The 57,671-nt window shown below is 58.6% G+C and carries 53 protein-coding genes (1 of these 53 running past the window's edge); 46 read left to right on the top strand and 7 right to left on the bottom strand.

The window, feature by feature from the left end:
* On the top strand, positions 1–107 hold the end of the coding sequence (locus ACIOU6_RS11860; RefSeq protein ID WP_401136391.1) for a queuosine precursor transporter. It extends 772 nt beyond the left edge of the window; the window shows 107 of its 879 coding nt (coding positions 773–879); its start codon lies beyond the left edge, outside the window; its stop codon occupies positions 105–107.
* 64 nt (positions 108–171) lie between these two features.
* On the opposite strand, the gene queC is transcribed toward ACIOU6_RS11860, so the two are convergent.
* Positions 172–870 (bottom strand): 7-cyano-7-deazaguanine synthase QueC, encoded by a 699-nt coding sequence (queC, locus tag ACIOU6_RS11855; protein WP_221732016.1) that lies wholly within the window; start codon positions 868–870, stop codon positions 172–174.
* 183 nt (positions 871–1,053) lie between these two features.
* Between queC and arfB the strand changes: the two genes are divergently transcribed.
* Complete coding sequence (arfB, locus tag ACIOU6_RS11850; protein ID WP_221732015.1) at positions 1,054–1,467, top strand: alternative ribosome rescue aminoacyl-tRNA hydrolase ArfB; 414 nt, start codon at positions 1,054–1,056, stop codon at positions 1,465–1,467.
* Here the strand turns inward: arfB and ACIOU6_RS11845 are convergent.
* The 6 genes from ACIOU6_RS11845 to phhA form a co-directional block, all read right to left on the bottom strand.
* Positions 1,464–2,663, bottom strand: coding sequence for an MFS transporter (locus ACIOU6_RS11845; protein WP_401136386.1), 1,200 nt, complete (start codon positions 2,661–2,663; stop codon positions 1,464–1,466). The two genes, arfB and ACIOU6_RS11845, sit on opposite strands and share 4 nt — an antisense overlap.
* Before the next feature lie 103 nt (positions 2,664–2,766).
* Entirely contained in the window at positions 2,767–2,949 is a 183-nt protein-coding gene (locus ACIOU6_RS11840; RefSeq protein WP_042558181.1) for a hypothetical protein, read from the bottom strand.
* A 70-nt stretch (positions 2,950–3,019) separates the two neighbouring features.
* The gene (locus ACIOU6_RS11835; protein ID WP_260455831.1) at positions 3,020–3,151 is read right to left on the bottom strand and encodes a hypothetical protein; all 132 of its coding nucleotides are present in this window, start codon (positions 3,149–3,151) and stop codon (positions 3,020–3,022) included.
* A gap of 271 nt (positions 3,152–3,422) precedes the next feature.
* The gene (locus ACIOU6_RS11830; protein WP_401136383.1) at positions 3,423–4,616 is read right to left on the bottom strand and encodes an amino acid aminotransferase; all 1,194 of its coding nucleotides are present in this window, start codon (positions 4,614–4,616) and stop codon (positions 3,423–3,425) included.
* Entirely contained in the window at positions 4,616–4,972 is a 357-nt protein-coding gene (locus tag ACIOU6_RS11825; RefSeq protein WP_003222798.1) for a 4a-hydroxytetrahydrobiopterin dehydratase, read from the bottom strand. Before ACIOU6_RS11825 ends, ACIOU6_RS11830 begins: the two co-directional genes overlap by 1 nt.
* A gap of 107 nt (positions 4,973–5,079) precedes the next feature.
* Positions 5,080–5,871: a phenylalanine 4-monooxygenase gene (gene phhA, locus ACIOU6_RS11820; protein ID WP_221732011.1), complete on the bottom strand. Its 792-nt coding sequence runs from the start codon at positions 5,869–5,871 to the stop codon at positions 5,080–5,082.
* Positions 5,872–6,196: 325 nt separating this feature from the next.
* On the opposite strand from phhA, the gene ACIOU6_RS11815 reads away from it, so the two are divergent.
* The 44 genes from ACIOU6_RS11815 (at position 6,197) to fliL (ending at position 57,645) form a co-directional block, all read left to right on the top strand.
* Complete coding sequence (locus tag ACIOU6_RS11815; protein WP_221732010.1) at positions 6,197–7,756, top strand: sigma-54-dependent transcriptional regulator; 1,560 nt, start codon at positions 6,197–6,199, stop codon at positions 7,754–7,756.
* Between the two features lie 310 nt (positions 7,757–8,066).
* Positions 8,067–8,807, top strand: a complete 741-nt coding sequence (locus ACIOU6_RS11810; protein ID WP_221732009.1) for a flagellar basal body rod protein FlgF — start codon at positions 8,067–8,069, stop codon at positions 8,805–8,807.
* A gap of 45 nt (positions 8,808–8,852) precedes the next feature.
* The gene (gene flgG / locus ACIOU6_RS11805; RefSeq protein WP_187677348.1) at positions 8,853–9,638 is read left to right on the top strand and encodes a flagellar basal-body rod protein FlgG; all 786 of its coding nucleotides are present in this window, start codon (positions 8,853–8,855) and stop codon (positions 9,636–9,638) included.
* Between the two features lie 52 nt (positions 9,639–9,690).
* Positions 9,691–10,386 (top strand): flagellar basal body L-ring protein FlgH, encoded by a 696-nt coding sequence (flgH, locus tag ACIOU6_RS11800; protein WP_221732008.1) that lies wholly within the window; start codon positions 9,691–9,693, stop codon positions 10,384–10,386.
* 27 nt (positions 10,387–10,413) lie between these two features.
* Positions 10,414–11,502 carry a flagellar basal body P-ring protein FlgI gene (locus ACIOU6_RS11795; RefSeq protein ID WP_221732045.1) on the top strand — a complete coding sequence of 363 codons (1,089 nt, stop codon included), beginning with the start codon at positions 10,414–10,416 and terminating at the stop codon, positions 11,500–11,502.
* An 11-nt stretch (positions 11,503–11,513) separates the two neighbouring features.
* Positions 11,514–12,809 (top strand): flagellar assembly peptidoglycan hydrolase FlgJ, encoded by a 1,296-nt coding sequence (gene flgJ / locus ACIOU6_RS11790; protein WP_401136377.1) that lies wholly within the window; start codon positions 11,514–11,516, stop codon positions 12,807–12,809.
* 22 nt (positions 12,810–12,831) lie between these two features.
* Positions 12,832–14,892, top strand: a complete 2,061-nt coding sequence (gene flgK / locus ACIOU6_RS11785; RefSeq protein WP_221732006.1) for a flagellar hook-associated protein FlgK — start codon at positions 12,832–12,834, stop codon at positions 14,890–14,892.
* A 13-nt stretch (positions 14,893–14,905) separates the two neighbouring features.
* Positions 14,906–16,471, top strand: coding sequence for a flagellar hook-associated protein 3 (locus ACIOU6_RS11780; RefSeq protein ID WP_401136374.1), 1,566 nt, complete (start codon positions 14,906–14,908; stop codon positions 16,469–16,471).
* 96 nt (positions 16,472–16,567) lie between these two features.
* Positions 16,568–20,140: a glycosyltransferase gene (locus tag ACIOU6_RS11775; protein WP_401136372.1), complete on the top strand. Its 3,573-nt coding sequence runs from the start codon at positions 16,568–16,570 to the stop codon at positions 20,138–20,140.
* Positions 20,141–20,317: 177 nt separating this feature from the next.
* A complete protein-coding gene (locus tag ACIOU6_RS11770; protein ID WP_401136369.1) occupies positions 20,318–22,288 on the top strand; it encodes a calcium-binding protein in 1,971 nt (656 codons plus the stop codon).
* A gap of 263 nt (positions 22,289–22,551) precedes the next feature.
* Positions 22,552–23,325 carry a glucose-1-phosphate cytidylyltransferase gene (gene rfbF / locus ACIOU6_RS11765; RefSeq protein ID WP_221732002.1) on the top strand — a complete coding sequence of 258 codons (774 nt, stop codon included), beginning with the start codon at positions 22,552–22,554 and terminating at the stop codon, positions 23,323–23,325.
* Positions 23,307–24,389 (top strand): CDP-glucose 4,6-dehydratase, encoded by a 1,083-nt coding sequence (rfbG, locus tag ACIOU6_RS11760; protein WP_221732001.1) that lies wholly within the window; start codon positions 23,307–23,309, stop codon positions 24,387–24,389. Before rfbF ends, rfbG begins: the two co-directional genes overlap by 19 nt.
* The gene (gene rfbC / locus ACIOU6_RS11755; protein WP_221732000.1) at positions 24,386–24,946 is read left to right on the top strand and encodes a dTDP-4-dehydrorhamnose 3,5-epimerase; all 561 of its coding nucleotides are present in this window, start codon (positions 24,386–24,388) and stop codon (positions 24,944–24,946) included. The genes rfbG and rfbC overlap by 4 nt, the downstream gene beginning before the upstream one ends.
* On the top strand, positions 24,943–25,815 hold the full coding sequence (locus ACIOU6_RS11750; protein ID WP_221731999.1) for an NAD(P)-dependent oxidoreductase: 873 nt from the start codon (positions 24,943–24,945) through the stop codon (positions 25,813–25,815). The genes rfbC and ACIOU6_RS11750 overlap by 4 nt, the downstream gene beginning before the upstream one ends.
* Positions 25,805–26,875 carry a class I SAM-dependent methyltransferase gene (locus ACIOU6_RS11745; RefSeq protein ID WP_401136365.1) on the top strand — a complete coding sequence of 357 codons (1,071 nt, stop codon included), beginning with the start codon at positions 25,805–25,807 and terminating at the stop codon, positions 26,873–26,875. The genes ACIOU6_RS11750 and ACIOU6_RS11745 overlap by 11 nt, the downstream gene beginning before the upstream one ends.
* A gap of 17 nt (positions 26,876–26,892) precedes the next feature.
* Positions 26,893–27,630 carry a cephalosporin hydroxylase family protein gene (locus ACIOU6_RS11740; protein ID WP_221731997.1) on the top strand — a complete coding sequence of 246 codons (738 nt, stop codon included), beginning with the start codon at positions 26,893–26,895 and terminating at the stop codon, positions 27,628–27,630.
* Positions 27,631–27,681: 51 nt separating this feature from the next.
* Positions 27,682–30,615: a TIGR00180 family glycosyltransferase gene (locus ACIOU6_RS11735; RefSeq protein WP_401136363.1), complete on the top strand. Its 2,934-nt coding sequence runs from the start codon at positions 27,682–27,684 to the stop codon at positions 30,613–30,615.
* A 31-nt stretch (positions 30,616–30,646) separates the two neighbouring features.
* Positions 30,647–31,648: a UDP-N-acetylglucosamine 4,6-dehydratase (inverting) gene (gene pseB / locus ACIOU6_RS11730; RefSeq protein WP_221731995.1), complete on the top strand. Its 1,002-nt coding sequence runs from the start codon at positions 30,647–30,649 to the stop codon at positions 31,646–31,648.
* Complete coding sequence (pseC, locus tag ACIOU6_RS11725; protein ID WP_221731994.1) at positions 31,645–32,808, top strand: UDP-4-amino-4,6-dideoxy-N-acetyl-beta-L-altrosamine transaminase; 1,164 nt, start codon at positions 31,645–31,647, stop codon at positions 32,806–32,808. Before pseB ends, pseC begins: the two co-directional genes overlap by 4 nt.
* 6 nt (positions 32,809–32,814) lie before the next feature.
* Positions 32,815–33,510 carry a pseudaminic acid cytidylyltransferase gene (gene pseF, locus ACIOU6_RS11720; RefSeq protein ID WP_401136360.1) on the top strand — a complete coding sequence of 232 codons (696 nt, stop codon included), beginning with the start codon at positions 32,815–32,817 and terminating at the stop codon, positions 33,508–33,510.
* Positions 33,507–35,012 carry a UDP-2,4-diacetamido-2,4,6-trideoxy-beta-L-altropyranose hydrolase gene (gene pseG, locus ACIOU6_RS11715; RefSeq protein WP_401136358.1) on the top strand — a complete coding sequence of 502 codons (1,506 nt, stop codon included), beginning with the start codon at positions 33,507–33,509 and terminating at the stop codon, positions 35,010–35,012. The genes pseF and pseG overlap by 4 nt, the downstream gene beginning before the upstream one ends.
* Entirely contained in the window at positions 35,005–36,057 is a 1,053-nt protein-coding gene (pseI, locus tag ACIOU6_RS11710) for a pseudaminic acid synthase (RefSeq protein WP_401136355.1), read from the top strand. The genes pseG and pseI overlap by 8 nt, the downstream gene beginning before the upstream one ends.
* A 227-nt stretch (positions 36,058–36,284) precedes the next feature.
* Positions 36,285–37,211: a ketoacyl-ACP synthase III gene (locus ACIOU6_RS11705; protein ID WP_221731990.1), complete on the top strand. Its 927-nt coding sequence runs from the start codon at positions 36,285–36,287 to the stop codon at positions 37,209–37,211.
* A 79-nt stretch (positions 37,212–37,290) separates the two neighbouring features.
* Positions 37,291–38,583 carry a motility associated factor glycosyltransferase family protein gene (locus ACIOU6_RS11700; RefSeq protein ID WP_401136353.1) on the top strand — a complete coding sequence of 431 codons (1,293 nt, stop codon included), beginning with the start codon at positions 37,291–37,293 and terminating at the stop codon, positions 38,581–38,583.
* Positions 38,580–38,843: a hypothetical protein gene (locus tag ACIOU6_RS11695; protein ID WP_401136351.1), complete on the top strand. Its 264-nt coding sequence runs from the start codon at positions 38,580–38,582 to the stop codon at positions 38,841–38,843. The genes ACIOU6_RS11700 and ACIOU6_RS11695 overlap by 4 nt, the downstream gene beginning before the upstream one ends.
* A gap of 254 nt (positions 38,844–39,097) precedes the next feature.
* The gene (locus tag ACIOU6_RS11690) at positions 39,098–39,949 is read left to right on the top strand and encodes a flagellin domain-containing protein (protein ID WP_008077063.1); all 852 of its coding nucleotides are present in this window, start codon (positions 39,098–39,100) and stop codon (positions 39,947–39,949) included.
* A 74-nt stretch (positions 39,950–40,023) separates the two neighbouring features.
* Positions 40,024–40,389: a flagellar protein FlaG gene (locus tag ACIOU6_RS11685; protein ID WP_221731987.1), complete on the top strand. Its 366-nt coding sequence runs from the start codon at positions 40,024–40,026 to the stop codon at positions 40,387–40,389.
* An 82-nt stretch (positions 40,390–40,471) separates the two neighbouring features.
* Positions 40,472–41,899, top strand: a complete 1,428-nt coding sequence (gene fliD, locus ACIOU6_RS11680) for a flagellar filament capping protein FliD (protein ID WP_221731986.1) — start codon at positions 40,472–40,474, stop codon at positions 41,897–41,899.
* A 128-nt stretch (positions 41,900–42,027) separates the two neighbouring features.
* A complete protein-coding gene (fliS, locus tag ACIOU6_RS11675; RefSeq protein ID WP_221731985.1) occupies positions 42,028–42,423 on the top strand; it encodes a flagellar export chaperone FliS in 396 nt (131 codons plus the stop codon).
* Between the two features lie 10 nt (positions 42,424–42,433).
* Complete coding sequence (locus ACIOU6_RS11670; RefSeq protein ID WP_221731984.1) at positions 42,434–42,730, top strand: flagellar protein FliT; 297 nt, start codon at positions 42,434–42,436, stop codon at positions 42,728–42,730.
* Between the two features lie 172 nt (positions 42,731–42,902).
* Positions 42,903–44,378 (top strand): sigma-54 dependent transcriptional regulator, encoded by a 1,476-nt coding sequence (locus tag ACIOU6_RS11665; RefSeq protein WP_221731983.1) that lies wholly within the window; start codon positions 42,903–42,905, stop codon positions 44,376–44,378.
* Positions 44,379–44,488: 110 nt separating this feature from the next.
* Positions 44,489–45,700 (top strand): sensor histidine kinase, encoded by a 1,212-nt coding sequence (locus ACIOU6_RS11660; protein WP_401136345.1) that lies wholly within the window; start codon positions 44,489–44,491, stop codon positions 45,698–45,700.
* A gap of 5 nt (positions 45,701–45,705) precedes the next feature.
* Positions 45,706–47,097 carry a sigma-54-dependent transcriptional regulator gene (locus ACIOU6_RS11655; protein WP_401136343.1) on the top strand — a complete coding sequence of 464 codons (1,392 nt, stop codon included), beginning with the start codon at positions 45,706–45,708 and terminating at the stop codon, positions 47,095–47,097.
* A gap of 128 nt (positions 47,098–47,225) precedes the next feature.
* Positions 47,226–47,555 (top strand): flagellar hook-basal body complex protein FliE, encoded by a 330-nt coding sequence (gene fliE, locus ACIOU6_RS11650; protein WP_401136340.1) that lies wholly within the window; start codon positions 47,226–47,228, stop codon positions 47,553–47,555.
* Between the two features lie 15 nt (positions 47,556–47,570).
* The gene (gene fliF / locus ACIOU6_RS11645) at positions 47,571–49,358 is read left to right on the top strand and encodes a flagellar basal-body MS-ring/collar protein FliF (RefSeq protein ID WP_221731981.1); all 1,788 of its coding nucleotides are present in this window, start codon (positions 47,571–47,573) and stop codon (positions 49,356–49,358) included.
* On the top strand, positions 49,351–50,370 hold the full coding sequence (gene fliG / locus ACIOU6_RS11640; protein ID WP_007920042.1) for a flagellar motor switch protein FliG: 1,020 nt from the start codon (positions 49,351–49,353) through the stop codon (positions 50,368–50,370). Before fliF ends, fliG begins: the two co-directional genes overlap by 8 nt.
* 4 nt (positions 50,371–50,374) lie before the next feature.
* The gene (fliH, locus tag ACIOU6_RS11635) at positions 50,375–51,178 is read left to right on the top strand and encodes a flagellar assembly protein FliH (RefSeq protein WP_221731980.1); all 804 of its coding nucleotides are present in this window, start codon (positions 50,375–50,377) and stop codon (positions 51,176–51,178) included.
* Positions 51,168–52,526 carry a flagellar protein export ATPase FliI gene (gene fliI / locus ACIOU6_RS11630; RefSeq protein WP_221731979.1) on the top strand — a complete coding sequence of 453 codons (1,359 nt, stop codon included), beginning with the start codon at positions 51,168–51,170 and terminating at the stop codon, positions 52,524–52,526. Before fliH ends, fliI begins: the two co-directional genes overlap by 11 nt.
* Before the next feature lie 6 nt (positions 52,527–52,532).
* Positions 52,533–52,982 (top strand): flagellar export protein FliJ, encoded by a 450-nt coding sequence (gene fliJ / locus ACIOU6_RS11625; RefSeq protein WP_221731978.1) that lies wholly within the window; start codon positions 52,533–52,535, stop codon positions 52,980–52,982.
* A gap of 77 nt (positions 52,983–53,059) precedes the next feature.
* A complete protein-coding gene (locus ACIOU6_RS11620; protein ID WP_221731977.1) occupies positions 53,060–53,365 on the top strand; it encodes an STAS domain-containing protein in 306 nt (101 codons plus the stop codon).
* 5 nt (positions 53,366–53,370) lie between these two features.
* Complete coding sequence (locus ACIOU6_RS11615) at positions 53,371–55,074, top strand: SpoIIE family protein phosphatase (protein WP_401136443.1); 1,704 nt, start codon at positions 53,371–53,373, stop codon at positions 55,072–55,074.
* 31 nt (positions 55,075–55,105) lie between these two features.
* Positions 55,106–55,453: an Hpt domain-containing protein gene (locus tag ACIOU6_RS11610; RefSeq protein WP_401136333.1), complete on the top strand. Its 348-nt coding sequence runs from the start codon at positions 55,106–55,108 to the stop codon at positions 55,451–55,453.
* Positions 55,454–55,559: 106 nt separating this feature from the next.
* Positions 55,560–56,930, top strand: a complete 1,371-nt coding sequence (locus ACIOU6_RS11605; protein WP_401136330.1) for a flagellar hook-length control protein FliK — start codon at positions 55,560–55,562, stop codon at positions 56,928–56,930.
* Between the two features lie 211 nt (positions 56,931–57,141).
* The gene (fliL, locus tag ACIOU6_RS11600; RefSeq protein ID WP_221731974.1) at positions 57,142–57,645 is read left to right on the top strand and encodes a flagellar basal body-associated protein FliL; all 504 of its coding nucleotides are present in this window, start codon (positions 57,142–57,144) and stop codon (positions 57,643–57,645) included.
* Positions 57,646–57,671: the final 26 nt, after the last annotated feature.

Below are 57,671 nucleotides of genomic sequence, written 5' to 3'. Positions count from 1 at the left end.
ATGTTCAGATCGCGATAAAGGTCGGATTCGCTTTCTTTAATGTCTTGCCTGCATACGGCGCAAGGGCATTGTTCAAGAAATATTTAACGGGGGCTCAGGCGCAGTAAGATAGTGGTAGCGCTCACGGGGATGTCGTCACCGCCGTCCTTGGTGAGCGCTTGTTGCTGTGGTTTACTTTAAATTCAGTTTTGCTTTCAGGCTGTGCGCCACCTGCGCTTTGTTATTCAGGAATTCATTCAACCCTTTCGCGCGAAGATTACAGGCATCGCAATCAGAGCATCCACTGCCTTTGATGCCGTTGTAACAAGTCAGTGTTTCTTCGCGAACCAGATCCAATTGATTGTGGTAATCAGCCAAGGCCCAGGTTTCTGCCTTGTTCAGCCACATCAGTGGCGTTTCCAGTTGCAGTTTATAATCCATGCCTAGTTCAAGGGCTTTATTCAGGGCCTTGACGAATTCATCCCGACAGTCAGGGTAACCAGAGAAGTCTGTCTCACAAACACCCGTAATGACCGTCTTGGCTTGTACCTGATAGGCGTAGATAGACGCCAGGGTCAAAAACAGGATGTTTCGTCCTGGCACGAAAGTGCTTGGCAGACTTTCTCCAGAACTATTTACCGTCGGTACCGGAATGTTGTCGCGTGTCAGGCTGCTGATGGCCAATTCATTGAGCAAGGATACATCCAGCGTTTTATGCACAGTCACGCCGAGCTTTTTCGAAAGGTGCTGAGCAACTTCAATTTCCGCGTGATGACGCTGACCATAGTCAAACGTGATGCAGTGGATTTCATCGTAGTGAGTCAGGGCGTGGATCAAACAGGTGGTTGAATCCTGTCCGCCGCTGAAGACGATAACTGCTTTGTTGGTCATGCTTATGCTTCCTGCATTGATTTGGTAAGTGAAAAGGTTGGAATGGTAACTCGAAATGACTCTCGATATAAGCGCAAGCCCGATGTTGGCCATCAAAGTGCATAAGAAGTTGCGTGTGCAGGCATGAGATCGTTTTCTGGCTAATCAGGGTATCCTGCGCACTCTGAATACGGACGCTTTTCCATGCTGGTGATTTCCAACAACGTGCATCTGCCGGATGCCGAGATCGAATTGACGGCCATCCGTGCCCAGGGCGCCGGCGGGCAGAATGTCAACAAAGTCTCCAGCGCTATGCACCTGCGCTTCGACATTCCGGCCTCGTCCTTGCCTGATTTCTACAAGGAGCGATTGCTCGCGTTGCGCGACAGTCGCATCACCAGCGACGGCGTGTTGATCATCAAGGCCCAGCAATACCGCACGCAGGAAGCCAACCGCGCCGATGCGCTGGAGCGTCTGGTCGAGTTGATCCTGAGCGCCACCAAAGTCGAAAAAAAACGCCGTCCGACCAAGCCGACCCTCGGTTCAAAGAAGCGTCGGCTTGAGTCGAAAACCAAACGCGGCAGCATCAAGGCCGGGCGTGGCAAGGTGGATTTCTAGTCTTCGCGATACTTGGCGGTGTGACGGTACAGATAGACGCTCAACGCCAATCCACTCAGAGAGGCGAGGGCGGCAAACAGGAAAATCGAGGCAAAACCGAAACCTGCCGCAATCGCACCGGCCAATGGCCCGGTGATCCCCAGCGACAAATCGATGAACAGCGAGTAAGCGCCGACTGCCGCGCCGCGACTGGACGCGGGCACCAGATTCACCGCTTCCACACCCAGCGCCGGGAATACCAGCGAGAAACCAAAACCGCTCAACGCTGCGCCGGCCAATGCCCAATGGGCATCCGGTGCCAGCCACAACAGCAATAGGCCAAGGGTTTCCACCGACAGGCAGGCAATCGCCACGCGAAAGCCTCCAAGACGATTGATCAGGTTGCCGAACAGCAGCCGCGCACCGATGAAACTGGCGCCGAACAGACTCAGGCAGAGCACCGCGTTGTCCCAGTGCTGAGTAGCGTAATAGAGGGTGATGAAGGTGGCGATGGTACCGAAGCCGATTGAGCCCAGCGCCAGGCCGCAGCCGTGAGGGAGGACGCGGCCCAGCACATGCATGAACGGTAGACGTTCACCGACGACAATCGGCGCGGCGGTTTTCGGCCAGGCGAGCAATAGGCCCAAAGCAGCCAGCAGGATGATGCTGACCCCCATGCTCCATAAGCCCAGACGGCTGACCAGCCACACGCCGAACGGTGCGCCAATTGCCAGCGCGCCATAGCTGGCGATGCCGTTCCATGAGATCACTTTGGCGGTGTTCGCCGCGCCAACCCGACCAATGCCCCAGCCGATCGAGCCAGAGCCGACGAGGCTTTCCGCGCTGCCCAGCACCAGTCGTCCTATCAACAGACTGATCAAACTGAGCATCGGCAGATTCGCAGTCCACGCCGAAATCAGCATGAACACACCGCTCAAACCGCACCCGGCCAGGCCATACATGACCGCGAGTTTGCTGCCTTTGTTGTCGATGATTTTGCCGGCATACGGGCGGCTGAGCAGGGTGGCGAGGTATTGCACGCTGATCACCAGACCGGCGATTACCGCGCCGAAACCGAGGTCGCTGTGGACGTAGCCCGGCAGTACAGCGAGCGGAATGCCGATGTTCAGATAGCCGATAAAGGTGAAGAGGACGATGGAAACGACTTGCAGCGTGACCGCCAGGGGGCGCTGGGGCTCTGACATAGAGAACGACATGGGTAAAGGTCCACGGGAGCAGCAGATTAGATAGGCTGCTTATGATACCGGCGCGAACGTTTCAGAGGCGGGGAAAAGTAAAACTATTTGCCGGTCGACGGTTTCAGGGTTTGGCGGGGGCGACCAGTTGCGTGGTGACCAGTGCGGCGAGTGCGTTCTCCTCGCTGCCGAAACGGGCGAGCAGGGCGGCTTGCTTCTCGGGGGAGAGCCGACTCCAGATCTCGATCATTTTCTCGGTGGCACCGATCAGAACGGCGGCTTGGCTTTCGGAGAATTCGTCGGTCATGGCGGGCTCGGGGTTTCAGGCAGTGTGGAAAGCGCATGTTAGCGCTTTCCACACGGTCTGTACGGCGGGTTTACTCTTCGCTGTCGGCCGGGCGGCTCTCAACGGCTTCTTTCGGTTCGGGCTGCCCCGCGCCGGCTTGTTGCGTGGTCGTCTGCTCAGGTACGTGCAGGCTTGGGAAGGGGAGATTAGGAATCTCGTGCATGGTTGCGCTCCTCGCTAAGTCTGTTGATAGATCTGGTAGATCCGCGCTTTTTGAAAGCCTGCGCAGGATACAGCAGGAAAAATGACAATCAGACTTTTAATTCGAATTATTGCGACAAATGGCCGCAGGGGGAGCAAAAACAAAAGATCACCGCAACGTAAATGTGGGAGCCGGCTTGCTCGCGAAGGCGGTGTATCAGGCAACTTAATTGTCGACTGACACTGCGCCTTCGCGAGCAAGCCCGCTCCCACAGGGTTTTGTGTGGCTGGATCTATTTGCTGACGTCAGCGATGGCTTGTGCCAGCAATGCGAGGCGTGTGGCGTCGATACCGGCAACGTTCGCCCGGCCCGAGCTGACCATGTAAACGCTGTGATGCTCGCGCAACTGTTTCACTTGCTCCGGCGACAGGCCGGTGTAAGAGAACATCCCGCGCTGCACGCCTATGTGCGCAAAACGCTCACGCAGACCATGGGGCTCGAGCGCCTCGACCAAGCCGCTGCGTAATTGCGCGATACGCAAACGCATGGCCTCTACTTCGTCGGCCCAGCGGCTTTTCAGCTCAGGATCGGCAAGGATGGTCGCTACAACGGCTGCGCCGTGATCCGGTGGGGTCGACCACAGGTTGCGGGCGATGTTGGCCAGTTGGCTGCGAATGTCGAGGAGCTTGTCGGCGGTGTTCGCGCAGACGATCAGCGCACCGGTGCGGTCGCGATACAGGCCGAAGTTCTTCGAGCAGGAACTGGTGATCAGCAACTCCGGCAGTTGCGCAGCGAACAAGCGGGTCGACCACGCATCCTGCTCCAGACCATCGCCAAAGCCCTGGTAGGCAAAGTCGATCAGCGGCAGCAAATCGCGACGGCGCACTACGTCCAGCACGCGCTGCCAGTCGTCGTGGCTCAGGTCGAAACCGGTCGGGTTGTGGCAGCACGCATGCAACAGCACCACATCGCCCGTCGGCGCTTCGTTGAGCACCGCGAGCATGGCTTCGACGTCGAGACAGTTATCGCTGCCCACATACGGGTAGTGACTGATCTTGACGCCGGCCGCCGCGAAAATGGTTTCGTGGATCGGCCAGGTCGGGTTGCTCAGCCATACGCCTTTGCCCGGCAAACACTGCGCGATGAAGTCGGCGGCCAGACGCAGGGCACCGGTGCCGCCCGGCGTCTGGGTAGCGCCAGCACGTTGTTCGGCGATCAACTTCGAGTCTGCACCCAGCACCAGCTCGTTGATGACTTTGCCAAACAACGGATTACCGTGACCACCGATGTAGGTTTTGGTGTCCTGGCTTTCGACCAGCCGTGCCTCGGCGATCTTCACTGCCTCGGGGATTGGCGTGAGGCCTTGGGCATCCTTGTAGACGCCAACACCCAGGTCGAATTTGCGCGGGTTGCTGTCCTGCGCATACGCCTCCATCAAACCGAGGATCGGGTCGCCGGGTACCCGGCCAATGGCGTCGAAGTGCATTACTTGCGTCCTTCTGCGGTCTTGGCCACTTCGTCGGTGCGTGCGGCCATGATGAAGTCGTTGCGGTGCAGGCCTTTGATCGAATGACTCCACCAGGTCACGGTGACTTTGCCCCACTCGGTCAACAGGCCCGGGTGGTGACCTTCGGCCTCGGAGATTTCGCCGACGGCGTTGGTGAAGGCCAATGCATGTTTGAAGTTCTTGAACAGGAAGACTTTCTCCAGCTGCATGATGCTGTCGCGTACTTCGATGTTCCAGTCAGGGATCTGCTTGATCAGGATCGGCAGTTCTTCGTCGCTGACTTGTGGCGCATCGGCGCGGCAGGCTTCGCAGTGGGCTTGGTTCAAAGTGGACATGGTTGGATTCCTGAATCGAATGTTTTTTTTATAACGGACGTCAATACCGCCACGCTAAACCAAAGTGGCGCTAACGGACAGACTCACTTGTAAGCAAAAGCCACGGTTCACGCCGCTTTTGGTTTCGGCGGAAATTTTGGTGCATGCAGACCCATCTGCATGCCTTGTCTGACCATGGCCATGATGTCTTCATGGGCCACGTCGAACAGGCGCTTGAGGTTCGGCAGGACAAAATACAGGGGTTGCAGAATGTCGATGCGGTACGGCGTGCGCATGGCTTCCAGCGGGTCGAACACCTGATGCTCCGGTTCGTCCGACAGCGAGTAAACGGTTTCTTTCGGTGAGGACAGGATGCCGCCGCCGTAGATGCGCTTGCCTTGCGGGGTGTCGACCAGGCCGAACTCGATGGTCATCCAGTACAGGCGCGCCAGATACACACGCTCTTCCTTGGTCGCTTGCAGGCCGAGTTTGCCGTAGGTGTGAGTGAATTCTGCGAACCACGGGTTGGTCAGCAGCGGGCAGTGACCAAAAATCTCGTGGAAAATGTCCGGCTCTTGCAGGTAGTCGAGCTCTTCGCGGGTACGAATAAACGTGGCCACCGGAAATTGCTTGCTGGCGAGCAGTTCAAAGAACGTTTGGAAGGGAATCAGTGCCGGTACGCGAGCGACCTGCCAGCCAGTGGTTTCACCGAGCACCTTGTTGATTTCGCCCAGTTGCGGAATGCGGTCGTGGGGCAGGCCGAGTTTTTCGATACCGTCCAGATATTCCTGGCACGCACGCCCTTCGATCACTTTCAGTTGGCGAGTGATCAGCGTGTTCCACACCGCGTGTTCTTCGGCGGGGTAGTCGATAAAACCTTGCGCATCGGGCTCGCGGGCCACGTATTGCGTCTGCTTCATGCTGCTCTCCTGCTAGGGGAATTCGTTCTTGTTATGTCCAGCGATGGACTCAGAATGACTCGAGAGCGTGTTGATTTGCAGCGGGTTGAATGGCGTCCTTGTAGGAAAGATCTTCGATTTTCGTAAAGTATTCGTTACAGATTGTAGTCTGCTTCGCGTTTGCGGTGATTTTCGGGTTTGAAAAGGCTGTTGGGTGTCACATAATCTTGACGACTATCTGCGCGCCTCGACAGAAAAGTGAGACCAAGGTGCGCCGAAAAACCCTGTGGGAGCCGCTTGCTTGCACAGGGATTGTGTTCAACCCAATCCTTGTCAGGCATTTTCTATGCGCATCAAAGTTCACTGCCAGAACCGCATTGGTATCCTGCGCGACATCCTCAACCTGCTGGTGGCTTACGGAATTAACGTCGCGCGCGGCGAGGTCGGTGGTGAGCACGGCAACGCGATCTATCTGCATTGTCCCAACCTGATCAACATCCAGTTCCAGGCGCTGCGGCCGAAGTTCGAGGCGATTGCCGGGGTGTTTGGGGTCAAACGAGTAGGGCTGATGCCCAGCGAACGTCGGCACATGGAGTTGAATGCCTTGCTCGGCGCCTTGGAATTCCCGGTGCTGTCGATCGACATGGGCGGCTCGATTGTCGCGGCCAACCGGGCGGCGGCGCAGTTACTGGGCGTGCGGGTTGATGAGGTGCCGGGGATTCCGCTCTCGCGCTACGCCGAGGATTTCGACTTGCCGGAACTGGTGCGTGCCAACAAATCGCGAATCAACGGCATGCGGGTCAAGGTTAAGGGTGACGTATTTCTGGCCGACATCGCACCGCTGCAATCGGAGCACGACGACAGCGAAGCCATGGCCGGTGCGGTACTGACATTGCACCGCGCCGACCGAGTCGGCGAGCGCATCTATAACGTGCGCAAACAAGAGTTGCGCGGGTTCGACAGTATCTTCCAAAGCTCGAAAGTCATGGCTGCGGTGGTGCGCGAAGCGCGACGCATGGCGCCATTGGACGCACCTTTATTGATAGAGGGTGAAACCGGCACGGGCAAGGAGTTGCTGGCGCGCGCCTGCCACCTCGCCAGTCCGCGTGGGCAGTCGCCGTTGATGGCGCTCAATTGCGCTGGGCTGCCGGAGTCGATGGCTGAGACCGAGCTGTTTGGCTACGGGCCGGGTGCTTTCGAAGGTGCGCGCGCCGAAGGCAAGCTCGGGCTGCTGGAGCTGACGGCGGGCGGCACCTTGTTTCTCGACGGCGTCGGTGAGATGAGTCCGCGTTTGCAGGTGAAGTTGCTGCGTTTTCTGCAGGATGGCTGTTTCCGTCGGGTCGGCAGCGACGAAGAGGTTTATCTGGATGTGCGGGTGATCTGTGCCACGCAGGTCGACTTGTCGGAGTTGTGCGCTCGCGGTGAGTTTCGCCAGGATTTGTATCACCGCTTGAACGTGCTTTCGCTGCACATTCCACCGTTGCGTGAATGCCTCGATGGCTTGACGCCGCTGGTGGAGCACTTCCTCGATCAAGCCAGTCGTCAGATCGGGTGTTCGCTGCCCAAACTGGCGCCGGCAGCGATGGACCGGCTCAGCCATTACCATTGGCCGGGTAATGTGCGGCAGTTGGAAAACGTGTTGTTCCAGGCTGTTTCGCTGTGTGATGGCGGCACGGTCAAGGCTGAGCATATTCGTCTGCCGGATTACGGCGTGCGTCAGCCGCTTGGCGATTTTTCGCTGGAGGGTGGTTTGGACGAGATTGTCGGGCGTTTTGAGAAAGCAGTGCTGGAACGGTTGTATTCCGAGCATCCGAGCAGTCGGCAATTAGGCAAGCGGTTGGGGGTTTCGCATACGACCATTGCCAATAAGTTGCGTGAGTATGAAGTCGGTAAAACTGATTCATAGCCCAAACATGTGTTGGTAATGATGGCCTCTTCGCGAGCAAGCTCGCTCCCACATTTGAAATGCGATCCCTGTGGGCGCGAGCTTGCTCGCGAAGGCGTCGGTACCGACAACCTCAGCGCCAGGCTTTGCCACCTACCGGCATAACACCGCCGGTTTTTCGACTTCGATACATTTCACCCATTCGCTCAAAATCCCTCAAGTCCTTTGTTTGCCGGGCCTGAAGCCGCCAGAAAAAAGTTGGTCTGCAAATTGCTTATGGCTCAGCAGTACAGCGGTGGGCGGCAAACGTCCGGCATGCAGAGGAAAGAGTGTGGACAAGTACCTTTATGTGGCAATGACCGGCGCCAGCCAGAACGCACTGGCGCAAAAGGCGCATGCCAACAACCTGGCGAACATCTCCACCAACGGTTTTCAGCGCGACCTGGAGCAGGCGCGTTCGATGCCGGTGTTCGGTGACAGCTTTCCGGCGCGTGCGTATGCCATGAGCGAGCGTCCCGCCACTGATTTCACCCCAGGCTCGCTGGTGCAGACCGGCCGTGACCTCGACGTCGCCGTGGCCGGCAATGGCTGGATCGCCGTGCAGAACCCGAACGGTGGCGAAAGCTACGTGCGTACCGGCAGCCTGAATGTCGACGCCCTCGGCGTACTGCGCGCCGGCAACGGCATGCCGGTGATGGGCAATGGCGGTCCGATCGCCGTGCCGCCCGAGCAGAAGATCGAAGTCGGTGAAGACGGCACCATCAGTATTCGTGCGATGGGCGAAGGCCCGCGCGTCATGGCAGAGGTGGACCGGATCAAACTGGTCAACCCGGACATCAAGAACATGAACAAGGGCCTCGATGGCTCGATTTACACCAAGGACGGCAAGCCTGCACCGGCCGATGCCAATGTCAAACTGGTGTCGGGTTTCCTGGAATCGAGCAACGTCAATGCCGTGGAAGAGATGACATCGGTGCTGGCCCTGGCCAAGCAGTTCGAGTTGCACGTCAAGATGATGAACACCGCCAAAGACGATGACCAGGCCATGGCTCGGGTCTTGCAGATCAGCTAATTATCAGAACGTCGCGCCGTAAAACAGGCGCACGAGGAGAATCGAATGCTTCCGGCTCTATGGGTTGCCAAAACAGGTCTGTCCGCCCAGGACACCAACCTGACGACCATTTCCAACAACCTGGCGAACGTCTCGACTACGGGTTTCAAACGTGATCGCGCCGAGTTCCAGGACTTGCTGTATCAGATCAAGCGTCAGCCAGGCGCCCAGTCGACTCAGGACAGCGAGCTGCCGTCGGGTCTGCAAGTGGGTACCGGTGTGCGCATCGTCGGTACGCAGAAAAATTTCACCGCCGGTAGCCTGCAAACCACCGAGCAACCGCTGGATCTGGCCGTTGATGGTCGCGGTTTCTTCCAGATTCTGCAGCCGGACGGCACCACGTCCTACACCCGTGACGGTACTTTCCACCTCGATTCCAATGGCCAGGTTGTCAATGCCAGCGGTTTCGCCCTGGAACCCGCCATCGTCATCCCGAACGATGCGCAGACCTTCACTGTCGGTCGTGACGGCACCGTCTCGATCACCGTTGCCGGTAACCCGGCATCCCAGGTGATCGGCAACCTGCAAACCGCCGACTTCATCAACCCGGCCGGTCTGCAAGCGGTGGGTAACAACCTGTTCCTGGAAACCGCTGCTTCGGGTGCACCGCAAGTCGGTACGCCGGGCCTGAACGGTTTCGGCACCACGCTGCAGAACACCCTGGAAACCTCCAACGTCAGCACCGTTGAAGAGATGGTCAACATGATCACCACTCAGCGCGCTTACGAGATGAACTCCAAGGTGATCTCCACCGCCGACCAGATGCTCTCGTTCGTAACGCAGAATCTGTAATCAAGTCTATGAGGCGGCCATGAGGTCGCCTGCAACACCGTGAGGTAGGGTCATGAATCGCTTCGTATCTGTTCTGGCATTGAGTGGAGTCGTCTCGCTCGCGGGCTGCGTCGCTCCGACGCCTAAGCCCAATGACCCTTACTACGCTCCGGTGTTGCCGCGCACGCCGTTGCCGGCGGCAGCCAACAACGGCTCGATCTATCAGGCCGGCTTCGAGCAGAACCTGTACAGCGACCGCAAGGCGTTCCGGGTCGGTGACATCATCACCATCACCCTGAACGAGAAAACCCAGGCGAGCAAAAACGCCAACTCGCAAGTGGCCAAGAACAGCAAGACCGGTATCGGCCTGACTTCGTTGTTTGGCGGCAGCGGTACCCTCAACAACCCGTTGGGCAGTACTGATCTGAGCCTGGACGTCGGCTACAGCGGCGACCGCGCCACCAAGGGCGACAGCAAGTCCGGCCAGAGCAACAGCCTGACCGGTTCGATTACCGTGACCGTGGCTGACGTGCTACCCAATGGCATCATCGCTGTGCGCGGCGAGAAGTGGATGACCCTCAATACCGGCGATGAGCTGGTGCGGATCGCCGGTCTGGTACGTGCCGATGACATCGCCACTGACAACACCGTGTCGTCGACCCGTGTCGCCGATGCGCGCATCACCTACTCGGGCACCGGCTCGTTTGCCGATGCGAGTCAGCCAGGCTGGTTCGACCGTTTCTTCCTCAGCCCGCTGTTCCCTTTCTAGGTGGCTACGTTGAATTTCAGAAGCCTTATGGTGGCCGCGTTTTTGTTGTCGGCGGCCTTCAATGCACAAGCCGAACGGTTGAAGGACATCGCCAGCATTTCCGGCGTGCGTTCCAACCAGTTGATCGGCTATGGCCTGGTGGTCGGGCTGAATGGCACCGGTGACCAAACGACGCAAACGCCGTTCACCCTGCAGACCTTCAACAACATGCTCTCGCAGTTCGGCATCAAGGTGCCGGCAGGGTCGGGCAACGTACAGTTGAAAAACGTCGCGGCGGTGTCGGTGAGTGCCGATCTGCCTGCGTTTGCCAAACCGGGTCAGCAAGTCGACATCACCGTTTCGTCCATCGGTAACTCCAAGAGCCTGCGCGGCGGCACGTTGCTGCTGACGCCGCTCAAGGGTATCGACGGTAACGTCTACGCCATCGCTCAGGGCAACCTGGTGGTGGGCGGTTTTGATGCCGAAGGTCGCGACGGTTCGAAGATCACTGTCAACGTTCCGTCGGCCGGTCGTATTCCTGGCGGTGCGTCGGTGGAACGTTCGGTGCCGAGTGGTTTCAACCAGGGCAACAGCCTGACGCTGAACCTCAATCGTTCTGACTTCACCACTGCCAAGCGCATCGTCGACAAGATCAACGACATGCTCGGCCCTGGTGTGGCGCAGGCCGTTGATGGTGGATCGGTTCGCGTCACCGCGCCGCTCGACCCGAGCCAGCGTGTCGACTATCTGTCGATTCTGGAAAACCTTGAAGTCGACCCCGGTCAGGCGGTGGCCAAAGTCATCATCAACTCGCGTACCGGCACCATCGTCATCGGTCAGAACGTGAAAGTCTCGCCAGCCGCCGTGACACACGGCAGCCTGACCGTGACCATCACCGAAGACCCGATCGTCAGCCAGCCGGGCCCGTTGTCCAACGGCCAGACCGCCGTTGTGCCGCGCTCGCGGGTCAATGCCCAGCAAGAAGCCAAGCCAATGTTCAAGTTCGGCCCGGGCACCACCCTCGACGAGATCGTCCGGGCGGTGAACCAGGTCGGCGCGGCGCCGGGTGACTTGATGGCGATCCTCGAAGCGCTCAAGCAGGCCGGTGCGTTGCAAGCCGACCTGATCGTGATCTGAGGACGACGACCATGGACATGCGCAAGAGCGGGCTGGTCAGTAGCAGCGATTCGGGTTCTTACTCTGACCTCAATCGCCTGAACCAGCTCAAGGTCGGTGACAAGGACAGCGATGCGAACATGCGCAAAGTGGCGCAGGAATTCGAATCGCTGTTCCTCGGCGAGATGCTCAAGTCGATGCGTTCGGCCACCGAGGCGCTGGGGCAGGACAATCCGCTCAACACGCCGGCGGCCAAGCAGTATCAGGAAATGTACGACCAGCAACTGGCCGTGTCGCTGTCCCGCGAGGGCGGTGGTATCGGTCTGGCCGACGTGCTGATGCGGCAGATGTCGAAGAACAAGCCCCTGGCGTCCGGCGAGGCAGCGGCCGCGTCCGCCGCCAAGCAGGAAGAAGCCAAAGCCAAGGCTGCTGCCGTGGCAACGCCGATTGCTGCTGGCACGGTCGCCACCCATGGCCCGTTGTCGCGACTCAATGGCGAACGTCCATTGTGGGCTTCGCGTTCAGTCAATGCGCCGAACACGCAACTGGACCATCGCAACGACATGGCATTGATCAATCAGCGGCGTTTGGCTTTGCCACCGAAACTGGCTGATCGCTTGCTCGCGGGTCTGGTGCCTTCGGCCACTGCGACGAGCGCCGCGACACAATTGCCACAGCGCGCCACGACGGCTGCCACTTCCGGCGCAGGCCCGCTCTACAACGGCGACTGGCTGGCGCGCGCCGAGGCCGATAAGGCTTCCGGCGGGCAGATGCAGGTTTACGGCCGTGCGGTGGCACAGATTCCGCTGGCCCCGGCGAAGAAAGCCTTCAGCTCCGCCGACGAATTCGTCAACACCATGCTGCCGATGGCCAAGGAAGCGGCTGACCGTATCGGTGTCGATCCACGTTATCTGGTGGCGCAAGCGGCACTGGAAACCGGTTGGGGCAAATCGGTCATGCGCGCACAGGATGGCAGTAGCAGCCACAACCTGTTCGGCATCAAGGCCAGCAGTAACTGGAAGGGTGATTCGGCCCGGGCAATCACCAGCGAGTTCCGTAATGGCGCGATGGTCAAGGAGACGGCCGAGTTCCGTTCCTATGCCTCGTACAAGGACAGCTTCCATGATCTGGTGACTTTGCTGCAGAGCAATAATCGCTATCAAGATGTGCTGAAGTCGGCCGATAACCCAGAACAGTTTGTACGCGAGTTGCAAAAGGCCGGTTACGCCACCGACCCGAACTACGCAAACAAGATTTCGCAGATTGCCAAGCAGATGAACGTTAACCAGAACTACGCTGCGGCGGGCGTTTCGACAACGCCTCTATAAAACATAAAGTAAGGTTTGAACCATGAGTTTGCTCAACATCGGGATGTCGGGTTTATCCGCTAGCCAATCTTCTTTGATGGTGACGGGCAACAACATTGCCAACGTCGATACGGCCGGCTACTCGCGCCAGCAAACCGTGCAGAACTCAAAAAGCTCGATTCAGAACGGCAACGTCTGGATCGGCACCGGTACCACCCTGGCCGACGTGCGCCGGGTGTACAACAGCTACATCGACGCCCAGTTGCAGACCACCACTTCGCTCAACAGCGATGCGGCGGCTTACCTGGGTCAGGTCACTCCGCTCGACAAGTTGCTGTCCGACAGCGGCACCGGCCTCAATGGCGCGCTGACCAAGTTCTTCGCCTCGGTGCAGAACGTCAACGCCAAACCGGGTGACGATGCGTCGCGCCAACTGCTGCTCAGTGATGCGCAAGCCTTGAGCGCACGTTTCAACTCGGTTTCCAGCCAGTTGAACGCGCAGAACCAGGACATCAACGGCAACCTGGCGAGCATGGCTGATCAGGTCAACAAACTGGCGAACACCGTCGCTCAGTTGAACCAGAAGATCTCCGAAATTTCCGGCGCCGGTGGCCAGCCCAACGAGTTGCTCGACGCGCGTAACGAGACCATTCGCCAACTGTCGACCTTTACCGGTGCGCAGGTCGTCGAACGTGGCAGCAACATGGACATCTACCTGGGCAACGGTCAGCCGCTGGTGATGGGCAGCACGGCAAGCAAGCTGGAAGTCACGCCAAGCAAAACCGACCCATCGCGTATGGGCCTGCAGCTCAATAACGGCTCCAGCACCATCGACATCACGTCGGGCATTACCGGTGGCGAGATCGGCGGCCTGCTGCGTTATCGCAGCACCGTGCTGGATCCGGCGATGAACGAACTGGGCCGTGTCGCCCTGGTCGTCGCCGATCAGATGAACACGATTCAGGCGCAAGGCATCGACAAGAACGGTGACTTCGGCGGCAACCTGTTCACCAGCATCAATACCGCTGCCAACATGGCTTCGCGCAGCACCGCCACCATCGGCAACAGCGCCGGTTCTGGCAACTTCGATGTCAGCATCGAGGACACCGGCAAGCTGACCATCAACGATTACAACGTGACCTTCACCAGCGCCACGGACTACACCGTGCAGCGTCTGCCCGAAGGCACCGCCATGGGCGTGTTCAGCACCACCACCAACCCGGCTCCGGTGATCGACGGTTTCTCCCTGAACCTCACCAACGGCACGGCAGCGGCGGGCGACACGTTCAAGATCACCCCGACCCGCAACGCCGCAGCCAACATCAAGACCGAGATGACCGACTCCAAGCGTCTGGCCATCGCGGCTCCCTTGGGCGCCGCCATTGCTCCAGGCGGTAGCGGTACGCTGACCATCCCGGCCAGCGGTCAACCGACCCTGACCACCAGTTTTGATATTTACGACGCGACCACCACCACCGCGATGCAGAACGGCATGAAGTACTCGACGCCGGTCAAAGTGGTGTTTGGTAATCCTTCGGCGGACGGTACCAGTCAGGGTTACCAGCTCCTGGATGCCCAGGGTGGCGTACTGAGCAGCGGCACCATCAAGCCGGGTCAGAACAACACGCTGAGCCTGACCGTTCCGCTCAAGGATTCCACTGGTGCGGCTATACCGCCGGCGCCCGCTACTCAGTACACCATCGGTTTTGACATGACCATTGCCGGTTCGCCCAGCTCCGGTTCGGCGATCAACGTATCGCTCAGCCAGCCAGGTACTCTGGACAACCGCAACGGCACCACGTTGGCAGGCTTGCAAACCAGGCAGACCGTCGATACCGGTTCGGCGAGCAAAGGTATCTCCCTCACCGACGCCTACGGCAAGCTGGTCGAGGGCGTGGGTGCGAAAGCGGCACAGGGCAAACTCGACAGCGCGGCCACCGACGCCATTCTGGCCAACGCCAAGGGGGCGCGTGATTCGCTGTCCGGCGTCGACCTCGACGAAGAGACCGGCAACCTGGTCAAGTTTCAGCAGTACTACACCGCGTCCTCGCAGATCATCAAGGCTGCGCAGGAAATCTTCAGCACACTGATCAACAGTCTTTAAGGGGTCGTAAACCATGCGCATTTCTACCAGCCAGTTTTACGAGTCCTCGGCAGCCAATTATCAGAAAAACTTCGCCAATGTGGTCAAGAGCAGCGAAGAGGCCAGCAGCCTGATTCGTGTCAACACCGCGGCAGATGATCCGGTCGGCGCCTCGCGTTTGCTGCAGTTGGGTCAGCAGGCTTCGATGCTGGATCAGTACGAGGCCAACGCCACTACGATCAAGGGAACGCTTGGTACGACCGAATCGGTCATGACCAGTATCACCAACGTGTTGCAGCGTGCCCGTGAATTGGCCGTCGGTGCCGGCAACGCCGGTTACACCGATGCCGACCGTCAGGCCAACGCTTCCGAGTTGGGTCAGATCGAAGAGCAACTGCTCAGTCTGATGAACAGCCAGGATGAGAACGGCAAGTACATCTTCGCTGGTTCCAAGGGTGATACCGTTCCGTTCACTCGTAATGATGACGGTACTTATAGCTACAATGGCGACCAGGTGACCCTCGATCTGGCGATCGGTGACACCATGAAAATGGCCACCAATACCACGGGTTGGGAAGCTTTCCAGCAAGCGATCAATACCAGCCGCAGCCAGGTCACCATGACTGCGCCAGCCGTGGATGACGGTCGCGTGACGTTGTCCAATGGTCAGGTCTCGTCGAGCGTCACCTACAACAGCAAATTCCGTAGCGGCGAGCCGTACAGTGTGGATTTCGTCAGCGGTACCCAGCTGAAAATTACCGATTCGGCCGGTAACGATGTCACTGCTGAGGCCAGCCAGGGTGGTACGTTCGATCCGACCAACAAGGCCGGGCAGACGGTCAGTTTTCGCGGCGTCGACCTGAACCTGAACATCAACCTGAATACCGGTGACGTTCCGGGCACAGTGTTGCCAGGTCACACGTTTACTCTGGCGGCCAAGCCGGATTCCTTCACGGCCACGCGCAGCCCGGGCAATCCGTCTTCGGCGCAGATCACCGATAGCAGCATTACCGACCCGGCGGCTTACCACGCGAGTTTCCCGACCGGCTCGGCGGTGATCAAGTTCACCAGCGCCACTGCGTTCGATTTGTATGCTGCGCCGCTGACCGCTGACAGCAAACCGGTATCCAGCGGCACCATGGCTGGCAATGTGGCGACGGCTTCTGGCGTGAGCTTCACCCTGGCCGGCACGCCTGGCGCCAACGATCAATACAACGTGGCCGTCAACACTCACGAAACCCAGAACATTCTGGACACCGTGAGCCAGTTGAAGAGCGTGCTCAACACCCCGACCAATGGTGATCCGATCGCCACGCAGAAGCTGCAGGCGGGGCTGGCTTCCGGTATTGCCAACCTGGCCAGTGGCACTGATCAGTTGTCCAGCGCACTGAGTTCTGTGGGCGGCCGTGGCTCTGCTCTGGCAACCCAGAGCGACACTAACCAGTCACTGGTGCTGGCCAACGCTCAGACGCAGTCGTCGATCCGTGACTCCGATCCCGCTGAAGTGATGACCCGTTTGACCTTGCAACAAACCATGTTGCAGGCTTCACAACTGGCCTTCAGCAAGATTGCGCAACTGGGCTTGTTCAACAAGATCTGAGCCTGTGCCTGTCGAGCTTTCAACCGTCTTTTCCTAAGCGGTTACTGGGCTCCTGCCTGAAAAGGGCAGGGGTCCGCCGCTCGAGAGTTTCCCGCCGTGAATCAACATCCCCTCGTCAGCATTGTCATTCCCGCCTACAACCCACGCTTCTTTGATCAGGCTCTGGTCAGTGCGCTCGCGCAGACTTACGAGCACCTCGAAATCGTCATTTGCGATGATTCGGCCGACGAACAGATTCGCGAGATCGTCGAGTCATTTGCCGAGCCGATGCATCCGATCCGTTATCTGCGTAATGCTCAGCACCTGGGCCTGCAGAAAAACATAATGCGGTGCGTCGAGCAGGCGCGCGGTGAATTCATCAAGGTGCTGTGCGATGACGATCGACTGTTTGCGCCGAGTATTGCCTTGCAGGCGCAGGTGTTGATCGAACATGCCGATGTCACTGTCGTGTTCGGGTTACGCATGTTCAGTGATGCCGGCAATTTCATCTTGCCGCCGCGAGTGGACAACTGCCGCTTTTCTCCGCAGGACGCCGTGCTCAAGGGCGATGACATGCTGGCGATCTTCGAAGGCACGCCGAAAAATTTTCTCGGTAACTTCAGTTCGGCCTTGATGCGTCGTGCCGACGTGCTGGAACTGTTGCCGGCGCTGATTCAGGAAGGCGCAGGTTTTGTCGCCATGCTCGACTTCGCGTTGTTCGTGTGCCTGATGCGTCGAGGAAATCTGGCTGCGCTGAGTACGGTGTTGAGTACAGAGCGCTTGTATCCGGATCGCTTGAGCAAGACCCCTGAAATGCTCCGCGCAGCGACAGTTGAATGGAGCTGGCTGACGCAAATGCTCGCCGCTCGCGCAGGTGAGGCCGCGCCAGCTTCAGGTTGGGTGCGCTACATCGAGCTGTCGAAAATCACTGATCAGCCCCATGCCTGGGGAGAGCTGTGTGTGGTGCGAATTCTGGGCAACCGCAACACGGTGGTGAATGGTCGGGTGGGAGGTGAAAGCGAAAGCTACGCCGACTTCTATCGCGAATGGCTGGCGATTCGGCGATTCTCGCAGGTCGAGCAGCAACTGATGCCGCAGCGTATTGACCGCTGGCCTTCGCGCGCGAAAATTGTACCGATCATCATCGACAGTGAAGCCGATGCACACGGGCTGAAATTGACCCTGCAAAGCCTGGAGGCTCAGCTGTATCCGCCGCAAGCTGTTCTGGTGTTGTCGGACGCGGTTTGTTCGGCCGGTGAACGCGTGCTGCAGCTACCGTTTCAGGCTGACTGGGTGCAGCAACTCAACGCTGTAGTGCCACAGCTGGAAGGTGCGCAATGGTTCTACCTGTTGCGCGCCGGTGACAGGCTGGCCGAATCTTGCTTGCTGATTCTGGCCGAGCGCATTGCCGGTACGCCGGGCATGCTGTGTGCCTACAGTGACGAGGGTGCGCTGGTCGACGGTGAATCCATCGATCCCGTATTCAAACCCGATTTCAATCTCGATTTGATGCGTGCCTATCCTTATGTCGGGCGCACGTTGGCATTTCAGTGCCAGCGCTTCATGGAATTGGGTGGTTTCGATCCGGCTCTCGAGCAATTGGCGCCTCATGATCTGTTGTGGCGTCTGGTGGAAGAGGCCGGTCCACAGTCCATCGAACACATCGCTGAAATCCAGGTCGAGTCGCTCCTTACCTATGCTGACTGGTTGTCGTTGCCTGCGGTGATTGAGCACAACGCCGCCCTGGTGGCGGCGCACCTGCAGCGGATCGGTGTGCCCCATGCTATTCGTCACGACACGTTGCCGCTGATCAATCGTGTCGACTACTTGTTGGATGCTCATCCCAAGGTGTCGATCATCGTTCAGGCAGGCGACTCGTTGCATGCGTTGCAGCGTTGCGTCGAGAGTGTGATCGAGCGCACGACCTACGGCCAATATGAAGTCCTGATGGTCGACACCGGGGCCGGTGATGCCGCCATGGCCCAGTGGCTGGACGCCATGGCCGAGCTCGGCGCCGCGATGCTGCGCGTGCTGCGTTATGCGGGTGACGCCAATGATGCGGCCATTCGCAACTTTGCCTCTGAGCATGCTTCAGGCGAGTACCTGTTGCTGCTTAATGCCCACAGCGTGATCACTGAAGGCGACTGGCTTGATGAGTTGCTCAATCATGCGCGACGTCCGGAAGTGGCAGTGGTCGGTGCGCGCATTCTCAGTCCTGAAGGTTCGATTGTCAGTGCGGGGCTGATTCTCGGGCTGGCCGGGCCGGTGGGTTCGCCGTTTTATGGTGAGGCCGCAGCCTCGCGCGGCTATATGCAGCGTCTGCATGTCGCGCAGAACTGGAGTGCGGTCAGCAGCCATTGTCTGATGGTGCGCAAGCAGGTATTCGAGGAGTTGCAACAGTTCGACGGAGAGTCCTTCAGTCTGGGGTTGAGTGATGTCGATCTTTGTCTGCGCGCCGGTAAGGAAGGTTATCTGGTGGTGTGGACGCCATACGCCAGCGTGTTGCTGATGCCCTGCGAAACGGCGGCGCCTGCCTCCGCGACCGTCGCGTTGCGTGAGCAAGAGCAAGAGACGTTCTATCGTCGCTGGCTGCCGGAGGTCGCTAAGGACCCGGCCTACAGTCCGTCGCTGAGTCTGGGGGTGTCGAGCTTCAGCCTGGAACCTTCACTGCGCAACAACTGGAATCCTTTCTGCGCCCGCGATTTGCCGTTGGTACTCGGTCTGCCGGTCAACAGTTCGGCGGTTGGCTTTTACCGGGTTACCGCGCCGCTGGCCGGGCTCGAGGCGGCCGGGCGCGTAATCGCCCGGGTAGCTTATGAGTCACCGTCAACTGTCGAGATCGAACGCCTGTCCCCGGACACTATCGTTTTGCAGGGGCGCTACAGCGAAGGCGCTGCCGGCGACATCTTGCGCATGAAGAAATACTCCGGTGCCTTGCGCATTTTCGAGCTGGACGACTACATCGTCAGCGCCCCGAAGAAGAACACGCACGCCCGCAACAAGCCGGTCAATACCGAGCAAATGCTGCGTGAGGGCATTGGTTTGTGTGATCGGGTAGTCGTGACCACGCAACCTCTGGCTGATGCACTTTCGAGCATGCACAGCGAGATTCGTATCGTGCCGAACATGCTGCCGCCAGAGCCTTGGGCAAACCTGACCAGTCAGCGTCGTACCTCAAGAAAGCCGCGGGTAGGCTGGGGTGGCGGCACCAGTCATACCGGGGATCTGGACGTCATTGCCGACGTCGTGCGCGAACTGGCCGATGAGGTCGAATGGGTCTTTTTCGGTATGTGCCCGGAAGGCTTGCGTCCATACGTGCACGAATTCCACTCGACCATCAGTCTGCAAAGCTATCCGTTCAAACTGGCGAGCCTGAATCTCGATCTGGCCTTGGCACCGCTTGAGTTTCACATCTTCAACGACTGCAAGAGCAACCTGCGGCTGCTCGAGTATGGCGCCTGCGGCTACCCGGTGATCTGCACCGACACCGAGGCCTATCGCGGCCACCTGCCGTGCACCAAGGTCTACAGCAACAGCACGGCAGAATGGCTGCAAGCGATCCGCATGCATCTCGCCGACCCGGACGCCAGCTACCGCATGGGCGATGAATTGAAAGAGGCGGTGCACCGCGATTTCATGTTGCGCGGTGACAACCTCAATCATTGGTTGTGGGGCTGGTTGCCGGATTGATCTGATTTCGACGGGCATAAAAAACGCAGATGACCTCACGGTTGCCGGCGTTTTTTTTGGAGGTCTTGATCTCAGTCTTTGGTGCTGTCGGTCCATAGATTTCAAATACGTGCCCACTTAAGTGAGGAGTGCCTCGCTCCAGGGACAGGATTCAACAACAACGCAAGGAAGGAACACATGGCAGTGATCAATGGAACGACTGAAGCAGACCACCTCATCGGTACTCCTGACAATGACGAACTCTACGGGCTGGAGTCCGGGGATTTGCTCTATGGGGGGGAAGGGGCTGACCTGCTGAATGGCGGTGAGGGCTTTGACTGGGTCGATTACCGTGGTTCTGCCGCAGCGATCAGCATCGAGTTTCAGGATGGTTCGGTGATCGCTCATGGTGGTGAAGCTGAAGGCGATACGTTGATCGAAATTGAAGGCGTCATGGGCACTCAATTCGACGATACCTTCATTGGCAATATCGCTGGACTGACTCTGGATGGTCAGGACGGCGATGACATCTACATCATTGGCAGCGATAACGTAAAAATCGTTGAAGGAGTAGGTGGTGGATATGACGAGCTGCGCACGACGCTCAACAACATGCAGATGGACGCGTGCGTTGAAAAAATGACCTTCACCGGCACCGGCGATTTCACCGGTTATGGAAATGCCGGTGACAATCTGATCATTGGTGGTGCCGGCAATGACCTGCTGTTCGGGGGAGACGGCGCGGATCACTTTGTTGGTGGTGAGGGTTTTGACACGGTCAGCTACGCCGACAGTAGTGAAGGCGTATTCATTGATATAGCGCAAGGCTGGATGTCTACCGGTTTCGCCAACGGTGATACGTTCACCGGAATCGAAGCCATTCAGGGTTCAGACTTTGACGATGTACTGTTCGGCAAGGAAGCCGGACAAGCGTTCGATGGTGGCGATGGCTACGACGTTCTGAACTATTCCGATTCATGGGAGGCCGTCAGTGTTGAGCTGCGCATCGGTGGCCTGGTCAGCAATGTGGAAAAAGTCGTCGGCTCTTTGCAGGACGACCATTTCACGATCGACACCGGCGGCGTAACGGTTGACGGTAGTCAGGGCAATGATGTCTACACCGTCAACGCGGCGGGCGTGACCATCATTGAACAAGAAAACGGCGGTATCGACGAGTTGTACACCAATCAGTCCGTGATGGTCCTGGCCGCCTCGATCGAAAACCTGACCTACACCGGTAGCCATGATTTCATTGGCTACGGCAATGCCGACAACAATGTGATAACCGGTGGTGCGGGCAATGATCTCCTGTATGGGGGAGATGGCGCCGACACATTCTACGGTGGTGCCGGACTGGATATCGTCAGCTATGAGGACAGCGACGCTGGGGTGCACGTCACGTTCTATGGCAGCTCTCTCACCGGCATTGCTGTGGGTGACTACTTCTATGACATCGAGGGGCTTCGTGGGAGCCGGTTCGATGACATGCTCGACGGTGACGGCGCTGACAATTATCTGGAGGGTGGTGCGGGCAACGATGTGATTCGAGGAAACGAGGGCGCGGATCACATTTATGGTGGTCTGGCCTCTGGGCTTGATTCGCAGGAGCTGCAGGCCGACTGGTTGTCCGGTGGCGAGGGAGACGATGTCATCGTCAGTACCGGCAACGATCTGGGCACGATGGCCAGTGGCGATGAAGGAAACGACATCGTCACGGTCAGTAGAGGAAGGGCTTTTGGTGGTGACGGCAATGATGTGCTGACCGGCACCGGATCCGATTACTTTCTGTCTGGAGGTAATGGCGATGACCTGTTGATCCTCAACTTGGCGGGGCGTCAGGGATCGGGCGGACTGGCTCGCGGTGGCGAAGGTGATGATACCTACGTGGTGAACGCTACCGGGCTAGTGACCATTGAGGAACTTGGCAGCAGCCTCAACGATACGCTGGTGCTGAACACCATTGCCAATGCCAGCCAGTTGAATGTTTCCCGGATTGGCAATGATGCCTATTTGCACAGCGCCAACGATGGCAGTAACGGTGTGCCTGTCAGTGGCGTGAAGCTGCAGAACTGGTACGCGAATGGCAACACCATCGAGCATATTCAGACGGCTGACGGGCACGTCTACGATTTGCCGGCCATCGGCGATGCATTTGCCATGTTCGGCTGATTGCCTGATGTCTTCGATCTGTTGAACGGATCGGTCAAAGGGATGAATCCGCTGTCGGATTCATCCCTTTTTTTCGGCCCGACAAGCTCGCCGTCGCAACGTCTGTGTAGCTGGCGCGTTTCCTGCAAGTCCCCCTCAAATCGCCATAAAACGAGCGCTCGCGGTCATTGCAGCGGCGCCCGGATCGGCAAAAGGTTTAGCCAGTAGGCCCGCAAAGCTCAAGAAAGCTGCGCGCAGCCCGGTGAAGAACAAGAGGGGAGACGATGAAGGCAGTTATTTTGGCGGGTGGCCTCGGCACGCGCATCAGTGAAGAGTCGCATCTCAAGCCCAAGCCGATGATCGAGATCGGCGGCAAGCCAATTCTCTGGCACATCATGAAGCAGTATTCCGCCCACGGAATTCACGACTTCGTGATCTGCCTGGGCTACAAGGGCTATGCGATCAAGGATTTCTTCGCCAACTACTTCCTGCACACCTCTGACGTCACCTTCAACATGCGCGAGAACCGCATGGACGTGCACCAGAACTACAGCGAGCCGTGGAGCGTCACGCTGATAGACACCGGCGAGGAAACCATGACCGGTGGTCGTCTGCTGCGTGCCGCGCGTTATCTGCAAGATGAAGAGGCGTTCTGCTTCACTTACGGCGACGGCGTTTCCGACATCAACATCGCTCAGCTCGTCGATTACCACAAAGCCCACGGTCGTCTGGCGACCGTCACCGCCGTGCAGCCACCCGGCCGCTATGGTGCCCTTGAACGTCAAGGCGATCAGGTGCTCGGTTTCACCGAAAAACCTCGTGGCGACGGTGGCTGGATCAACGGCGGCTTCTTCGTGCTCTCGCCAAAAGTCCTGCCGTACATCACGGGTGACGAATCCACCTGGGAAGCCGAACCCTTGGCTCGTCTGGCCGAGGACGAACAGTTGAAAGCCTTTGAACACGAAGGCTTCTGGCATCCGATGGACACCCTGCGCGACAAGAATCACCTCGAAGCGCTGTGGCAGAGCGGGGAGGCCCCATGGAAGCAATGGGCCTGAGTGCGGATTTCTGGCGTGGCAAGCGTGTACTGGTTACCGGGCATACCGGTTTCAAGGGCAGTTGGCTGACCCTGTGGCTGCAAAGCCTCGGCGCGCAAGTCAGCGGTTTTTCCCTCGATCCTTCGACTGAGCCGAGCCTGTTCGAACTGGCGCGAGTCCACGAAGGCATCAACGATCAGCGCGGCGATCTGCGTGATCTCGGCGCCTTGCTCGAAATCATCGCCGACACCGAGCCGGAAATCGTCTTGCATCTGGCGGCTCAACCGCTGGTGCGCGAAGGCTATCGCGATCCGCTCGGCACTTATTCCAGCAACGTGATGGGCACGCTCAATCTGCTTGAAGCGATTCGTCAGGTCGGTTGCGTGCGTGCTTGCGTACTGGTGACCACGGACAAGGTCTACGCCAACAAGGAATGGCTGTGGCCGTACCGCGAAGACGAAGCCCTTGGCGGACATGATCCTTACAGCAGCAGCAAGGCTTGCTGTGAATTGTTGGCGCAGTCTTACGCCGCCTCTTTCTTTGCGGCAGACAAGTACGCCGAGCACGGTCTGGCCCTGGCCACGGCGCGTGCCGGCAATGTGTTGGGCGGCGGTGATTTCGCCCCAGAGCGACTGATTCCCGATGTGCTCAAAGCCTGGACGGCAGACGAGCCAGTAACCCTGCGTTACCCGCAAGCCGTACGCCCATGGCAGCACGCGCTGGAGCCGCTGGCCGGTTACCTGCAACTGGCCGCCGGCCTTTACGAACAAGGCCCGGAGTATGCCGGTGCGTGGAACTTCGGCCCGAGCGAAGCGGACATGTGCAGCGTTGGCGAAGTGGTCGAACTGCTCGCCAGCCGCTGGCCGCAGGCCCGTGGTCTGCGCATTGAACCAAGTGAACTGCACGAGGCCGGCCTGCTGCGTCTGGACAGCAGCCGCGCGCGCCAACTGCTCGGCTGGCAACCGCGTTGGAACTTGCAGCAATGTTTGGCTCAGACCCTCGACTGGCACCTGGCATGGCAGAGCGGTGATGACATGCGCGCAGTGACCCTCTGCCAACTGAACCTGTATAGGGGGCGGTCATGACTGATTTCACACTACAGTCCACGAAGCTGGAAGGCTTGTACCTGATCCAGCAAAAAGTCTTTTGCGATGATCGCGGACGGTTTGCACGACTGTTTTGTCAGGCGCGTCTGACCGCGCAGGATCGTCCGTTTGCAATCCGTCAGATCAACCATTCGCGCACCGTGGAAAAAGGCAGTGTACGCGGTCTGCATTACCAGAACGCCGGGTACGCAGAGTCCAAACTGATCACCTGTGTGCGCGGTGCTGTGTGGGATGTGGTGGTCGATCTGCGGCCACAGTCACCGACGTATTTGCAGTGGCATGCCGAGGAGTTGCGTGCCGATGACGGGTGCAGTCTGCTAATCCCGGCAGGGTTCGCCCATGGTTTTCAATCCCTCACCGATGACTCTGAAGTGCTCTATCTGACAGATGCCGATTATGCGCCGGATCATGAGGCAGGGCTTTCAGTAAACGATCCCGCGCTCTCGATCAATTGGCCTCTGCCCGTCAAGAACTTGTCGCCCAAAGATGCAAGCCATCCTTTGCTTGACAACAATTTTCGCGGAGTCGAACTGTGACAGACCGCGCCACGAATGTGCTTGTGACCGGCGCCACCGGATTTGTTGGCCGGCACCTGGTCAGCGCCTTGCTCGCTAAAGGTTTCGGGGTCCGTGCGGTATCGCGCAACCTCGAAGCGGCGCGTGCGCTGCCCTGGTTCGATGATGTCGAGTTTATCGCTGCCGATATCCATGCAGCGGATCTGGACGTACTCAGCTTGGCTGACGGAATGGACGCCATCGCGCATCTGGCCTGGAGTGGTCTGCCGAATTATCAGGCGCTGTTTCATTTCGAGCGCAATCTTGCGCTCGATTACACCTTTCTCAAGCGTGTGATCGGGGCTGGCGTCAGTCAGGTGCTGGTGACAGGAACCTGTTTTGAATACGGGCTGCAAAGTGGCCCGTTGAGTGAAACGGTCGTTGCAATGCCTTGTACGCCTTACGGATTGGCCAAACATACATTGCGGCTGTTCCTTGAAGCCTTGCAGCGCGAGCACACATTCACCTTGCAGTGGGCGCGCCTGTTTTATCTGCATGGCGAGGGACAAAACCCCAATAGCCTGTTGGCCAGTCTTGATCGGGCCATTGATGCGGGTGATGCGCAGTTCAACATGTCGGCGGGAGACCAGTTGCGCGATTACCTTGAAATCACTGAGGCGGCTTCTCAATTGGCGACGCTGATCACCCGTCGCGATGTTGACGGCGTGATCAACTGCTGCAGCGGTCTGCCGGTGTCCGTGCGCGCCCTGGTGGAACAACGCGTACATCAGCGCCAATCTTCCATTGCCCTGAATCTGGGGCATTACGGTTATTCCGCACACGAGCCCATGGCGTTTTGGGGTGATGACCAGCGGATTTCAAAACTGAAGGGTGAAGTCTATGCAGCATGAGCTCTATCGGGCTAGCGGTCTGCCAGTGCTGCAAAACCGCACGTTTGCCACTGCGCAGCAGGCACAGGCTTCGTACAGCGCGGATATTGTGCTGGTGCAAGATGACCAGAGCGGTCTTATCTTCAATCAGGTCTTCGACGCCAGCAAACTCAGTTACGACGTCGATTATCAAAACGAACAGGCGCATTCAGTGCAGTTCCGGCAGCACTTGAACGCTGTCGAAGCGATCCTGGAACGTCACTTCAAGGGCCAGAACCTGATTGAAGTAGGCTGCGGCAAAGGCTACTTCCTTGAAATGCTCCGCGGCCAGGGTTATGCGATTACCGGCATCGATCCTTCCTACGAGGGTGACAACGCCGATGTGATCAAAGCACCGTTCACCCGCGATCTTGGCCTGTCGGCTGATGCGATCGTGTTGCGCCACGTGCTGGAACACATCCAGGACCCGGTAGCGTTTCTGGCGGAAATGGCGGCGGCCAATCAGGGCGGGCAGATCTACATCGAAGTGCCGTGCTTCGATTGGATCGTCGAGCACAATGCCTGGTTCGACGTGTTCTATGAGCACGTCAATTACTTCCGTCTTGCAGACTTGAGCGCGATGTTCGGGATCGTACACGAGGCTGGTCATCTGTTTGGCGGCCAATACCTGTACATCGTCGCCGACCTTTCGACGTTGCGCCGCGCGCCGGCCGAGGCGCCGCAGTTACTGACGCTGTCGAACACCTTCACCGCCAGCCTCAAGCGCGCCGTGCAAATCATTCAGGCCGCGCCCGCACAGGGTTCGGCGATCTGGGGCGCGTCGTCCAAGGGCGTAATCTATTCGCTGGCCTTGCAGCGCGCCGGCGTGGCGGTCGATCGCGTCGTCGACATCAATCCAGCCAAACAAGGGCGTTATCTGCCGCTCAGTGGTGCGCGGGTGTCCTCTCCGCAGGAAGCCATGGACGCCTTGCCCGAAGGCGCCAACCTGTTTGTGATGAACTCCAATTACCTCGAAGAGATCAAGCGGATGACCGGTGGACGTTATGTCTATCACGCCGTCGACAGCGCTTCGTTTCAGTGAACCTTGAGAATTTTCAAATGACCGACAACAGCATCCATAAAGCCTTCGAAGCCGAATGTCAGGAAGAGATCGCCCGCCAGGGTGATGACCAGAAAGTCGTAGCACTGGCCCGCGACTTTTTCAACGAATCGGCTCGTCACAAGTACAGCTACCACTTCTCGTGGATGGGCCGCCCGATCATCCAGTTGCCTCAGGACATGATGGCAATGCAGGAGATCATCTGGCAGGTCAAGCCGGATCTGGTCATCGAGTGTGGTATCGCCCATGGTGGTTCGATCATCTACTACGCCTCGTTGCTGGAGCTGCAAGGCCACGGCGAAGTCCTGGGCATCGACCTCGACATCCGTCCGCACAACCGTGAGGCCATCGAAAGCCACCCGATGGCCAAGCGCATCAAAATGATCGAAGGTTCGAGCATTGATCTGGCGACGGCGGAAAAAGTCCGTGCCATCGCTCAGGGCAAGAAAGTCATTCTGGTGCTCGACTCCAACCACACCCACGACCACGTCCTCGAGGAGCTGCGCCTTTACGCACCACTGGTTTCTGTGGACAGCTACTGCGTGGTGATGGACACCGTGGTTGAAGACATGCCGGCCGATTTCTTCCCGGATCGTCCATGGGGGCCGGGCGACAACCCGAAAACCGCAGTATGGAAATACCTGGAAGAGAACAAGGATTTCGAGATTGACCAGCAGATGCAAAACAAGCTGCTGATCACTGTGGCGCCGGACGGCTATCTGCGTCGCGTTCGTTAATCAAAAACAGTTTCAGGCGTCAGGCGACTGGCCGGTTGTGGGGATAGGAAAATGCAGGTTCAAAGCAGTACTCAAACCAACGTGACACCGCTGAACGAGCTGTTCACGGTGGTGATCATCACCCACAACCGCAGTGCGTTCCTGCGACGCACCTTGCACTACTACAGCACTTACCCGGCCAAGGTGCTGGTTCTCGATTCGTCCACCCAGCGTGATGAAAACATCGAGAACGATTTTCCATTTGCCGACTATCGTCATTTGCCTCAGTACACCTACAAAGGCTTGCAGGACAAGCTGACCTGGGGCGTGCAGCAGGTGACCACGCCATACATGGTGTTCGCCGCCGATGATGATTTCCTGCTGCACGCAGCGCTGACCGAGTCGGTGAACTTCCTGCATGCCAATCCCGATTACGGCTTGTGCCACGGTTACGGGATCATGTACCTGACCCGCGACACGGAAGTGAATTACTTCCGGCGTGAAAGCAAGGTCCACGAAGACTACAACAGCGAGAACGCCGAAGATCGTGTGTTGCAGTTCATGGATAATTTTCTGCCGCCGTTCTACGCCGTCACGCGTACCGATCTGCTGCAAAAATGGTATGGCCTGCTGCCGCCGGGCACGGGTTTCGAATGGCAGGAAATCGGCCATACCTTCTATCTTCTGTCCTGTGCCAAGGCACGTATCCTGCCGATTCCGTATGCCGTGCGCGAGTTGAATTACGGCGCCTCTGAGCACAACACCAACGTGTTGACTGTGCTGACGTACAAAGATGCAAAAACCGTCGCAGAGCGCGAACAGTTTGCCCAGTTCCTTGCCTCCATCCCGACACCGCTCAGCGACAAGCCTGCCGCCGAAATCAAGCAGATTGCTCTGGACAGTTTCGCAACGATGGCGGAGTGCCTGGTCGCAGGGCGTACGCTCAAGGGAACGCTGATTATTCGCTCGTTCTGGCGTGAAGCCGCAGAGGTGCCCGTGCGTATGTTCGGCCCGGAGCAGTTCGTCGAAATGCCGTTCTACAACAAACCGGTGTTCGACTTGTTGACCGAGTTCGAATTTCTCCTGCACGCGATGCCGGCCGGCAAGCTGCAACTGCAATTGCTCGAAGGGATTTTGCTCAAGCAGCATGAGCTGCTGCGGGTCCATCCCAACGATAACGAGCGCACCTTGCGCGCCCGTCTGTGGGAAGCGCTGAGCCTCAATGCGTTCAACCGTACTGTCGTCAGGCGCCTCGTCGAGTCGCTCAAGGACGCGGACGAACCCGAGGAGCTTGCGAAGCTGCAAGCCTGGATGCAACGTCTGGATAGCGTGCCGGGGCAGGACGATCGTCAACTGTTCGAAAAGATGCCATCCGGCCAACTGCTGCAATGGCTCGAAGCGCGTAATCCGCAGCCGCAAGAGCTCGCCGCGATCACCCAGTCCCTTGGTCAGCAGGGCGCAGGTCCACGTTTCGGCATTCTGTTGCTGGATCTGGACGCCGACATGGTCAAGCTTCAAGCCACGTTCGACAGTCTGGTCGGTGGGCACTGCAAGGCATTCAATCTGGTGGTGTTCACCACTGGTGATTTGCCGGCCACCACCACCGTGCATGACACCGTGCACTTCGTCAAAGTCAGCACCAGCAACTACGTCACGAAGATCAATCAGATCATTGAGCAGTCTGGCGCCGACTGGATGCTGATGGCCGAGGCTGGCGATCAGTTCACTGCCAGCGGGCTGCTGCGCGCCAGCCTCGAGCTGCAAGGCGTTGAAGGCTTGCGCGCTGTCGCCATGGACGAGTTGCATCGTAACGTCGAGGGGGCTCTGAATGATGTGTTCCGCCCAGGGGTCAACCTGGACTTGCTGCAAAGCGTGCCGTCGTTGATGGCGCGTCACTGGTTGATCAACCGTCAGGCGTTGGTTCAGGCGCAGGGTTTCACGCCCGAATACACTCAGGCTCTGGAGTTCGATCTGTTGTTGCGCCTGATCGAGGACGGTGGCCTCGGAGGGCTGGCGCATCTGGCCGAACCGCTACTGATTTGCAACGCGCCTGCCGAGGAAGAGAACGTGCAGGAGCGCCAGGTGCTGACCCGTCATCTGGCAGCACGCGGGTATCGCGCTCAAGTCAGTTCGGCACTGCCGCAAACCTGGCAGATCGACTATCAACATTCGGCTCGTCCGCTGGTGTCAATCATCCTGCACAGCCAGGATAACCTCGAACCACTGCAGCGAGCGCTGGTCAGCGTATTGCAGCGTACCCGCTATCAGCGCCACGAGATCCTGATTGCTGACAACCATAGCCAATCCGAAGCGTTGGTGGCTTGGCTGGCCAGCCTGGAAGGCAAAGGCGAGCGCCTCCGGGTATTGCGCAGCGATCAGCGTTTGAGTGCCTCGGCTTTGACCAATTTCGCCAGCGCTCAGGCAAAAGGCGAATATCTGGTGCTGCTCTCTGCCGAGGCCGAAGTGGTCAATGCCAACTGGCTCGAAGCGCTGGTCAACCAGGTGCAGCGTCCGGAGGTCGGCATCGTCGGTGCCAAGCTTATGGATGGTCGCGGTGTCACCACCCAGGCAGGCCTGATACTGGGGCTGAACGGTGATTTGGGCTCCGTATTTGTCGATGAGCGAAAAGAAGCCAAGGGCTACCTCTTCGGTCATCAAGTCGAACAGAACTATTCTGCGGTATCGGGCGCCTGCCTGATGATTCGCAAAGCCGTATTTGAAGCTGTCGGCGGTCTGGATGAGGAGCATTTTGCAGACGTTTTTGCCGATGTCGATCTGTGTTTGAAGGTCTCTGATGCCGGTTATCTGGTTGTCTGGACGCCGCAAGCTCAACTGCTGCATCCGGGGTTGTTGCCTGAGGACGTCCAGGCGCGCGCTGCACTGCGTGACAAATGGCAAGCGCGCTTCGCCCATGACACCGCCTATAACCAGAACCTTTCCCTGACCGGCAAAGGCTTCACCCTCGGCGCAGCCTCCAGTGTCGACTGGGCGCAGTTGCTCGCTTAAGCCAGACGCTCAGGGAAACAGGACTCAAGACATGTTCAACGGTAAATCGATTTTCATCTCCGGCGGCACCGGTTCGTTCGGTCGCAACTTCATCCGCCGCTTGCTGGAGCAATACCAGCCCAAGCGGGTGGTGGTTTTCTCGCGCGATGAACTCAAGCAATACGAAATGCAGCAGACGTTCAACGCGCCGTGCATGCGTTACTTTCTCGGTGATGTGCGCGATGCCGACCGTTTGCGTCAGGCCATGCGCGGCATCGACTACGTCGTGCATGCCGCTGCGCTGAAGCAAGTGCCGGCAGCGGAATACAACCCGACCGAGTGCATTCGTACCAACGTCAACGGTGCGGAAAACATCATTGCCGCCGCCATCGACAATGGCGTGAAGAAAGTTGTCGCGCTGTCCACCGACAAGGCTGCCAGCCCGATCAACCTGTACGGCGCGACCAAGCTGCTGTCGGACAAACTGTTCGTTGCCGCCAACAACATTGCCGGCGAACAGCAGACCCGTTTTGCCGTGGTGCGATACGGCAACGTGGCCGGCTCGCGGGGTTCGGTGGTGCCGTTTTTCAGCCAGTTGATTGCCGATGGCGCGCAGGAGCTACCGATCACCGATGAGCGCATGACGCGTTTCTGGATCACGCTGGATCACGGCGTGCAGTTTGTCCTCGACAGCTTTGCGCGGATGCACGGCGGTGAAGTCTTCGTGCCGAAGATTCCGTCGATCCGCATCGTCGATCTGGCGCGGGGCATGGCCGAGCACCTGCCGCACAAGAATGTCGGTATTCGTCCGGGCGAGAAGCTGCACGAACTGATGGTGCCGCTGGACGATGCGCGGATGACCCTGGAATTTGCTGATCACTACACCATTGAGCCGTCGATCCGCTTCACCAGCGTCGATGTCGATTTCGCCGTCGACAAGCTGGGCGAACGCGGTCAGCCGGTGAGCGAAGATTTCGAATACCGCTCCGACACCAACCCGCATTTCCTCTCGGTGGGGCAGATCGCTGACCTGCACGCGAAGCTTGCGAAATGATCCCCTACGGTCGGCAGAGCCTTGATCAGGCCGATATCGACGCAGTGGTCGAGGTGCTGAAATCTGACTGGCTCACGCAAGGGCCGACCATCGAGCGTTTCGAGCAGGCGATGGCCGAACGTTGCGAGGCCAATTACGCCGTGGCGGTGTGCAACGCCACGGCGGCGCTGCACATTGCCTGTCTGGCGGCGGGGCTTGGCCCCGGCGACCGCTTGTGGACTACGCCGAATACCTTTCTGGCGTCGGCCAACTGCGGTCGTTACTGTGGCGCCGATGTCGACTTCGTGGACATCGATCCGCTCACCTGGAACCTCGATGCTTTTGTGCTGGAAGCGAAGCTGGAGCAAGCCGAGCGTGACGGCAAACTGCCCAAAGTGCTGGTGGCGGTGGCGTTCTCCGGGCAAAGCTGCGACATGCGCCGGATCGCCGACCTGGCGCAGCGCTACAACTTTACCGTGATCGAAGATGCCTCCCACGCGGTCGGTGCCTCGTATGCCGGGCGCCCGGTGGGTTGCGGCGAATTCGCGGCGATGACGGTGTTCAGTTTTCATCCGGTGAAGATCATCACCAGTGCCGAGGGCGGCATGGTGCTGACCAATCGCCCGGAACTGGCAGAGCGCTTGCAGCGCCTGCGCAGCCACGGCATGACCCGTGATCCGCAGCAAATGACCGAGCCTGCCCACGGCCCGTGGTATTACCAGCAGATCGAGCTCGGCTTCAATTATCGGATCACGGATCTGCAAGCGGCGCTGGGCTTGTCGCAACTCGGCAAGCTGGATGAGTTTGTCGCCCGCCGTCGTGAACTGGCGGCACGTTACGAGCGTTTGCTGGCTTATTTGCCGCTGACCTTGCCCAGCGCTCAGGTGGAGGCTCAATCGGCGTGGCATCTGTACGTCGTGCGTTTGCAGACGGATCGCATCAGTCTCAGCCACCGTCAGGTGTTCGAAGGTTTGCGCGCGGCCGGGGTCGGGGTGAATCTGCACTATATTCCCGTGCACTTGCAGCCGTACTATCGCGACCTGGGTTTTGCCGAGGGAGATTTTCCCGAAGCCGAACGTTACTACGCAGAAGCGATCAGCCTGCCGCTGTTTCCACTGCTGACGGATGAACAACAGGACTACGTGGTCGAGCAACTGCGACGGCTGGTTCTTGAGGAGTAAGACAACGTGAGTTGCGTGGCGATCATCCCTGCCCGTGGCGGCAGCAAGCGCATCCCGCGCAAGAACCTGAAACCGTTCGATGGCGTACCGATGATCGTCCGCTCGATTCGCACGGCGCTGGGTTCGGGGTTGTTCGACCGAGTGGTTGTCAGCACCGATGACCAGGAAATTGCCGAGGTAGCGCGGGCGCACGGCGCCGACGTGCCGTTTCTGCGTCCGGCCGATCTTGCCGACGATTTTACCGGCACGGCGGCGGTGATCGTGCATGCCTTGCAACAGTTACCGGGTTTCGATTACGCCTGTTGCGTCTATGCGACGGCGCCGTTGTTGCAGGCGCGGTATCTGCGACAGGGGTTTGATTTGCTGGAGCAACATCCGGACAAGTCCTTCGCCTTTTCCGTCACCGGTTTTGGTTTCCCGATACAACGCGCACTGACCCTCGACGAGCAGGGCGCGCTTGTGGCGTTGTACCCGGAGTTTCGCCATACCCGCTCTCAGGATCTACCCGAAGCCTTTCAGGATGCCGGCCAGTTTTATTGGGGGCGCAGCGAGTCGTGGTTGCGCGGCGAGGTGCTGTTCTCGCCGGCCAGTCTGCCGGTGATTTTGCCGAGTCATCTGGTGCAGGACATCGACACGCCAGAGGACTGGAAACGTGCCGAGTATTTGTACGCCGCGCTCAAGGCCGGTGGGGAGCTGCAATGAGAGTGCTGATTCGTGCTGACGCTTCGCCCACCATCGGCAGCGGTCACATTGCCCGCTGCCTGACGCTGGCTCGTGTGCTGCGTGGGCAGGGCAGTCATGTCGCATTTGCCTGTCGGCGTTTGCCGGGGCATCGGCTCGACGCTTTGCTGGCCGAGGGTTTCGAGACGTTCGCGCTGCCTGAACGCTATCCCGATGAAGATCCGCAGCAGGCCATCGAGTCGATGCTGCCTTGGCAGGCTGACATCGATGCACTCGCCGGATTGCTTGAGGGGCACGCTGGCTTCGACTGGGTCATCGCCGACCATTACGGCCTCGATCATCACTGGCAAACCGCTGCCCGGCGCTGGGCTCCGCGGATTGCAGCCGTGGACGATCTGGCCTCTCGGCGTTACAGCGTTGATCTGCTGCTCAATCAGAATCTGTCCGGTCTCAGCGAAAACTACGCGCCGTTGTTGCCTGCCGGTTGCCGTACGTTACTCGGGCCGCGCTATGCCATGTTGCGTGAGGAGTTCAACTGCGCGGCCATCGAGATCAAACCCAAGGCCCGGCGGGTGTTGGTCAATTTCGGTGGGTTCGACGCAGCGAGGCAGACCCATCACGCCATGCAGGCGCTAGCGGACTTTGCTGAGCTGCAAGTGGACTTTGTCGCCGGCGCTGACAACCCGGCCTTGGCACACATGCAAGCCATGGCCGAAACACGCCCGAACTGGCACTTGCACAGTTTTGTCAGCGATTTTTATCAGCGCATGACTGAGGCTGATCTGTTTATCGGCGCGGGAGGGGGGACCAGTTGGGAGCGCGCGGCGATGGGGCTGCCGACGATCTGTATCGCCGTGTCGAATAACCAGCAGGCCAACGGCGAAGTGATGGCGGCGGCGGGTGCGCATGTATTCATGGGCGCTCGCGAGCAGGTCACTGTCGAGCAACTGCGTCAGGCCATAGGTTTTGTCACCGAGAATGTTTATTTGCGCCAAAGCCTCGCCGAGCGTTCGCGGCAACTGGTCGATGGTCGCGGTGCGCTTCGCGTCGCGGCGGCGCTGGCTGGCGCGGTGCTCAATGTGCGCCTGGCAAGGGCGGATGATGCGCAGTTGTTGTTCGAGGGGCGCAATGCTGAGGCCGTGCGGCGCTGGTCGAAAGAACAGGGTGTGATCGACTGGGCGCAGCACTTGAACTGGTTGAGTGCAAGCTTGCGCAACACGCAGCGTCTGCTGCTGATTGCCGAGGCCGATGATGGCCCGGTGGGTGTCTTGCGCTATGACTTGCGCGGGCTCGAAGCTGAAGTGTCGATTTATCTGTTCGAGGGCCGTCTCGGTCTCGGATGGGGCAGGGCGCTGCTGGCTCGCGGCGAATCGTTCGTCAGCGATTACTGGCCGTCAATGACGGCGATCACTGCCCAGGTGCTGTCGGATAATCGCCCCTCGTTGAATGTATTTCGTGAGGCCGGGTTCACGCAAAGTGCCTGCGCCTTCACCCGTGTTTTGAAGGATCACCCGCATGCCTAGTTTCAAGATTGGCGACCGCCTGATCGGCGCCGACGCGCCACCGTTCATCATTGCCGAGATGAGCGGCAACCATAACCAGTCGCTGGACGTAGCGCTGCAAATCGTTGAGGCCGCCGCCAAGGCCGGCGCGCACGCCTTGAAGCTGCAAACCTACACCGCTGAAACCATGACCCTGGATTTGGCCGAGGGCGAGTTCTTCATCAAGGATCCCTGCAGTCTGTGGGCGGGTACCTCGCTTTACGACTTGTATGAAAAGGCCCACACACCTTGGGAATGGCATGCGCCGATTTTTGCACGGGCCAAAGAATTGGGGATGCTCGCGTTCTCGACACCGTTCGATGACACGGCAGTGGATTTTCTCGAAAGCCTTGATGTGCCGGCCTACAAGATCGCCAGTTTCGAAAACACCGATTTGCCGCTGATTCGCCGTGTCGCCGCGACCGGCAAGCCATTGATCATCTCCACCGGCATGGCCAGCATCGCTGAGCTGGATGACACCGTGCGCGCCGCCCGCGAGGCCGGTTGCAAGGATCTGGTATTGCTCAAGTGCACCAGCACTTACCCGGCGACACCGCTCAACAGCAACGTGCGCACCATCGCGCATCTGCGTGAACTGTTTGGTTGTGAAGTGGGGCTGTCCGACCATTCGATGGGTGTCGGTGTGTCAGTGGCGGCCGTAGCACTCGGTGCGACGGTTGTGGAAAAACACTTCACTCTCGACCGTTCGGCGGGTGGGGTGGATGCCAGTTTCTCGCTGGAGCCCGCGGAAATGGCCAGTCTGGTGCTCGAGACCGAGCGTGCCTGGCAGGCCTTGGGGCAGGTGCAGTACGGCGCGACCGAAGCCGAGCGCAAGTCGCTGGTCTACCGCCGTTCGCTGTATGTGACGGCCGACATGGCTGCTGGTGAACCCTTCACAGGGGACAATCTGCGTGCCATTCGCCCCGGCCTCGGTCTGCCGCCCAAGCACGTCGATGCTGTCCTCGGGCGCCGCGCTCGCGCACCGATCAAACGTGGTACGCCGCTGGATTGGTCGTTGGTCGAATAACCCGATCTGCATCCGATTCGGCAAAATAGCGTGACCTGCGAGTCATAACGCGCATCTTCACTGTATTGTATTGATCGGGGAGATGGCGCCTGGCCCGTTTTCGGTTCCAGTGATAGCCCTTTGCGCTCCCCCATGGTTGCCCGTTGTGGCAGCCATTTTCTGTTTGTCGGCGCCCCTCGAATCCTTGCGAGCGGTGGTTTTGGGTTGTTTTATATTGGGAAGCCGTAATGATTGGCATAAAAAGCATTGCGAGCTACGTTCCTGTAGCCGGCGTGGACAATTACGCACAAGGTGCAAAATTCGAGAAGGATGAAGAATTCATTCTCGGCAAGATCGGCTCGGCGTTTCTGCCGCGTAAAGACGCTGAACAAGAAACCTCCGATCTGTGCGTGGAAGCGGCCAATGCGCTGTTTGCCAACAACCCTGAACTCAAGCGTGAATCTATTGATGCGCTGATCGTTGTTACCCAGAACGGTGACGAAGAAGGCCTGCCGCACACTGCTGCGATCGTGCAGGACAAACTCGGTCTGCCAACCCATGTTGCGGCGTTCGATATCTCGTTGGGCTGCTCTGGTTACGTCTATGGCATTTACGCGATCAAGGGCTTCATGGAAGCCGCGGGTTTGAAAAACGGTCTGTTGATCACCGCTGACCCGTACTCGAAGATCGTTGATCCGGAAGATCGCAACACCACCATGCTCTTCGGCGATGCCGCCACCGCGACCTGGATGGGCGACGATCCGACCTGGGCGCTGGGTAAAGCCAAGTTCGGCACCGACGGTTCTGGCGCTCCGCACCTGAAGGTCAGCAATGGTGTGTTTTTCATGAACGGTCGTCAGGTGTTCAACTTCGCGCTGCTAAAAGTCCCGGCGCACTTGCATGAGTTGCTTGACGATTCGGGCCTCAAGGCTGATGACATTGACGCGTTCTGCATTCACCAGGGCAGCGCGGCGATTGTTGATGCCGTGGCGCGGCGCTTCGAAGGCGAGCCGGAGAAGTTCATCAAGGACATGGTCGAGACCGGCAATACCGTGTCGTCGAGTGTTCCGCTGTTGCTGGAAAAACACGTACTCGATTCTGACTGGAGTCGCGTTGCGATCAGTGGTTTTGGCGTTGGTTTGTCTTGGGGTTCGGCGATCCTCTATCGTCCCTGAACAATAAAGCGCAGCCAAAAATAGCGCTCAAGGTGTAACCTTGAGCGCTATTTTTTTGCCCGAATGTTCAAGAGGCGCCATGAGCGAGTTCTTTCAGTCGAATGCCGACGTCATCCAGCGCCGCTGGCCTTTGGTGGCAGCCCGTCTGATGGCGCAAGATCCGTCATCGCTGCAAGCTGAACTGGTGGAGGGGCTGGGTTCGACGTTGAGTATCAACGGCATTCAACTGACCAGTCGCCATGACCGTGCGCGTGAGGCGCAAGTCCAGGCCGCGAGCCTGGCGAGTGAGAGTCGGGTGCTGCACGTTTATGGCGCCGGTTTGGGTGATCTGCAATTGGAGTTGTTGAAGCGTGCGCAACTCAAGCAATTGCACGTACACATTCTCAACGGCGCCGTATTTGCGCTGGTTCTACAGTTGCTCGACCAACAACCGTGGCTCAATGATTCGCGCGTTGAATTGCATTACGCCGGTGATCTTGCCGAGATCTGTCTGCCGTTTTTCGCGTTGCCATCGGAGTTGGTATTGGCCGATGACTACAGCGCCAAAATCCGTGATCGGCTGATCAGCGAAACCCATCTGGCTTTCAATAATCGTGAGTTCGATCCGCAGTCGCCGGAAATCGTCGAGCGCCTACAAGCCAGCAAGGCGTTGCTGGAAGGCGATGGTGATGTGGCTGAGTTGTTTGGATCGCACGTTGGGCGCGATGTGTTCGTGATCGCCACCGGGCCGAGTCTTGAACTGCACTTCGAGCGCCTGCGAGCCATTCGCGCGCAAGCCGAGCGGCCGTTGTTCATTTGTGTCGATACGGCGTATCGCCCATTGCTGCAGCACGGCATTCGTCCTGACATTGTGGTCACCATCGATCAGCGCATTTCGGCTCGGCATCTGCCGCCGATGGACAGTGCATCAATAACGCTGGCCTACATGCCTATGGTCGAACCACAGGTGCTCAAGGACTGGCAAGGGCCGCGCTACGCCGCTTATTCGGCCAGTCCGATCTATCAAGTGATTCGTCAGCAAATGCCACGCGGCGAACTGTATGTCGGTGGCAGTGTGATCCATCCTGCTGTGGATCTGGCGGTGAAGATGGGCGCTGCACAGATCACATTGTTCGGCGCCGACTTTGCCTTTCCTGGCGACAAGACTCATGCCGGCTGGAGCGACGGTGATCTGGGGCCGCAACGGGTCGCAGCCAAACACTGGGTGCTCGATGGCCACGGGCAGCGAATCAAAACGCAGCTCAACTTTCGCAGCTATCTGTGCGAGCTGGAGCGCTTCATCGCCGGGCATCCGCAAGTGCGTTTCTACAACACCAGTCGGGCAGGGGCGATGATCGCCGGGACGGCGTTTCATTCGGAGTGGGCGGTATGACGCAAGCGTTTATCACTCAGGCGCAGCAGTGCGCGGCGATGTTTCGTCTTGGTCGTGATGTGGAGGCAGGGTTGGCGATGATTGATCTGGCTGGCGCATTGCAGCCTTGCTTCGATATGGCATCAGGGCAAAGTCAGCAGCAGTGGCTGCAAATCCTTGGCCTGATGCTTGAGTGTCAGGAAGCGCAAAACTGGTTGGCGCTGGCCGATTATCTTGAATACGAACTCGTTCAGTTGATCGCCGATAGTCTGTCCTTTTAAACAACTCCCCTGTGTGCCGGTCGTGACGAGTTCTCGTTCTTCAGTGGTCGGCGTATTCCTGACGCCATTTTTTCGTTTGCTGGCGCTCGCCAACCCCTTGATTTACGAGGGATGGCCGACTGATGGCAAATTTTTTCGAAAATCCCCTAAAGCAAGTTGCAATCCCGACGATAACTATTACGAAGGTTCTCTAGGCCATACCCGGCGGTTGCCAGGGCCGGAAGCCGCAGTACCCAACCAACGAGGAATTCGTCATGGCTTTAACAGTAAACACTAACGTCACATCGTTGAACGTTCAGAAAAACCTGAACCGTGCTTCCGACGCTCTGTCGACTTCGATGACCCGTCTGTCCTCCGGCCTGAAAATCAACAGCGCTAAAGACGACGCCGCCGGCCTGCAAATCGCTACCCGTATGACTTCGCAGATCCGTGGTCAGACCATGGCGATCAAAAACGCCAACGACGGTATCTCGATCGCTCAGACCGCTGAAGGCGCGATGCAAGAATCGACCAACATTCTGCAGCGTATGCGTGAACTGGCTGTTCAATCCCGAAACGACTCGAACGGCACCGCTGACCGCGCTGCTCTGAACAAAGAGTTCGCTTCGATGTCCGACGAACTGACCCGTATCGCCAAGTCGACCAACTTGAACGGTAAGAACCTGATCGACGGCACCGCTGGCACCATGACCTTCCAGGTGGGTTCCAACACTGGCGCTACCAACCAGATCACCCTGACCCTGGACAGCGGCTTCGACGCAGCTACCCTGTCGGTTGACTCGGCTACCGTACAAATCACCGGTAACGACTCCGCTACCGCTGAAGCTTCGATGAACAACGCGCTGACCAAAATCGACGCCGCTCTGGCCAAGATCAACTCCAGCCGTGCAGACCTGGGTGCTGCCCAGAACCGTCTGACCAGCACCATCTCCAACCTGCAGAACATCAACGAAAACGCCAGTGCTGCACTGGGTCGCGTACAAGATACCGACTTCGCTGCTGAAACTGCACAGCTGACCAAGCAACAGACTCTGCAACAAGCTTCCACCGCAGTTCTGGCCCAGGCCAACCAACTGCCATCCGCTGTACTGAAACTGCTTCAGTAATAGCTGATGAGTTTTGGCGGGGGAGTGCGCTTGTCGCGCTCTCTCGCTTTTTAATTTTTTAAGAGGTGATGGACATGGATATGAGCGCCAAGCTGAACTTGTCTTATCCTGCGGCCAAGCAGGCGACGACGGTTGCCGAAAAGCCTGCAGAAAAGCCTCGCCCTGTGGTTGCTCCGGTAGCTGCTGTCAAGGAAGAAAGTAAAAACGATAAGACCGATCCGGAAAAACTGAAGATGGCTGTTCAGGAGATCGAGAAGTTTGTGCAGTCGGTCAAGCGCAACCTGGAGTTTTCGATTGATGAGCCTTCAGGCAAAGTAGTGGTCAAAGTGATTGCCAGCGAATCCGGTGAGGTGATCCGCCAGATCCCCAACGAAGAAGTGCTGAAACTGGCAAACAGTTTGAATGATGCAAGCAGCCTGTTGTTCAGCGCTAAAGTCTGACAGCTGGCACGAATTTTGTTGCTATGTTCTTTTGGGCGTTGTAGTGGTCAAAAGACCGGCGACACACTGAAGGGAGTTCCACATGGCAAGTCCAATTCTACCGGGCACGGGTTTAGGCTCAGGCCTTGATACCGGTGCTATCGTCAAAGCCTTGGTGAACGCTGACAAAGCGGCCAAGCAAGGTCAGATCGACCGTGGAACCGCCACCAACACGGCGAGCATTTCCGGTATTGGTACTTTGAAGTCGCTGCTGGCGACGTTCCAGAAAACCCTGACTGATCTGGGCAGCACCACCAGCCCGCAGTTCACCGGTTTTGCGGCAACGTCCTCCGACACAAAAGTGCTGTCTGCCACCTCGAGCAACTATGCCGTTTCCGGCAATTATGTTTTGGATGTCACAAAGCTCGCTACGTCTTCGAAGGTCGCTTCTGCGGCGTTTCCTGGTGGTAATACCAGTTCGATACCTACCGGCACTCTGACTATCACCCAGAATGGCAAAAGCTATCCTGTGACCGTCGCGGCGGGAGCAACCCTGCAATCGGTACGTGACTCGATCAACACCCAATATCAATCCAAGGGTTTGAGTGCCAACATCGTGACCGACAGCTTCGGGTCTCGACTGGTGCTTGGCTCTACCACGACGGGCGTAGGTTCCGACATTTCTGCCAGTGGTATTGCCGGTCTCGAGATCGACGGTACAACGAAAATGGATGCCACCCCGACCGCTTCATCGTCGGGTGCCATCGGTGATCTGGCCCAGGACGCGGAATTCACCGTCGATGGTCTGAAAATCACCAGCAGTTCCAATACCAACGATACCGCGATTTCCGGGCTGACCCTGAACCTGGCGGCAATCGGTAAGTCGACGGTCACTGTTGCCTCCAACAACGATGGGCTGAAGGCGTCGATCCAGAAATTTGTCGATGCCTACAACGCTGTTGCCAACGCAGTGACTTCGCTGACCAAACCGTCGCTGGATGATGACGGCAAGCTCACCGTTGCAGCGGCTCTGACTGGTGACCCGCTGCCGCGGTCGATTCTTAATGCCCTGCGTGAACCTTTGTCCCAGACGGGCTCCGGCGATAAGTTGACTGTGCTTTCGCAATTGGGGATTACCACCGATCAGAAGACCGGTGCGTTGAACTTCGACAGCACCAAGTTCACTGCCGCGATGAACGACAAGAAGCTCGGTGGCGAAGTGCAGACCCTGTTCACCGGCACCGGCGGGCTGCTGGAGCGCATGAATAATGCGATCAAGCCGTTCACTGAATCCAAGACAGTCAATGGCAAGATTCAGGACTCTATTCTCGATGCGCGCAGCAAGGCGCTGGATGCAACCAAGAGACGTCTGAGCAATGATCAGGAAGCACTCGATCGTCGCATCGCAACCCTGACCGATGTACTGACCAAAAAGTACAACGACATGGACACCTTGGTCGGCAAACTGAAGGCCACCGCCAGCAACATCACTTCGATGTTCGAGGCGTTGACCGCTCAGCAGAAAGGCTAACGTCTGAAACGCCAAAAGCCCGGCAGCGTTTTTTCACGCTCCGGGCTTTTTGCATTTGAATCTAAAGTTTTTTGACGCATCGTCGATACCCTTGATATGCGTACCATAGAAATTTGATGAGGTAGAACATGAATCCGATGTTAGCCCTTCGCCAATACCAGAAGATTGGCGCCCAGGCGCAGACTTCCGAAGCCAGTCCGCACCGTCTGGTCCAGATGCTGATGGAAGGTGGTCTTGATCGTATTGCCCAAGCCAAAGGCGCTATGGAGCGCAAGGACATCCCGAACAAAGGTGTTCTGATTGGCAAGGCCATCGGCATCATTGGTGGTCTGCTCGAGGGGCTTGATCTGGACAATCAGTCGGAGCAGGTTGGCGAGTTGGCCAATCTTTACGAATACATGATGAAGCGTCTGACTGAAGCCAACGCCAAGACCGACGCAAAGATCCTCGACGAAGTCGCTGACCTGTTGCGCACGGTCAAGGACGGCTGGGATGCCATCGGCACGCCGGCTCCACAGTTTTAAGGAGATCACCATGAGTCTTGTATTGCAGCGAATCGAAGAAACCCGCGAGGCTCTGTCCGGTGCTCTGGCCGAGCGTAACTGGGAAGCTATTGGCGAGCTGGATCTGGCCTGCCGTTCCTGCATGGAAGACGTCTTGAGTGAAGCTTCGGTGGACGAGGTGGCGTTGCGCGACAACCTTGAGGAGTTGCTAGGGGTTTACAAGCAGTTACTGGAAGCGGCGACGGGAGAGCGTAAGGCGATTGTCGAAGAGATGTCGCAGATCACCCAAGCGCAAAACGCAGCAAAGGTTTACCATCTGTTTGGTTAATTAATCCCCGGTTAATCCAAACATGTGCGCCATAAATTTGACTGTGCACGGTTTTTTGACTTAACTAGTGGCTGTTTTCAGATTTCAGGCGTCTACAGGCACATGGTGTCCTGCAAGCGTCTCGCTTGCCCCTTATTTTGGGCATTGAGTTGACTAGGGAAGTTGCTATTGCATGTGGCGTGAAACCAAAATTCTGCTGATTGATGACGATAGCGTTCGCCGCCGCGACCTGGCGGTGATCTTGAATTTTCTCGGCGAAGAAAATTTACCCTGCGGCAGCCATGACTGGCAGCAGGCGGTCGGCTCTTTGTCGTCTAGTCGTGAGGTCATTTGCGTACTGATCGGGACGGTCAATGCTCCTGGTGCGCTTTTTGGCTTGCTAAAGACACTCGCAACCTGGGATGAGTTCCTTCCGGTTTTGCTGATGGGCGATAATTCTTCCGTCGACTTGCCTGAAGACCAGCGTCGCCGCGTGCTTTCGACCCTCGAAATGCCGCCGAGCTACAGCAAGTTGCTTGATTCGCTGCACCGCGCCCAGGTCTATCGCGAAATGTATGACCAGGCCCGCGAGCGCGGTCGTCATCGAGAACCCAATCTGTTCCGCAGTCTCGTCGGCACCAGCCGTGCGATCCAGCACGTGCGTCAGATGATGCAGCAAGTGGCCGACACCGACGCCAGCGTGCTGATCCTCGGCGAGTCCGGCACCGGCAAGGAGGTGGTAGCGCGTAACCTGCATTACCATTCCAAGCGTCGCGACGCGCCGTTCGTACCGGTCAACTGCGGGGCGATCCCGGCAGAGTTGCTGGAAAGCGAACTGTTCGGTCACGAGAAGGGCGCCTTCACAGGTGCCATCACCAGCCGTGCCGGCCGTTTCGAACTGGCCAATGGCGGTACGTTGTTCCTCGACGAAATCGGCGACATGCCGCTGCCGATGCAGGTCAAGCTGCTGCGCGTGTTGCAAGAGCGTACGTTTGAACGCGTGGGCAGCAACAAGACCCAGAGCGTTGACGTGCGCATCATCGCCGCGACCCACAAGAACCTCGAAAGCATGATCGAGATCGGTACCTTCCGCGAAGACCTCTACTATCGCCTGAACGTATTCCCGATCGAGATGGCGCCGTTGCGCGAGCGTGTCGAAGACATTCCGCTGCTGATGAACGAACTGATATCGCGCATGGAGCACGAAAAGCGCGGTTCGATCCGTTTCAACTCGGCGGCGATCATGTCGCTGTGCCGTCACGCCTGGCCGGGCAACGTCCGTGAGCTGGCCAACCTGGTGGAGCGCATGGCGATCATGCATCCGTACGGGGTGATTGGTGTGGTCGAATTGCCGAAAAAATTCCGCTACGTCGATGATGAAGACGAGCAAATGGTCGACAGCTTGCGCAGCGATCTCGAAGAGCGCGTGGCAATCAACGGCCATACGCCAGACTTCACCGCAAACGCCATGCTGCCCCCAGAAGGCCTGGACCTGAAGGACTACCTCGGTGGTCTCGAGCAGGGCCTGATCCAGCAGGCGCTCGACGACGCCAATGGCATCGTGGCACGGGCTGCCGAGCGCCTGCGCATTCGGCGTACCACGCTGGTGGAAAAGATGCGCAAATACGGTATGAGCCGGCGCGATGGAGACGAACAGGCGGATGATTGACGCCTGTTTTTCAACCTCTTCATTTATAAGCAGTTTTTTTTAGGCACGGGTATTGCTACATCCCTCGCAACGTTCCGTTTCACTGACGGTCAGCAAAGCGAGAGATCACAATGCCCCAAGCCGCCCAGATGTCTTCTGCCTCCAGTCCCGAGGGGCAACCGCCCTCCGTAGAGCAGGCAAGCCGGCAGGGTCTTGAGCAGGCCTTCGCGCTGTTCAGTCAGATGTCCAGTCAGTTGACTGACTCCTACAGCATGCTTGAAGCGCGGGTCACCGAGCTCAAGGGTGAGCTGGCCGTGGTCAGCGCTCAGCGCATGCAGGAGCTGGCGGAAAAAGAGCGTCTGGCCAATCGTCTGCAAAACCTTCTGGATCTATTGCCCGGCGGCGTCATCGTGATCGATGGTCACGGCATTGTGGTCGAAGCCAACCCGGCGGCCATCGAGTTGCTCGGTTTGCCACTGGAAGGCGAGCTGTGGCGCCATGTCATCGCGCGTTGCTTCGCCCCGCGTGAAGACGACGGTCACGAAATCTCTCTGAAAAACGGTCGGCGCCTGTCGATTGCCACGCGCTCGCTGGATGCCGAGCCGGGGCAATTGGTGCTGCTCAACGACCTGACCGAAACCCGTCACCTGCAGGATCAACTGGCGCGCCACGAGCGCTTGTCATCGCTGGGGCGCATGGTGGCCTCGCTGGCTCACCAGATCCGCACGCCGCTGTCGGCTGCATTGCTCTATGCCAGCCATTTGACCGAGCAGGAGTTGCCGGTCGCCACCCAGCAGCGTTTTGCCGGGCGTCTGAAAGAGCGTCTGCATGAGCTGGAGCATCAGGTGCGCGACATGCTGGTGTTCGCTCGCGGTGAATTGCCGCTGACTGACCGCCTCACGCCCAATGCCTTGATGCAATCGTTGCAAGCGGCCGCGTTGACCCATGTGCAGGATTTGCCCATTCGCTGGCAGTGCGACAGTCATGTTGGCGAGTTGCTGTGCAATCGCGACACGCTGGTCGGGGCCCTTTTGAATCTGATCGAAAACGCGATCCAGGCCAGCGCCGCTGTTGTGCGCTTGAAAGTGCATTGCTACACCCGCGATAACACGCTGCGGTTGTGCATCAGCGACAGCGGCAGCGGGATCGAGCCGTCGGTGCTGGAGCGCCTCGGCGAACCGTTTTTTACCACCAAAGTTACCGGCACAGGCCTCGGTCTGACCGTGGTCAAGGCTGTGGCCCGGGCGCATCAGGGAGAATTGCAGCTGCGTTCGCGTGTCGGGCGCGGCACGTGCGCGCAGGTGATCCTGCCGCTGTTTTCCGCTGTACAGGGAGCTGAGTGAGCATCATGGGTATCAAGGTTCTGCTGGTCGAGGATGACCGTTCGTTGCGTGAGGCGCTGGCCGATACACTGCTGTTGGCCGGTCATGATTACCACGCGGTCGGCAGCGCTGAAGAGGCGTTGACGGCGGTGGCGCGCGAAGCGTTCAGTCTGGTGGTCAGTGACGTCAACATGCCAGGCATGGACGGTCATCAATTGCTTTCGCTGCTGCGCGCCCGCCAGCCGCAATTGCCGGTGTTGCTGATGACGGCGCATGGCGCCGTGGAGCGTGCCGTCGATGCGATGCGCCAGGGCGCCGCGGATTATCTGGTCAAGCCGTTTGAGCCTAAGGCGTTACTCGATCTGGTGGCGCGACATGCGCTGGGCAACCTCGGTACCAGCGACATCGACGGTCCAATTGCTGTCGAACCGGCCAGTGCTCAGTTGCTCGAACTGGCCGCGCGGGTCGCGCGCAGCGATTCAACTGTGTTGATCTCCGGCGAGTCTGGTACTGGCAAAGAGGTGCTGGCGCGCTACATTCACCAGCAATCCCACCGCGCCAATCAACCGTTTATTGCGATCAATTGCGCCGCGATTCCCGACAACATGCTTGAAGCAACGCTGTTCGGTCACGAGAAGGGCTCGTTCACGGGGGCAATTGCGGCGCAGGCCGGCAAGTTCGAACAGGCCGACGGCGGCACGATCCTGCTCGACGAAATCTCCGAGATGCCCCTCGGTCTGCAGGCCAAGCTGTTGCGTGTGCTGCAAGAGCGCGAAGTCGAGCGGGTCGGTGCGCGCAAGCCGATCAGCCTGGATATCCGGGTGGTGGCCACCACTAACCGCGATCTGGCAGGTGAGGTGGCGGCGGGGCGATTCCGTGAGGATCTTTTCTACCGCCTGTCGGTTTTCCCCCTGGCTTGGCGTCCACTTCGCGAGCGCACTGCCGATATCTTGCCGCTGGCTGAGCGGTTACTGGCCAAGCACGTCAATAAAATGAAGCATGCCGCGGCGAAGCTCTCGCCCGAGGCGCAAGCGTGCCTGACCGGATATCCATGGCCGGGCAACGTACGTGAACTGGATAACGCGATTCAGCGTGCACTTATTTTGCAGCAGGGCGGTTTGATTCAGCCGCAGGATTTCTGTCTGGCCGGTGCCGTGCCGTTCGCCGCTTTGCCCGTGGCAGCACCAGCGCCACAAGTGATTCGTGAAGTTGAAATCGACGCGGATTCGGCCGGCGCCTTGGGCGATGACCTGCGCCGCCGGGAGTTTCAGATGATCATCGATACCCTGCGCACGGAGCGTGGGCGACGCAAGGAAGCGGCGGAAAAACTCGGCATCAGTCCGCGCACCTTGCGTTACAAACTGGCGCAAATGCGCGATGCGGGGATGGATGTCGAAGGCTATCTGTTTGCCACTTGATCTGAACCGCAACGCTTTGAAAACGCTTTTCTCAAAAGGCTGCCCCTGAGCTGGCACCCTTGTTGCTAACACCTGTGTACCCGCCGAGTGAGTGTCAAAAAATTGCGGGCCGCCAAAGAGAGTAGACCATGAGCCAAGGTATTGAATTTAATCGGTTGATGATGGACATGAAGGCCATGAAAATGGATGCCATGTCTGCGCCGAAATCGACAGTCGCTGTCCCTGAACTGGCTGGCAGCAGCTTTTCCGACATGCTCGGTCAGGCGATCAACAAAGTCAGCGATACCCAGCAGGCGTCGAATCAGTTGGCTAACGCTTTTGAAATCGGTAAAAGCGGCGTAGATCTGACGGACGTGATGATCGCTTCGCAAAAAGCCAGCGTGTCGTTCCAGGCTCTGACCCAGGTACGCAACAAACTGGTTCAGGCTTATCAAGACATCATGCAGATGCCGGTTTAAGGACGAGATTGAGTCATGGCAGAAGCAGTCGCCGATAACGTTCCGGCCAAGGCCACCCCGATAGACGGCAAACCGCCGCTGTTCGGTCTGTCCTTCCTGGAAAACCTCTCCGAGATGACCATGCTGCGTCAGGTAGGCCTGTTGGTCGGCCTGGCTGCGAGTGTGGCGATTGGCTTTGCCGTGGTGTTGTGGTCGCAGCAGCCGGATTACCGTCCGTTGTACGGCAGCCTTGCCGGCATGGACGCCAAACAGGTCATGGACACTCTGGCCTCCGCCGACATCCCTTATACCGTCGAACCGAATTCCGGCGCCTTGCTGGTCAAGGCCGATGACCTGTCCCGTGCGCGGATGAAACTCGCTGCCGCTGGTGTCACTCCCAGCGACGGCAATATCGGTTTCGAGATCCTCGACAAGGAACAGGGGCTGGGCACCAGCCAGTTCATGGAAGCGACCCGTTATCGTCGCGGTCTGGAAGGTGAGCTGGCGCGCACCATTTCCAGCCTGAACAACGTCAAGGGTGCTCGCGTGCATCTGGCGATTCCGAAGAGTTCGGTGTTCGTGCGTGATGAGCGCAAGCCGAGTGCATCGGTTCTGGTTGAACTGTACTCCGGTCGTTCGCTGGAGCCAGGTCAGGTGGTGGCGATCATCAACCTGGTGGCGACTTCCGTTCCCGAGCTGAGCAAATCGCAGATCACTGTCGTTGACCAGAAAGGCAATCTGCTCTCTGATCAGGCTGAAAACTCCGAAATGACCATGGCCGGCAAGCAGTTCGATTACAGCCGCCGCATGGAAAGCATGCTCACCCAGCGCGTGCACAACATTCTGCAACCGGTACTGGGCAACGACCGCTACAAGGCCGAAGTCTCGGCCGATATCGATTTCAACGCCGTCGAATCCACTGCCGAACAGTTCAACCCGGATCAACCGGCGTTGCGCAGCGAGCAGTCGGTCAACGAGCAGCGTACCGCCAGCAACGGCCCGCAAGGTGTGCCGGGGGCGCTGAGCAACCAGCCACCGTCGCCGGCTTCGGCGCCGCAAACCACCGGTGGTGCTGCCACTGCGGCAGGCATGATCCAGCCAGGTCAACCATTGGTTGACGCCAACGGTCAGCAGATCATGGACCCGGCCACCGGCCAGCCGATGCTCGCACCGTACCCGGCTGACAAACGTCAACAATCCACCAAGAACTTCGAACTCGATCGCTCCATCAGCCACACCAAACAGCAGCAGGGTCGTCTGAATCGCCTGTCGGTGTCGGTGGTGGTCGACGATCAGGTCAAGGTCAATGCGGCCAACGGGGAAATCACCCGCGCGCCGTGGAGCGCCGATGAATTGTCGCGCTTCACCCGTCTGGTGCAGGACGCCGTCGGTTTCGACGCCAGCCGTGGCGACAGCGTCAGCGTGATCAACATGCCGTTCTCCGCCGAGCGCGGCGAAGTGATTGCCGATATTCCGTTCTACTCCCAGCCATGGTTCTGGGACATCGTCAAACAAGTGCTGGGTGTGTTGTTCATCCTGGTGCTGGTGTTTGGTGTGCTGCGTCCGGTGCTCAACAACATCACCGGCGGTGGCAAAGGCAAGGAGCTGGCCGGATTGGGCAGCGACGTGGAACTCGGTGGCATGGGCGGCCTGGACGGCGAACTTTCCAACGACCGCGTGAGCCTCGGTGGTCCGCAGAGCATTCTGTTGCCGAGCCCGAGCGAGGGTTATGACGCGCAACTGAATGCAATCAAGAGTCTGGTGGCTGAAGACCCGGGTCGCGTGGCTCAGGTCGTGAAAGAGTGGATTAACGCAGATGAGTGATAACCGAGCCGCTACCGTCAAACTGAACAAGGTCGACAAAGCCGCGATTCTGCTGCTGTCCCTTGGCTCGACCGATGCTGCGCAAGTGCTGCGCCACATGGGGCCCAAAGAGGTTCAGCGTGTGGGTGTGGCCATGGCGCAGATGGGCAACGTCCATCGCGAGCAGGTCGAGCAGGTCATGAGCGAGTTCGTCGACATCGTCGGCGACCAGACCAGCCTAGGCGTCGGTTCCGACGACTATGTGCGCAAAATGCTCACCCAGGCCCTGGGTGAAGACAAGGCCAACGGCCTGATCGACCGCATCCTGCTCGGTGGCAACACCAGCGGCCTGGACAGCCTGAAATGGATGGAGCCGCGTGCCGTTGCCGACGTGATTCGTTACGAGCACCCGCAGATCCAGGCCATCGTGGTCGCGTACCTCGATCCGGATCAGGCCGGTGAGGTGCTCGGCAACTTCGACCACAAAGTGCGTCTGGACATCATCCTGCGCGTCTCGTCGTTGAACACCGTGCAGCCAGCGGCACTGAAAGAACTGAACCAGATTCTCGAGAAGCAGTTCTCCGGCAACTCGAACGCCTCGCGCACCACCCTGGGTGGCATCAAGCGTGCGGCGGACATCATGAACTTCCTCGACAGTTCGATCGAAGGGCAGCTCATGGATTCGATCCGCGAAGTCGACGAAGACCTGTCCGGTCAGATCGAAGACCTCATGTTCGTGTTCAACAACCTGGCCGATGTCGACGACCGCGGAATTCAGGCGCTGTTGCGCGAAGTGTCTTCCGACGTGCTGGTGCTGGCCCTCAAGGGTTCGGACGAAGGCGTCAAAGAGAAAATCTTCAAGAACATGTCCAAACGTGCGGCCGAACTGTTGCGCGACGACCTCGAGGCCAAAGGCCCGGTGCGTGTCAGCGACGTGGAAACGGCACAGAAAGAAATCCTCACCATTGCCCGTCGTATGGCCGAAGCCGGCGAGATTGTGCTCGGTGGCAAGGGCGGCGAGGAAATGATCTAAGCCCATGGACAAGCATGACGATGTGACGGATCTGATCCGTGCCCGGGATGTTCGCAGTTTCGAGTCCTGGGCACTGCCCAGTTTCGATCCGCCGAAACCGGAACCCGAGCCGGAACCGGAGCCCGAACCGCCGGAAATGGAAGAAGTGCCGCTGGAAGAAGTCCAGCCACTGACCTTGGAAGAACTCGAAAGCATCCGTCAGGAGGCCTACAACGAGGGCTTCGCCATCGGCGAAAAAGAAGGTTTTCACAGTGCCACGCTCAAGGTGCGTCAAGAGGCCGAAGTGGCCTTGGAGGCGAAGCTTGTCAGCCTTGAGCAATTGATGGGGCACCTGTTCGAGCCCATCGCCGAGCAAGACACACAGATCGAAAAGTCTTTGGTCGACCTCGTGCAGCACATCACCAAACAGGTGATCAAGCGCGAGTTGGCCATCGACTCGAGCCAGATCGAACACGTCATGCGCGACGCCCTCAAGCTATTGCCGCTGGGCGTCGACAACGTGCGTTTGTACATCAACCCTCAGGACTTCGAGCAGGCCAAAGCCCTGCGCGAGCGTCATGAGGAAACCTGGCGCATCGTCGAGGACGAATCCTTGATGCCGGGTGGATGCCGCGTTGAAACCGCGCAAAGCCGAATCGACGCGAGCATTGAAACCCGCGTCACTCAGGTCATGGACAAGTTGTTCGATCAGTTGCACGAACAGGCCCTGCACCCGGCCGCGCCGGACTTGAGTCTGGATATCCCTGAAGACGCCAAACCGGCGGCGGCCCCAGACGAGCCGCTCGCGGACGCCACCGATGCGCCTTGAACGCACCAGTTTCGCCAAGCGCCTGAGCACTTATGCCGAGGCCATCGAAATGGCCGGCGCGCCCATCCTTGAAGGTCGCCTGCTGCGGATGGTCGGCCTCACGCTGGAAGCCGAAGGCCTGCGCGCAGCCATGGGCACGCGCTGCCTGGTGATCAACGACGACAGCTATCACCCCTCGCAGGTTGAAGCGGAAGTCATGGGTTTCTCGGGTAGCAAAGTCTTTTTGATGCCGGTCGGCAGCGTCGCCGGTATCGCCCCGGGCGCTCGTGTGGTGCCGCTGGCCGATACCGGTCGCTTGCCGATGGGCATGAGCATGCTCGGTCGTGTGCTCGATGGCGCAGGTCGCGCGCTGGACGGCAAGGGCGGCATGAAAGCCGAAGACTGGGTGCCGATGGACGGCCCGACGATCAACCCGCTCAACCGTGACCCGATCAGTGTTCCACTGGATGTGGGCATTCGTTGCATCAACGGTTTGTTGACGGTCGGTCGGGGGCAGCGACTGGGTCTGTTCGCCGGTACCGGTGTCGGTAAATCCGTATTGCTGGGCATGATGACTCGCTTCACTGAGGCCGACATTATCGTCGTGGGTCTGATTGGTGAGCGGGGTCGTGAAGTTAAGGAGTTCATCGAGCACATCCTCGGTGAAGAAGGCCTCAAGCGTTCGGTGGTGGTCGCCTCGCCAGCGGACGATGCGCCGTTGATGCGTCTGCGCGCGGCCATGTACTGCACGCGGATCGCCGAGTATTTTCGCGACAAGGGCAAGAACGTTCTGTTGCTGATGGATTCGTTGACCCGTTTCGCCCAGGCCCAGCGGGAAATCGCCTTGGCCATCGGCGAGCCGCCCGCGACCAAGGGTTATCCGCCGTCGGTGTTCGCCAAGTTGCCCAAGTTGGTGGAGCGCGCCGGTAATGCGGAGAAGGGCGGGGGGTCGATTACCGCGTTCTATACCGTGTTGTCCGAAGGCGATGACCAACAGGACCCGATTGCCGACTCGGCCCGAGGCGTACTTGACGGCCACATCGTGCTGTCCCGGCGCCTGGCCGAGGAAGGGCACTACCCGGCCATCGATATCGAAGCGTCGATCAGTCGGGTAATGCCGGCGGTAGTGGGCATCAAGCACATGAACCATGCGCAGATGTTCAAGCAGTACTGGTCGCGCTATCAGCAGAGTCGCGACCTGATCAGCGTCGGCGCTTATGTGGCGGGGGGGGATCGTGAGACCGATACGGCGATCAATCTGCAACCGGCGATGTCGATGTACCTGCGTCAGGGCTTGAACGACAACATCAACATGGGTGCCAGTGAAAACCATCTGGCCTCGATCTTCGCCCCGGCGCCCGGCGGCTAATCGATCATGGCCCTGAGTCGAGCGGCGCGTCTGGTGCCAGTGGTGGACATGGCCGAGAAGGCCGAGAAAGCCGCCGTGCAGCGTTTGGGTTACTTTCAGGGTCAAGTAAAAGTGGCCGAAAGCAAACTCGCCGACCTGCATGCCTTTCGTCTCGATTACTCACAGCAATGGATCGTGCGCGGCAGCACCGGCGTGAGCGGGCAGTGGCTGCTCGGGTTTCAGGGCTTTCTGGCGCAACTCGACACCGCTGTTGATCAGCAGCGCCAGAGCCTGGTCTGGCATCAGAACAATCTGGATAAGGCGCGGGAGGCTTGGCAGCAGGCGTTCGCCCGGGTCGAGGGGTTGCGCAAACTGGTGCAACGCTACCGCGACGAAGCCCAACGTGCCGAAGACAAGCGCGAGCAGAAGCTGCTCGACGAGTTGTCCCAGCGTTTGCCGCGACATGACCCTTATTGATCGTGCTTCACTCCTTGCTCCAACCCTCACCAGATGCTAAACCTTGTACACGTTCGCAATGACAAGGAAGCCAGTCAATGTCAGTCGTTAGAGAAGTATCTCCTGATGGTCAAAAACTGACGATCTGGATTAAGGGGCGGTTCGATTTCGATCGTCATAAGGATTTTCGCGATTCTTATGAGACGCTCAGCCCTAAGCCTGAGTCCATTGTGGTCGACCTCAAAGACGCCACCTATCTCGACAGCTCTGCGCTAGGCATGCTGCTCCTGCTGCGTGATCACGCGGGCGGCGATCACTCGGATGTGCGGGTGGTTAACAGTAGTTGCGATGTGCGCAAGATCTTCGCCATCTCCAATTTTGACAAGCTCTTCGATATCAGTTGATGGCCATACAGGCGCAAGAGCCGTTGACGATCCTGATCGCCGAAGACAGCGCCGCTGACCGGTTGCTGCTGTCGACCATCGTTCGTCGTCAGGGCCATGAAGTCGTGACAGCGGCCAACGGTACAGAAGCCGTTGATATCTTCTGTCGCGAGCAGCCCGATCTTGTCCTGATGGACGCGATGATGCCGGTGATGGACGGTTTCGAGGCTGCGCGACAGATCAAGGCGCTGGCGGGGGAAACCCTGGTGCCGATCATCTTCCTCACGTCGCTGACCGAGAGCGAAGCGCTGGCGCGTTGCCTTGAGGCAGGAGGTGACGACTTTCTGGCGAAGCCCTATAACCAGGTCATCCTCGCCGCCAAAATCAAGGCGATGGATCGGTTGCGCCGTTTGCAGGCCACTGTGCTGCAACAGCGCGACCTGATTGCCAAACATCATCATTATTTGCTCAACGAGCAACGTGTCGCCAAAGCGGTGTTTGATAAGGTCGCGCATTCCGGTTGTCTGAGTGCGCCGAATATCCGCTATTTGCAATCGCCCTATGCGCTGTTCAATGGTGACCTGCTGCTGGCGGCGCATACCCCCTCGGGCGATATGTATTTGCTGTTAGGCGATTTTACCGGCCATGGCTTGCCGGCCGCAGTGGGTGCCATGCCGTTGGCCGAAGTGTTTTACGGCATGACGGCCAAGGGCTACGGCCTGGCCGAAACCCTGCGAGAGATGAATGCCAAGCTCAAGCGTATTTTGCCGGTGGACATGTTTTGCTGCGCAACGCTGCTGTGCCTGAGTTTCCAGAGGCGTTCGGTGGAGGTCTGGAACGGCGGCATGCCTGACGGCTATCTGCACCGGATTGCCAGCGGCGAGCGCATGCCGTTGACCGCGCGGCATCTGCCGCTGGGCGTCCTGAGTCCGCAGGCGTTCGATGACAGTACGCAAGTCTATCCGATGGCTGTCGGTGATCGGGTTTTCCTGTTGTCCGACGGGGTGATCGACACCAGCAATGCCAATGATCAACTGTTCGGTGTCGAGCGTTTACAGCAGGTGTTTGCTGCCAATCGCGAGCCTGATCGGTTGTTCGAGGATATCGAGCGGGCGCTGTGCGATTTTCGTGGTGAAGCGCGTGACGATGTGAGCATGGTCGAGATCAGCCTGCTGGAGCCTGCGCAGGCCAATCCTTCGCAGGCGATGTATTCGGACAGCGGCCAGTCCTGTCCGCTGGACTGGTCGGTTAACTTCGAGTTTCGTGGCGCTACGCTCAAGCGTTTCAATCCATTGCCATACCTGTTGCAGTTGCTGCTTGAAGTACATGGGTTGCGAGCGCAAAGCGGCGCGTTGTACAGCGTGCTCGCCGAGTTGTATTCCAATGCACTGGAGCACGGAGTGTTGGGGCTGGATTCCAGTCTCAAACGCGATGCCTCCGGATTCGCCCGCTACTATGAACAGCGCAATGCGCGTCTGGAAGCATTGCAGGACGGTTATGTCCGCGTGCATCTACAGGTGCAGCCGCAAGGTTCAGGTGGCTGTCTGGTCATTCGGGTTGAAGACAGTGGTAAGGGCTTTGATGTTGCCCGGGTGATGGAGCGGCCAATCGAAGATGTCCGTCTGTCGGGGCGTGGTGTCAGCCTGATCCGCCAATTGGGGCGCAATGCGAGCTGGTCGGACCAGGGGCGTAGTGCGCGCGTGGAATTTTCCTGGGGGGGTGGTGCATAATCCGCGCAATTCTTGATCAAGGAGTGAGCAAGTGACTGACGAACATGTGGATCGCGAAACGCTGAGCGTCTTGCGCGAAGTCATGGAGGAAGGTTATCCGGAACTGCTGGATACCTTTCTGGCGGACTCCAGGCGGCGTCTGGACGACCTTCAAGTAACCATCGACGCCAAAGCGCTGTCGGACGTTGCCCATAGTTTCAAGGGCAGTGCCAGTAACATGGGAGCCATTCGATTGGCTGAACTGTGTCGTGAACTGGAAGCCGAAGCCAAGGACAAAAGTGCGACGCAAATTGCCCAACTGATCGCCGATATCATTGGCGAGTTTGAGTTTGTAAGCGCTGTCTATGAAAAAGAGCGACAGCAAGCGCTGACTCACTAATTTCCACCGTCCGGCGCTTTTCTTCGGCGCCGGACAAAACTGGCCCGGCACTTGCAGTTATCTCGGTCAACTGTACCTACGATCCCAGTGCAGCGGAGACCGTTTTATGCCTGCGACCCCCAACATTCTTCTTCAGAGCGCCGCTCAGGCGAAGGCTCAAGCTGCCTCTGCCAAGTCGTCGGCAATGGCCCTGGACGCCGGGGGCAAGGCCTCAAGCTTCGCTGAAGTGTTTGCCGATCAAGGCCCGAGAAAATCTGCCGCAACCCCCGACATGGCGATTAAACCGGCGCGTGACAAGGTCGCTGACAACAGCGGTAAAACGGACGTTGGCAAGGATCCGGCTGCCGCCACGCAACCGACGGTTGCCGATAGCGGCAATGACTTGCCTGCCGACAAAACACCGGCGGCCGACGACAAGACAGGCAGCAGTGACGACAGCGCGGACACCTCTCAGGCCCCAGTGGCGGATGCCACACCGGTCGACCCGACGCTCGATCCGGCACTGGCAGAAAGCGTGCAACCGGTCGTCACGGCTCCTGTGGGGCCGGCCCCGGTTGTCGAAGCGACACCTTCCACCAAAACAGATACCCCGGCAGTAGCCTTGCAGCTCAGTGCGGTCAAGGACCCGTCGGCCACCGCCGACAGTGATTTCGACCCGGCAGCTGATCCCCTCGACTCGCTCCCGGTGGTGCGCATGGCGATGGAGCAGGGCGGACACATTTCCTCTGCCAGCCAGGCGCAACCCAAAGCTGCGCCCGCACAGGCTCAGGCCGATGGTGAATTGACCTCGGCGCAGAACTTCGCTGCGGGCATGGCCAGCATGCTCGACGTGCAGGCCGACAAGGACAGTACCAGTCAGGGTGGGGAGAAGGCTTTCAGCGGCCTGATCGATGACGGGCTCAAAGACCTCAAATCCGCCACCAGTGACACTCGCGTCGACGACTTCGCCAACCGTCTGGCGGCACTGACCCAGGCAGCCACGCCTAAGACCGCCAACGTCGTGCCGGTAAGCCAGCCAATCGCCATGCATCAGAGCGGCTGGACTGAAGAAGTGGTCAACCGCGTCATGTATCTGTCGAGCGCCAATCTGAAGGCGGCGGATATTCAGTTGCAGCCGGCTGAACTGGGGCGTCTGGATATCCGGGTCAATATGGTCCCGGACCAGCAGACTCAGGTGACGTTCATGAGTGCGCACCCGAGTGTGCGTGAAGCGCTGGACGGGCAGATGTATCGTCTGCGCGAGATGTTCGCCCAGCAGGGTATGGGTCAGGTCGACGTCAATGTGTCTGACCAGAACCGTGGCTGGCAGGGGCAGCAAGGTCAGGATCAGGCGCAGCAGGGCCAAAGCGGCCGCACCAGCGCTGCTGGTGGTCGACTGGACTCGGCGGATGAAGAATTGGCGCCTGTCAGCGTGGCCGAAGCTGCCGCGCAGACCACCAGCGTGATTGGCTCCAGCGCCGTCGACTACTACGCCTGACACAACCCTGTACCCCCTGTGGGAGCGGGCTTGCTCGCGAATGCGCAATGACATTCAACATTAATGTTGGCTGACACACTGCATTCGCGAGCAAGCCCGCTCCCACATTGGTTTTGTGTGTTCTCCCAATTTGCTCCGACACTTCTGGCATAACACTTGCTCTTGCCTTGCCGTGCGACTGTGAAAACCCGAATAGTGACGGATTATTGGCATGGCGAAGAGCGAAACAGCAGCAGTAAAAGACCCTGCAACCAAAGGCAAACTCAAGCTGATCATTGTGATCGTGCTGGCATTGCTGCTGGCCATTGGCGCGTCTGTGGGGGCGACCTGGTTCTTCATGCACAGTGCCCAGAGCAAATCTGCCGAGGCGGCCGAGACTGTTCCGGTCGGTAAGCAACCGGCGATTTTCGAGCCGATGGCGCCGGCATTCGTCGCCAACTACAACCAGAACGGCCGTCAGCGCTACATGCAAGTGAGTATCACCATGCTGGCGCGTAATCAGGCCGATCTGGAAGCGCTCAAAGTGCACATGCCGGTGATCCGCAATAACCTGGTGATGCTCTTCTCCGGTCAGGACTTTGCCACTCTGGCAACGCCGGTCGGGCAAGAGATGTTGCGCCAGAAGGCCACAGCCAGCGTCCAGGAAGTGGCGCAGAAAGAGCTGGGCAAAGTTGTGATCGAACAGTTGCTTTTCACTAATTTCGTACTGCAGTAGGAACACGACATGGCCGTGCAGGATCT

This window comes from Pseudomonas sp. NPDC087615 (assembly GCF_044743445.1).
GTDB classification, from domain to species: Bacteria; Pseudomonadota; Gammaproteobacteria; order Pseudomonadales; family Pseudomonadaceae; genus Aquipseudomonas; species Aquipseudomonas baetica_A.
This window is presented reverse-complemented; position numbering and strand designations above follow the sequence as displayed.

Excerpts from the sequence above, each read along its gene's own strand:
- queC (WP_221732016.1), bottom strand. The coding sequence starts at position 870 with ATGACCAACAAAGCAGTTATCGTCTTCAGCGGCGGACAGGATTCAACC.
- arfB (WP_221732015.1), top strand. The coding sequence starts at position 1,054 with ATGCTGGTGATTTCCAACAACGTGCATCTGCCGGATGCCGAGATCGAA.
- ACIOU6_RS11845 (WP_401136386.1), bottom strand. The coding sequence starts at position 2,663 with ATGTCGTTCTCTATGTCAGAGCCCCAGCGCCCCCTGGCGGTCACGCTG.
- ACIOU6_RS11840 (WP_042558181.1), bottom strand. The coding sequence starts at position 2,949 with ATGACCGACGAATTCTCCGAAAGCCAAGCCGCCGTTCTGATCGGTGCC.
- ACIOU6_RS11835 (WP_260455831.1), bottom strand. The coding sequence starts at position 3,151 with ATGCACGAGATTCCTAATCTCCCCTTCCCAAGCCTGCACGTACCTGAG.
- ACIOU6_RS11830 (WP_401136383.1), bottom strand. The coding sequence starts at position 4,616 with ATGCACTTCGACGCCATTGGCCGGGTACCCGGCGACCCGATCCTCGGT.
- ACIOU6_RS11825 (WP_003222798.1), bottom strand. The coding sequence starts at position 4,972 with ATGTCCACTTTGAACCAAGCCCACTGCGAAGCCTGCCGCGCCGATGCG.
- phhA (WP_221732011.1), bottom strand. The coding sequence starts at position 5,871 with ATGAAGCAGACGCAATACGTGGCCCGCGAGCCCGATGCGCAAGGTTTT.
- ACIOU6_RS11815 (WP_221732010.1), top strand. The coding sequence starts at position 6,197 with ATGCGCATCAAAGTTCACTGCCAGAACCGCATTGGTATCCTGCGCGAC.
- flgG (WP_187677348.1), top strand. The coding sequence starts at position 8,853 with ATGCTTCCGGCTCTATGGGTTGCCAAAACAGGTCTGTCCGCCCAGGAC.
- flgH (WP_221732008.1), top strand. The coding sequence starts at position 9,691 with ATGAATCGCTTCGTATCTGTTCTGGCATTGAGTGGAGTCGTCTCGCTC.
- ACIOU6_RS11795 (WP_221732045.1), top strand. The coding sequence starts at position 10,414 with ATGGTGGCCGCGTTTTTGTTGTCGGCGGCCTTCAATGCACAAGCCGAA.
- flgJ (WP_401136377.1), top strand. The coding sequence starts at position 11,514 with ATGGACATGCGCAAGAGCGGGCTGGTCAGTAGCAGCGATTCGGGTTCT.
- flgK (WP_221732006.1), top strand. The coding sequence starts at position 12,832 with ATGAGTTTGCTCAACATCGGGATGTCGGGTTTATCCGCTAGCCAATCT.
- ACIOU6_RS11780 (WP_401136374.1), top strand. The coding sequence starts at position 14,906 with ATGCGCATTTCTACCAGCCAGTTTTACGAGTCCTCGGCAGCCAATTAT.
- ACIOU6_RS11770 (WP_401136369.1), top strand. The coding sequence starts at position 20,318 with ATGGCAGTGATCAATGGAACGACTGAAGCAGACCACCTCATCGGTACT.
- rfbF (WP_221732002.1), top strand. The coding sequence starts at position 22,552 with ATGAAGGCAGTTATTTTGGCGGGTGGCCTCGGCACGCGCATCAGTGAA.
- rfbG (WP_221732001.1), top strand. The coding sequence starts at position 23,307 with ATGGAAGCAATGGGCCTGAGTGCGGATTTCTGGCGTGGCAAGCGTGTA.
- rfbC (WP_221732000.1), top strand. The coding sequence starts at position 24,386 with ATGACTGATTTCACACTACAGTCCACGAAGCTGGAAGGCTTGTACCTG.
- ACIOU6_RS11745 (WP_401136365.1), top strand. The coding sequence starts at position 25,805 with ATGCAGCATGAGCTCTATCGGGCTAGCGGTCTGCCAGTGCTGCAAAAC.
- ACIOU6_RS11740 (WP_221731997.1), top strand. The coding sequence starts at position 26,893 with ATGACCGACAACAGCATCCATAAAGCCTTCGAAGCCGAATGTCAGGAA.
- ACIOU6_RS11735 (WP_401136363.1), top strand. The coding sequence starts at position 27,682 with ATGCAGGTTCAAAGCAGTACTCAAACCAACGTGACACCGCTGAACGAG.
- pseB (WP_221731995.1), top strand. The coding sequence starts at position 30,647 with ATGTTCAACGGTAAATCGATTTTCATCTCCGGCGGCACCGGTTCGTTC.
- pseC (WP_221731994.1), top strand. The coding sequence starts at position 31,645 with ATGATCCCCTACGGTCGGCAGAGCCTTGATCAGGCCGATATCGACGCA.
- pseG (WP_401136358.1), top strand. The coding sequence starts at position 33,507 with ATGAGAGTGCTGATTCGTGCTGACGCTTCGCCCACCATCGGCAGCGGT.
- pseI (WP_401136355.1), top strand. The coding sequence starts at position 35,005 with ATGCCTAGTTTCAAGATTGGCGACCGCCTGATCGGCGCCGACGCGCCA.
- ACIOU6_RS11705 (WP_221731990.1), top strand. The coding sequence starts at position 36,285 with ATGATTGGCATAAAAAGCATTGCGAGCTACGTTCCTGTAGCCGGCGTG.
- ACIOU6_RS11700 (WP_401136353.1), top strand. The coding sequence starts at position 37,291 with ATGAGCGAGTTCTTTCAGTCGAATGCCGACGTCATCCAGCGCCGCTGG.
- ACIOU6_RS11695 (WP_401136351.1), top strand. The coding sequence starts at position 38,580 with ATGACGCAAGCGTTTATCACTCAGGCGCAGCAGTGCGCGGCGATGTTT.
- ACIOU6_RS11690 (WP_008077063.1), top strand. The coding sequence starts at position 39,098 with ATGGCTTTAACAGTAAACACTAACGTCACATCGTTGAACGTTCAGAAA.
- ACIOU6_RS11685 (WP_221731987.1), top strand. The coding sequence starts at position 40,024 with ATGGATATGAGCGCCAAGCTGAACTTGTCTTATCCTGCGGCCAAGCAG.
- fliD (WP_221731986.1), top strand. The coding sequence starts at position 40,472 with ATGGCAAGTCCAATTCTACCGGGCACGGGTTTAGGCTCAGGCCTTGAT.
- fliS (WP_221731985.1), top strand. The coding sequence starts at position 42,028 with ATGAATCCGATGTTAGCCCTTCGCCAATACCAGAAGATTGGCGCCCAG.
- ACIOU6_RS11670 (WP_221731984.1), top strand. The coding sequence starts at position 42,434 with ATGAGTCTTGTATTGCAGCGAATCGAAGAAACCCGCGAGGCTCTGTCC.
- ACIOU6_RS11665 (WP_221731983.1), top strand. The coding sequence starts at position 42,903 with ATGTGGCGTGAAACCAAAATTCTGCTGATTGATGACGATAGCGTTCGC.
- ACIOU6_RS11660 (WP_401136345.1), top strand. The coding sequence starts at position 44,489 with ATGCCCCAAGCCGCCCAGATGTCTTCTGCCTCCAGTCCCGAGGGGCAA.
- ACIOU6_RS11655 (WP_401136343.1), top strand. The coding sequence starts at position 45,706 with ATGGGTATCAAGGTTCTGCTGGTCGAGGATGACCGTTCGTTGCGTGAG.
- fliE (WP_401136340.1), top strand. The coding sequence starts at position 47,226 with ATGAGCCAAGGTATTGAATTTAATCGGTTGATGATGGACATGAAGGCC.
- fliF (WP_221731981.1), top strand. The coding sequence starts at position 47,571 with ATGGCAGAAGCAGTCGCCGATAACGTTCCGGCCAAGGCCACCCCGATA.
- fliG (WP_007920042.1), top strand. The coding sequence starts at position 49,351 with ATGAGTGATAACCGAGCCGCTACCGTCAAACTGAACAAGGTCGACAAA.
- fliH (WP_221731980.1), top strand. The coding sequence starts at position 50,375 with ATGGACAAGCATGACGATGTGACGGATCTGATCCGTGCCCGGGATGTT.
- fliI (WP_221731979.1), top strand. The coding sequence starts at position 51,168 with ATGCGCCTTGAACGCACCAGTTTCGCCAAGCGCCTGAGCACTTATGCC.
- fliJ (WP_221731978.1), top strand. The coding sequence starts at position 52,533 with ATGGCCCTGAGTCGAGCGGCGCGTCTGGTGCCAGTGGTGGACATGGCC.
- ACIOU6_RS11620 (WP_221731977.1), top strand. The coding sequence starts at position 53,060 with ATGTCAGTCGTTAGAGAAGTATCTCCTGATGGTCAAAAACTGACGATC.
- ACIOU6_RS11605 (WP_401136330.1), top strand. The coding sequence starts at position 55,560 with ATGCCTGCGACCCCCAACATTCTTCTTCAGAGCGCCGCTCAGGCGAAG.
- fliL (WP_221731974.1), top strand. The coding sequence starts at position 57,142 with ATGGCGAAGAGCGAAACAGCAGCAGTAAAAGACCCTGCAACCAAAGGC.